Origin of the sequence: Aeromonas sp. D3, assembly GCF_027705025.1 — a bacterium.
Classification (GTDB): Bacteria; Pseudomonadota; Gammaproteobacteria; order Enterobacterales; family Aeromonadaceae; genus Aeromonas; species Aeromonas salmonicida.
On sequence record NZ_JAPDBE010000024.1, the window covers coordinates 1 to 55,065 of the forward strand.

Annotated in this window: 54 protein-coding genes, 5 tRNA genes and 1 pseudogene; 20 read left to right on the forward strand and 40 right to left on the reverse strand. The window is 58.5% G+C overall.

Annotated elements, in window-relative coordinates; all coding sequences use genetic code 11:
- Positions 1 to 473: 473 nt before the first annotated feature.
- Complete coding sequence (locus OKC28_RS14215; RefSeq protein ID WP_099993388.1) at positions 474 to 1,244, reverse strand: Crp/Fnr family transcriptional regulator; 771 nt, start codon at positions 1,242 to 1,244, stop codon at positions 474 to 476.
- A 901-nt stretch (positions 1,245 to 2,145) separates the two neighbouring features.
- Here OKC28_RS14215 and OKC28_RS14220 point away from each other — a divergent pair.
- The gene (locus tag OKC28_RS14220; RefSeq protein ID WP_021139298.1) at positions 2,146 to 2,457 is read left to right on the forward strand and encodes a BON domain-containing protein; all 312 of its coding nucleotides are present in this window, start codon (positions 2,146 to 2,148) and stop codon (positions 2,455 to 2,457) included.
- Between the two features lie 551 nt (positions 2,458 to 3,008).
- Positions 3,009 to 4,025, forward strand: a complete 1,017-nt coding sequence (locus tag OKC28_RS14225; protein WP_265178752.1) for a GGDEF domain-containing protein — start codon at positions 3,009 to 3,011, stop codon at positions 4,023 to 4,025.
- 28 nt (positions 4,026 to 4,053) lie between these two features.
- Here the strand turns inward: OKC28_RS14225 and yjfF are convergent, their stop codons facing one another.
- From yjfF to OKC28_RS14250, 5 genes are all read right to left on the reverse strand, one after another.
- On the reverse strand, positions 4,054 to 5,067 hold the full coding sequence (gene yjfF, locus OKC28_RS14230) for a galactofuranose ABC transporter, permease protein YjfF (protein WP_219592590.1): 1,014 nt from the start codon (positions 5,065 to 5,067) through the stop codon (positions 4,054 to 4,056).
- Positions 5,060 to 6,091, reverse strand: coding sequence for a galactofuranose ABC transporter, ATP-binding protein YtfT (gene ytfT, locus OKC28_RS14235; protein WP_270689887.1), 1,032 nt, complete (start codon positions 6,089 to 6,091; stop codon positions 5,060 to 5,062). Before ytfT ends, yjfF begins: the two co-directional genes overlap by 8 nt.
- 8 nt (positions 6,092 to 6,099) lie before the next feature.
- The gene (locus OKC28_RS14240) at positions 6,100 to 7,632 is read right to left on the reverse strand and encodes a sugar ABC transporter ATP-binding protein (protein ID WP_333562740.1); all 1,533 of its coding nucleotides are present in this window, start codon (positions 7,630 to 7,632) and stop codon (positions 6,100 to 6,102) included.
- A gap of 59 nt (positions 7,633 to 7,691) precedes the next feature.
- Entirely contained in the window at positions 7,692 to 8,639 is a 948-nt protein-coding gene (gene ytfQ, locus OKC28_RS14245; RefSeq protein WP_270689890.1) for a galactofuranose ABC transporter, galactofuranose-binding protein YtfQ, read from the reverse strand.
- Positions 8,640 to 8,929: 290 nt separating this feature from the next.
- Positions 8,930 to 9,808 (reverse strand): LysR family transcriptional regulator, encoded by an 879-nt coding sequence (locus OKC28_RS14250; protein ID WP_021139291.1) that lies wholly within the window; start codon positions 9,806 to 9,808, stop codon positions 8,930 to 8,932.
- A gap of 177 nt (positions 9,809 to 9,985) precedes the next feature.
- Here OKC28_RS14250 and OKC28_RS14255 point away from each other — a divergent pair, with 177 nt between their 5' ends.
- Entirely contained in the window at positions 9,986 to 11,422 is a 1,437-nt protein-coding gene (locus tag OKC28_RS14255; RefSeq protein ID WP_021139290.1) for a glycoside hydrolase family 1 protein, read from the forward strand.
- Positions 11,423 to 11,513: 91 nt separating this feature from the next.
- Here OKC28_RS14255 and OKC28_RS14260 read toward each other — a convergent pair whose 3' ends face one another.
- Positions 11,514 to 12,272: an SDR family NAD(P)-dependent oxidoreductase gene (locus tag OKC28_RS14260; RefSeq protein ID WP_270689893.1), complete on the reverse strand. Its 759-nt coding sequence runs from the start codon at positions 12,270 to 12,272 to the stop codon at positions 11,514 to 11,516.
- 130 nt (positions 12,273 to 12,402) lie between these two features.
- Here OKC28_RS14260 and OKC28_RS14265 point away from each other — a divergent pair, with 130 nt between their 5' ends.
- From OKC28_RS14265 to OKC28_RS14275, 3 genes are all read left to right on the forward strand, one after another.
- The gene (locus OKC28_RS14265) at positions 12,403 to 13,335 is read left to right on the forward strand and encodes a LysR family transcriptional regulator (protein ID WP_034523746.1); all 933 of its coding nucleotides are present in this window, start codon (positions 12,403 to 12,405) and stop codon (positions 13,333 to 13,335) included.
- Positions 13,336 to 13,489: 154 nt separating this feature from the next.
- Entirely contained in the window at positions 13,490 to 14,335 is an 846-nt protein-coding gene (gene nfo, locus OKC28_RS14270) for a deoxyribonuclease IV (RefSeq protein ID WP_021139287.1), read from the forward strand.
- A gap of 27 nt (positions 14,336 to 14,362) precedes the next feature.
- Positions 14,363 to 15,355 (forward strand): Gfo/Idh/MocA family protein, encoded by a 993-nt coding sequence (locus tag OKC28_RS14275; RefSeq protein ID WP_270689896.1) that lies wholly within the window; start codon positions 14,363 to 14,365, stop codon positions 15,353 to 15,355.
- Positions 15,356 to 15,453: 98 nt separating this feature from the next.
- Here OKC28_RS14275 and OKC28_RS14280 read toward each other — a convergent pair whose 3' ends face one another.
- Positions 15,454 to 16,383, reverse strand: coding sequence for a LysR substrate-binding domain-containing protein (locus OKC28_RS14280; protein WP_021139285.1), 930 nt, complete (start codon positions 16,381 to 16,383; stop codon positions 15,454 to 15,456).
- A 99-nt stretch (positions 16,384 to 16,482) separates the two neighbouring features.
- Between OKC28_RS14280 and OKC28_RS14285 the strand changes: the two genes are divergently transcribed.
- From OKC28_RS14285 to OKC28_RS14300, 4 genes are all read left to right on the forward strand, one after another.
- Complete coding sequence (locus OKC28_RS14285) at positions 16,483 to 17,475, forward strand: TDT family transporter (RefSeq protein ID WP_017412087.1); 993 nt, start codon at positions 16,483 to 16,485, stop codon at positions 17,473 to 17,475.
- A gap of 275 nt (positions 17,476 to 17,750) precedes the next feature.
- Positions 17,751 to 18,740, forward strand: coding sequence for a lauroyl-Kdo(2)-lipid IV(A) myristoyltransferase (lpxM, locus tag OKC28_RS14290; RefSeq protein ID WP_270689899.1), 990 nt, complete (start codon positions 17,751 to 17,753; stop codon positions 18,738 to 18,740).
- Between the two features lie 133 nt (positions 18,741 to 18,873).
- Entirely contained in the window at positions 18,874 to 19,869 is a 996-nt protein-coding gene (locus OKC28_RS14295; protein ID WP_011898753.1) for an LpxL/LpxP family acyltransferase, read from the forward strand.
- Positions 19,870 to 20,047: 178 nt separating this feature from the next.
- The gene (locus OKC28_RS14300; protein WP_021139282.1) at positions 20,048 to 20,908 is read left to right on the forward strand and encodes a PA4780 family RIO1-like protein kinase; all 861 of its coding nucleotides are present in this window, start codon (positions 20,048 to 20,050) and stop codon (positions 20,906 to 20,908) included.
- A 96-nt stretch (positions 20,909 to 21,004) separates the two neighbouring features.
- On the opposite strand, the gene OKC28_RS14305 is transcribed toward OKC28_RS14300, so the two are convergent.
- The 3 genes and pseudogenes from OKC28_RS14305 to OKC28_RS14315 form a co-directional block, all read right to left on the reverse strand.
- Positions 21,005 to 21,520 carry a GNAT family N-acetyltransferase gene (locus tag OKC28_RS14305; protein WP_021139281.1) on the reverse strand — a complete coding sequence of 172 codons (516 nt, stop codon included), beginning with the start codon at positions 21,518 to 21,520 and terminating at the stop codon, positions 21,005 to 21,007.
- Positions 21,517 to 22,755, reverse strand: coding sequence for a GGDEF domain-containing protein (locus tag OKC28_RS14310; protein WP_021139280.1), 1,239 nt, complete (start codon positions 22,753 to 22,755; stop codon positions 21,517 to 21,519). The genes OKC28_RS14305 and OKC28_RS14310 overlap by 4 nt, the downstream gene beginning before the upstream one ends.
- Positions 22,756 to 22,951: 196 nt before the next feature.
- Positions 22,952 to 23,443: pseudogene (locus OKC28_RS14315) on the reverse strand (prolyl-tRNA synthetase associated domain-containing protein).
- A gap of 185 nt (positions 23,444 to 23,628) precedes the next feature.
- On the opposite strand from OKC28_RS14315, the gene OKC28_RS14320 reads away from it, so the two are divergent.
- Positions 23,629 to 26,049 (forward strand): DNA polymerase II, encoded by a 2,421-nt coding sequence (locus tag OKC28_RS14320; protein WP_034523742.1) that lies wholly within the window; start codon positions 23,629 to 23,631, stop codon positions 26,047 to 26,049.
- Positions 26,050 to 26,239: 190 nt separating this feature from the next.
- On the opposite strand, the gene OKC28_RS14325 is transcribed toward OKC28_RS14320, so the two are convergent.
- The 8 genes from OKC28_RS14325 to OKC28_RS14360 all read right to left on the reverse strand — a co-directional run bounded on the left by OKC28_RS14325 (position 26,240) and on the right by OKC28_RS14360 (position 29,678).
- A tRNA-Val gene (locus OKC28_RS14325) sits at positions 26,240 to 26,316 on the reverse strand.
- Between the two features lie 34 nt (positions 26,317 to 26,350).
- Positions 26,351 to 26,427: transfer RNA gene (locus OKC28_RS14330), tRNA-Val, on the reverse strand.
- Between the two features lie 103 nt (positions 26,428 to 26,530).
- Positions 26,531 to 26,607 (reverse strand) — tRNA-Val (locus tag OKC28_RS14335).
- A gap of 18 nt (positions 26,608 to 26,625) precedes the next feature.
- A tRNA-Val gene (locus OKC28_RS14340) sits at positions 26,626 to 26,702 on the reverse strand.
- Positions 26,703 to 26,715: 13 nt separating this feature from the next.
- Positions 26,716 to 26,792: transfer RNA gene (locus OKC28_RS14345), tRNA-Val, on the reverse strand.
- Between the two features lie 153 nt (positions 26,793 to 26,945).
- Positions 26,946 to 27,992: a DUF3080 family protein gene (locus OKC28_RS14350; protein WP_021139278.1), complete on the reverse strand. Its 1,047-nt coding sequence runs from the start codon at positions 27,990 to 27,992 to the stop codon at positions 26,946 to 26,948.
- A complete protein-coding gene (locus OKC28_RS14355) occupies positions 27,967 to 29,319 on the reverse strand; it encodes an MATE family efflux transporter (RefSeq protein WP_021139277.1) in 1,353 nt (450 codons plus the stop codon). The genes OKC28_RS14350 and OKC28_RS14355 overlap by 26 nt, the downstream gene beginning before the upstream one ends.
- Before the next feature lie 152 nt (positions 29,320 to 29,471).
- Complete coding sequence (locus OKC28_RS14360) at positions 29,472 to 29,678, reverse strand: YaeP family protein (RefSeq protein WP_021139276.1); 207 nt, start codon at positions 29,676 to 29,678, stop codon at positions 29,472 to 29,474.
- A gap of 130 nt (positions 29,679 to 29,808) precedes the next feature.
- Between OKC28_RS14360 and OKC28_RS14365 the strand changes: the two genes are divergently transcribed.
- Complete coding sequence (locus OKC28_RS14365; RefSeq protein ID WP_005311235.1) at positions 29,809 to 30,426, forward strand: riboflavin synthase; 618 nt, start codon at positions 29,809 to 29,811, stop codon at positions 30,424 to 30,426.
- A gap of 83 nt (positions 30,427 to 30,509) precedes the next feature.
- Here OKC28_RS14365 and OKC28_RS14370 read toward each other — a convergent pair whose 3' ends face one another.
- The 4 genes from OKC28_RS14370 to OKC28_RS14385 all read right to left on the reverse strand — a co-directional run bounded on the left by OKC28_RS14370 (position 30,510) and on the right by OKC28_RS14385 (position 33,784).
- Entirely contained in the window at positions 30,510 to 30,713 is a 204-nt protein-coding gene (locus OKC28_RS14370; RefSeq protein WP_017412080.1) for a CPXCG motif-containing cysteine-rich protein, read from the reverse strand.
- Positions 30,714 to 30,861: 148 nt separating this feature from the next.
- Positions 30,862 to 31,521: a hexitol phosphatase HxpB gene (hxpB, locus tag OKC28_RS14375; RefSeq protein ID WP_021139275.1), complete on the reverse strand. Its 660-nt coding sequence runs from the start codon at positions 31,519 to 31,521 to the stop codon at positions 30,862 to 30,864.
- Positions 31,522 to 31,627: 106 nt separating this feature from the next.
- Positions 31,628 to 32,806 carry a formate-dependent phosphoribosylglycinamide formyltransferase gene (purT, locus tag OKC28_RS14380; RefSeq protein ID WP_021139274.1) on the reverse strand — a complete coding sequence of 393 codons (1,179 nt, stop codon included), beginning with the start codon at positions 32,804 to 32,806 and terminating at the stop codon, positions 31,628 to 31,630.
- A gap of 87 nt (positions 32,807 to 32,893) precedes the next feature.
- A complete protein-coding gene (locus tag OKC28_RS14385; protein WP_034523741.1) occupies positions 32,894 to 33,784 on the reverse strand; it encodes a DMT family transporter in 891 nt (296 codons plus the stop codon).
- Positions 33,785 to 34,010: 226 nt separating this feature from the next.
- Here OKC28_RS14385 and OKC28_RS14390 point away from each other — a divergent pair, with 226 nt between their 5' ends.
- Positions 34,011 to 34,598, forward strand: coding sequence for an FMN-dependent NADH-azoreductase (locus OKC28_RS14390; RefSeq protein ID WP_005311244.1), 588 nt, complete (start codon positions 34,011 to 34,013; stop codon positions 34,596 to 34,598).
- A gap of 99 nt (positions 34,599 to 34,697) precedes the next feature.
- On the opposite strand, the gene OKC28_RS14395 is transcribed toward OKC28_RS14390, so the two are convergent.
- The 4 genes from OKC28_RS14395 to OKC28_RS14410 all read right to left on the reverse strand — a co-directional run bounded on the left by OKC28_RS14395 (position 34,698) and on the right by OKC28_RS14410 (position 37,081).
- Entirely contained in the window at positions 34,698 to 34,877 is a 180-nt protein-coding gene (locus OKC28_RS14395; protein WP_005311246.1) for a hypothetical protein, read from the reverse strand.
- A gap of 163 nt (positions 34,878 to 35,040) precedes the next feature.
- Positions 35,041 to 35,229: a DUF4250 domain-containing protein gene (locus tag OKC28_RS14400; protein WP_021139271.1), complete on the reverse strand. Its 189-nt coding sequence runs from the start codon at positions 35,227 to 35,229 to the stop codon at positions 35,041 to 35,043.
- Positions 35,226 to 35,696, reverse strand: coding sequence for a MarR family winged helix-turn-helix transcriptional regulator (locus OKC28_RS14405; RefSeq protein ID WP_005311250.1), 471 nt, complete (start codon positions 35,694 to 35,696; stop codon positions 35,226 to 35,228). The genes OKC28_RS14400 and OKC28_RS14405 overlap by 4 nt, the downstream gene beginning before the upstream one ends.
- 170 nt (positions 35,697 to 35,866) lie before the next feature.
- A complete protein-coding gene (locus OKC28_RS14410) occupies positions 35,867 to 37,081 on the reverse strand; it encodes a UPF0149 family protein (RefSeq protein WP_219590007.1) in 1,215 nt (404 codons plus the stop codon).
- Positions 37,082 to 37,293: 212 nt separating this feature from the next.
- Between OKC28_RS14410 and OKC28_RS14415 the strand changes: the two genes are divergently transcribed.
- Together OKC28_RS14415 and OKC28_RS14420 are read left to right on the forward strand one after the other, a co-directional pair.
- Positions 37,294 to 38,172, forward strand: a complete 879-nt coding sequence (locus OKC28_RS14415) for a CvfB family protein (RefSeq protein ID WP_005311254.1) — start codon at positions 37,294 to 37,296, stop codon at positions 38,170 to 38,172.
- A complete protein-coding gene (locus OKC28_RS14420) occupies positions 38,173 to 38,484 on the forward strand; it encodes a DUF1289 domain-containing protein (RefSeq protein WP_256683843.1) in 312 nt (103 codons plus the stop codon).
- 44 nt (positions 38,485 to 38,528) lie between these two features.
- Here the strand turns inward: OKC28_RS14420 and OKC28_RS14425 are convergent, their stop codons facing one another.
- Complete coding sequence (locus OKC28_RS14425; RefSeq protein ID WP_256683842.1) at positions 38,529 to 38,852, reverse strand: HI1450 family dsDNA-mimic protein; 324 nt, start codon at positions 38,850 to 38,852, stop codon at positions 38,529 to 38,531.
- Positions 38,853 to 38,994: 142 nt separating this feature from the next.
- Between OKC28_RS14425 and OKC28_RS14430 the strand changes: the two genes are divergently transcribed.
- Positions 38,995 to 39,135: a hypothetical protein gene (locus tag OKC28_RS14430; protein ID WP_162829730.1), complete on the forward strand. Its 141-nt coding sequence runs from the start codon at positions 38,995 to 38,997 to the stop codon at positions 39,133 to 39,135.
- 63 nt (positions 39,136 to 39,198) lie between these two features.
- On the opposite strand, the gene mtgA is transcribed toward OKC28_RS14430, so the two are convergent.
- From mtgA to minC, 5 genes are all read right to left on the reverse strand, one after another.
- Positions 39,199 to 39,969: a monofunctional biosynthetic peptidoglycan transglycosylase gene (mtgA, locus tag OKC28_RS14435; RefSeq protein WP_256683841.1), complete on the reverse strand. Its 771-nt coding sequence runs from the start codon at positions 39,967 to 39,969 to the stop codon at positions 39,199 to 39,201.
- A complete protein-coding gene (locus OKC28_RS14440; protein ID WP_005311263.1) occupies positions 39,954 to 40,280 on the reverse strand; it encodes an HI1450 family dsDNA-mimic protein in 327 nt (108 codons plus the stop codon). Before OKC28_RS14440 ends, mtgA begins: the two co-directional genes overlap by 16 nt.
- A 196-nt stretch (positions 40,281 to 40,476) precedes the next feature.
- The gene (gene minE / locus OKC28_RS14445; RefSeq protein WP_005311265.1) at positions 40,477 to 40,743 is read right to left on the reverse strand and encodes a cell division topological specificity factor MinE; all 267 of its coding nucleotides are present in this window, start codon (positions 40,741 to 40,743) and stop codon (positions 40,477 to 40,479) included.
- Positions 40,744 to 40,745: 2 nt separating this feature from the next.
- The gene (gene minD / locus OKC28_RS14450; protein ID WP_005311266.1) at positions 40,746 to 41,558 is read right to left on the reverse strand and encodes a septum site-determining protein MinD; all 813 of its coding nucleotides are present in this window, start codon (positions 41,556 to 41,558) and stop codon (positions 40,746 to 40,748) included.
- Positions 41,559 to 41,576: 18 nt separating this feature from the next.
- A complete protein-coding gene (gene minC, locus OKC28_RS14455; RefSeq protein WP_005311268.1) occupies positions 41,577 to 42,293 on the reverse strand; it encodes a septum site-determining protein MinC in 717 nt (238 codons plus the stop codon).
- Between the two features lie 106 nt (positions 42,294 to 42,399).
- Between minC and OKC28_RS14460 the strand changes: the two genes are divergently transcribed.
- The gene (locus OKC28_RS14460) at positions 42,400 to 42,678 is read left to right on the forward strand and encodes a YcgL domain-containing protein (protein WP_059167725.1); all 279 of its coding nucleotides are present in this window, start codon (positions 42,400 to 42,402) and stop codon (positions 42,676 to 42,678) included.
- Positions 42,678 to 43,637: a lytic murein transglycosylase gene (locus OKC28_RS14465; protein WP_256683840.1), complete on the forward strand. Its 960-nt coding sequence runs from the start codon at positions 42,678 to 42,680 to the stop codon at positions 43,635 to 43,637. Before OKC28_RS14460 ends, OKC28_RS14465 begins: the two co-directional genes overlap by 1 nt.
- 169 nt (positions 43,638 to 43,806) lie before the next feature.
- Here OKC28_RS14465 and OKC28_RS14470 read toward each other — a convergent pair whose 3' ends face one another.
- The 3 genes from OKC28_RS14470 to ppnP all read right to left on the reverse strand — a co-directional run bounded on the left by OKC28_RS14470 (position 43,807) and on the right by ppnP (position 47,343).
- Positions 43,807 to 45,177, reverse strand: a complete 1,371-nt coding sequence (locus OKC28_RS14470) for an L-serine ammonia-lyase (RefSeq protein ID WP_021139264.1) — start codon at positions 45,175 to 45,177, stop codon at positions 43,807 to 43,809.
- Between the two features lie 286 nt (positions 45,178 to 45,463).
- Positions 45,464 to 46,846: an L-serine ammonia-lyase gene (locus tag OKC28_RS14475; RefSeq protein WP_059114328.1), complete on the reverse strand. Its 1,383-nt coding sequence runs from the start codon at positions 46,844 to 46,846 to the stop codon at positions 45,464 to 45,466.
- Between the two features lie 212 nt (positions 46,847 to 47,058).
- A complete protein-coding gene (ppnP, locus tag OKC28_RS14480; RefSeq protein ID WP_201302849.1) occupies positions 47,059 to 47,343 on the reverse strand; it encodes a pyrimidine/purine nucleoside phosphorylase in 285 nt (94 codons plus the stop codon).
- Positions 47,344 to 47,612: 269 nt separating this feature from the next.
- On the opposite strand from ppnP, the gene OKC28_RS14485 reads away from it, so the two are divergent.
- Positions 47,613 to 48,851 carry a dicarboxylate/amino acid:cation symporter gene (locus OKC28_RS14485; protein WP_099993332.1) on the forward strand — a complete coding sequence of 413 codons (1,239 nt, stop codon included), beginning with the start codon at positions 47,613 to 47,615 and terminating at the stop codon, positions 48,849 to 48,851.
- A gap of 48 nt (positions 48,852 to 48,899) precedes the next feature.
- Here the strand turns inward: OKC28_RS14485 and OKC28_RS14490 are convergent, their stop codons facing one another.
- On the reverse strand, positions 48,900 to 49,316 hold the full coding sequence (locus OKC28_RS14490; RefSeq protein WP_021140035.1) for a MerR family transcriptional regulator: 417 nt from the start codon (positions 49,314 to 49,316) through the stop codon (positions 48,900 to 48,902).
- A 132-nt stretch (positions 49,317 to 49,448) separates the two neighbouring features.
- Between OKC28_RS14490 and OKC28_RS14495 the strand changes: the two genes are divergently transcribed.
- Positions 49,449 to 50,612, forward strand: a complete 1,164-nt coding sequence (locus OKC28_RS14495; protein WP_256683839.1) for an acetyl-CoA C-acyltransferase — start codon at positions 49,449 to 49,451, stop codon at positions 50,610 to 50,612.
- Here OKC28_RS14495 and OKC28_RS14500 read toward each other — a convergent pair.
- The 3 genes from OKC28_RS14500 to OKC28_RS14510 form a co-directional block, all read right to left on the reverse strand.
- Positions 50,609 to 51,832 carry an EAL and HDOD domain-containing protein gene (locus OKC28_RS14500; protein ID WP_034524016.1) on the reverse strand — a complete coding sequence of 408 codons (1,224 nt, stop codon included), beginning with the start codon at positions 51,830 to 51,832 and terminating at the stop codon, positions 50,609 to 50,611. The two genes, OKC28_RS14495 and OKC28_RS14500, sit on opposite strands and share 4 nt — an antisense overlap.
- A 130-nt stretch (positions 51,833 to 51,962) precedes the next feature.
- Positions 51,963 to 53,219, reverse strand: a complete 1,257-nt coding sequence (locus tag OKC28_RS14505) for an outer membrane protein transport protein (RefSeq protein WP_021140038.1) — start codon at positions 53,217 to 53,219, stop codon at positions 51,963 to 51,965.
- A gap of 253 nt (positions 53,220 to 53,472) precedes the next feature.
- Entirely contained in the window at positions 53,473 to 54,759 is a 1,287-nt protein-coding gene (locus tag OKC28_RS14510; RefSeq protein ID WP_021140039.1) for an outer membrane protein transport protein, read from the reverse strand.
- Positions 54,760 to 55,065 lie beyond the last annotated feature (306 nt).

Sequence of the window (55,065 nt, forward strand, 5' to 3'; positions counted from 1 at the left end):
CATGATGAACCCTGTTCCATGGCTCCAGATGACAAACATGATCTCATATCAGGGACTTGTTCGCACCTTCCCTAGAAAACCAGGGGCGATTCACTTCGCTCTGCAGAAGAAAAAAGAGCCGGTCCGCATCTAATTACCGACATGCCTCAACCAAAACGCCCTTCTGTGAAGGGCGTTTTTTTATCTGGTGTCATGTGGTGATGTTCTTCTTCCATGTCAAACACAGCCAATACAGCGTGACGCTGGTTGTGTCGAGGGAACCTTCATTACATAACAACAGCCGAGTCATGCTCGACATGAAGGGGATGTTGGAGCGTTAAAGCCAGCGCTCTCCTTGGTTTGTGCCGTGCTAGCCTGGGTTATCTCATGTGTTTCTGGCTCACTTGCCAAGGCGATGCCTACAGCGGCCGTTATGAAGGACTAAAAAAGCCCTCTCAGGTACCAGGCAACCTTATGCACGTCTGACCCAGTCGTCAGCCGCTATGAGTGACGCGCTCAAGGGACTTGGGTATTGGCACTGACTTGGTTGACGAGTGCATATAGGGGAGCAGGCGTTCGGTTTCTGTCTTCACCACCGAGTAGCATTCACAGCTTAATCGCTCGAGTTTGGGACGATCCAGCACAGTGATTTGGCCCCGACGATATTCGATGACGCCCAGTTTTTGCAGTTTCCCTGCCGCCTCGGTGACGCCTTCACGGCGAACACCCAGCATATTGGCAATCAATTCCTGAGTCATCGTCAACTGGTTGCTGGGCAATCTGTCCAGCGATAGCAACAGCCAGCGGCACAGTTGCTGATCAATGGAGTGATGGCGATTGCAAACCGCCGTTTGTGCCATCTGAGTCAACAAGGACTGAGTGTAACGCAGCATCAGATGCAACAAATCGCCGTGGACATTGAACTCGGTCTTCAACAGCTGTCCTTTCATGCGGTAGGCGTAACCTGCGCTTTGCACAATGGCACGATTAGTGGTGCTTTCTCCGCCCATAAACAGCGCGACACCGATCAATCCTTCATTACCGACGACGGCAATTTCGGCAGATGCACCGCTTTTCATCACGTACAAGAGTGAAACGATGCAGTCGAGAGGAAAATAAACATGGTGAAGCGTATCACCTGATTCATAAAGCACCATGCCTAAAGGAAAGTTCATCAGCTCAAGATGGGGATGCAATCTGCTATATGTGTCAGCTGATAGCGCAGCCAGCAGGTGATTCTGCTGGGGATGATAATTATCAGTCATACATATTCCAAATGTTAAACAAAACATTCACCAGCCTATCATAGTCACAGATTGTTTACCTTCCATATGTGCGCTATCGCACATAGAGAAATATATATACGTGATGAGGACTAAACAAGGGCATTTTATGTGCTCTACCGTACAGACTAGCCTGATTGGCAGGATTATGATTTTGAGTGACAAGGAATATATTTACAGTCAATTTCATAGCGTAGTGACAGGGAGGTGGCGGGCTGAAAAGAGCCTCCCTGAATAGTGTTTATCCATTCACTCCTGCGTTGCCCCGTGTCTTATGTAACACCGCCAGGTAATATTTCAATTCATGGCTGGTGTCCTTTCACCAAGTATCATGTTGTCAGGTCGGATCGTGATTATTTCATCCGCCCTTTGTCATATTGAACGGGAGAGTAATGATGAGTGAACAAAAGCAAGTCATGTCAGGCGAAAGTGTTTCTGATTCGGTTGACGATACCAGCAAGAGGTTGCATGACGCTGTCGACAGTGCATCCAAGACAGTCCATCCTGCGCTGGATAGTTTGAGCGAACGCTCCCATCAAACGGTAGATAAATTAGGGAAGGTGCGAATAAGTCACCAAACATAAAAATGCGCCTTTGTAAGTATTTGAATTTAATAAACTAATTTTTTCAGTTTCGTTGTGGAGGGTGCTTATTCGCACCCTCCTTAGCGCACAGACGACAAGATGATATAGCCGTAAATTATAATGTAGCATGCCAATCAATAAGGTGCTGGCTGCTTGGCTCGACAAGCGTGAGTGTGTGGTTATCGTTATTCACAGTAACGCTATACAGAGTTCTGGCACTCACAGACACCATGTTCTAATGAAGCATACATTTCAGTTTTTAATTTGAAATGTTTAACACTATTTGGAGTAAACATTAAATGAAAACTACAAATCGCTTTTCAATTCTGTTGGCTATCGCCGTTCTGGTCACTGCGGTCGGTTGTGCATCAACTAAAAATAAAGCGGGCACAGGTGAATACTTGGATGACTCTGTGATTACTACCAAGGTTGTCACAGCTATCTTCAATGATCCGGACCTGAAATCATCCGAGATCAATGTAGAGACCTTTAAAGGTGTCGTACAGTTGAGTGGTTTTGTTAAAGACAGCGCCAATATCAATAAAGCCGTTGTTGTCGCCAAAGGTGTCAACGGTGTCACCTCTGTCAAAAATGATCTGCGTTTGAAATAAGGCAGTGACAGTCACTATCCAAGTTGCCTAATCCAATAACTTGGCCCCTGAATATGCCCCGGGGCGGATCTTGTTATGTGATCTTCCCCTGGTCGAAAAGGGCACGCTGATCACCATGTAAATATGTCTTGGTCAGTTTGATAGCGAGGCGAACGTTGAATTTATGCTCCTGTTCCGGGAGCATTTTTATATCTATTGATGCTGCATTTTCCCGGGATTTTTCCTGCCATCCGGTGGTGATGAAGGGTGTCAGGTGGCGGCCGATTGCTTCAACGACCTATGGTGGGTCGATCTGGTGCGCGAAGGCTTTGACTGCGTAGTACGGGTGGGCGTGCTGGGAGCCTCGAGTCTGGTGGCCCGCCTCCAGTGAATGAGTTTGGCGCTAATTGAATCGCGACGTCTCTTTTAGAGACGCATTTGAATTTGATGTCAAGTTTGATATTTGATGATTTGCTCATTATGAGATCTGGCTACGATCGCTTGGCTAGTCGGGTTCCGTTTCACCTGTCATATTTAAGACGGTGGCCCAGTGCCGTGAGCGGAGCAAGTCTATGCGGGTTGAACGTCAGTGTCTTATTCGTTCATTGTTTGATGAATACATAGAAATGTATTCGGCACGTGATGTCCGTCTTGTTACCCGGTTTAGTGACAATTTCAGTGGCTATGCAGGCAGTAGTGACCAGCTTGTCACCGACCGGGAGGAGTGGATACGCATCACTCGCAAAGATTTCGCACAAATCCCCGAGCGGATCCATATCGAAATGCTGGATCTGTCATTGCAAGATTTGGCAGACGATGTGGTCGTCGCGACCGGTTTTTTCCACATTCATCTGCCCATACCTGACCATATCTTGTCGCGGGAGACGGCCAGGCTGGTGTTGATCTTCCGCCACGAAGAGGGCGAGTGGAAAATCGCCCATAGTGGGATCTCGCTTCCCTACGGGTTGGCACAGGATAGTGAAGTCTATCCCGTGGCGCGCTTGTGCGAGCGCAACCTCGAACTGGAACGCATCATTGAGATCCGCACTCATGAGTTGGCCGAAGCCAACCGGCAGTTGGAAATCCTGAGTAACACAGATGCCCTGACCAACATTGGCAATCGACGCCTGTTCGATCACATCCTGCAGCAGGAGTGGAACCGCGGGTTGCGCAGCGGCATTCCACTGGCCTTGATCATGCTCGACATCGATCACTTCAAGCAATTCAACGATCACTATGGTCATCTGGCCGGGGACAGCTGTCTGCGGGCGCTGGCCCAGGCGTTGTCACAGTCCGGGCGCAGGGCAGGGGAGCTGGTGGCCCGCTACGGCGGTGAGGAGTTCGTCATCCTGTTGCCCAACATGAACATGCAGGCGGCGTTTGACACGGCGCAGCATCTTCACCGTCTCATCCTGACACTGGCCTTGCCACGGGCTGACTCGCCGCTGGGGATAGTGACCGTCAGTTTCGGGGTGACCAGTTTGCAGCCCTCCACCACCCAATCAGCCATTGAACTGGTGCAACAGGCGGATGCCGCCCTCTATCACGCCAAATTGGCTGGCCGCAATTGCATCGCACTGAGCGAGTAACAAGGAGATACGTTCTCACTCCACGCCATTATCTGGGGGCACTCTCGATGGAGGCCTGCCGCTTGAAAAGCCCTGGTTTGTTGGTTTTTCGATTTTCCGAAAATACGATGAGCATGCGCTGCAGGGCGATGAAGCAAAACAGCAGCAGGCCTATGATGATCTTGGTCCACCAGGAGCTGAGGGTGCCGTCGAAGTTGATATAGGTCTGGATCAATCCCTGGATCAAGACGCCAAACAGCGAGCCAAAGACGGTGCCTACGCCACCACTGAGCAAGGTACCGCCAATCACCACGGCGGCGATGGCATCGAGCTCGACCCCGACGGCGGCAAGCGGATAGCCCGCCGAGGTATAGAGCGCAAACACGATGCCCGCCAGGGTCGCCAGCGTGGTGGAGAGCAGATAGATGCGGATAGTGGTGTGGCGCACCGAGATCCCCATCAAGGCCGCCGAGGTGGCATTGCCGCCGATGGCATAGACGTTGTTGCCAAAGCGGGTTCGATTGGCGAGCAGCATGCCAAGTAACACCACCGCCAGCATGATCAGGGCCAGCAGGCTCAAGCGCCCACCGCCCGCCATCTTCCATGACAGACTCGACAGGTAGGTAAAGGTCGGATGATCGATGGGCAGGGATTGTTCCGAAATGAGGAAGCTTGCCCCCCGCAGAAAGAACATGCCCGCCAGCGTGATGATAAAGGCCGGGATCTTCAGGGTATCGATCAGCCAGCCCATGAGGGCACCAAAACTGGCTCCCAGCATCATGACCAGGGGGATGGCCAGATAGGGGCTTACCCCCAGATCGCCAATCAACTTGGCGAGCAAGACCCCGGTAAATGCGATCACGGCGCCCACCGACAGATCGATGCCGCCCGAGAGGATCACGAAGGTCATGCCCACGGCCACTATGCCAAGAAAGGCATTGTCCGTCAGTATGTTGCAAATGATGCGGGTAGATAAAAAGGCGGGAAAGGAGGCAAGGCACACCAGATACCCGACCAGAAACACCATGATGGTCACCATCAAGGGAAGATTGCGTTTAAACATGGCGAGCCCCTCGGGAAAACAGGTGATTGAGTGCCGGGGATTGCATGACGAGCACCGCCAGCACCACCATGGCCTTGACGATTTGATTCCACTGGGGCTGATAGCCGGAGAGCAGAATGCCGGTGTTCACCCCTTGAATGATCAGTATGCCGACCAGGGAGAGTGCGAGGTTGAAGCGTCCTCCCATCAGTGAGGTTCCCCCTATCACCACCGCCAGAATGGCATCCATCTCCAGCCAGAGGCCGGCATTGTTGGCATCAGCTCCCCTGATGTCGGCCGCCACTATCATGCCGGCGACGGCAGCCAGCATGCCACTCAGCAGATAGGTGGCGATCACCACCATGGGAGTATTGAGGCCGGCATTGTTGGCCGCCTTGATGTTGATCCCCACGGCTTCGATGAAGAGCCCGAGCGCGGTGCGCTTGGTCAACAACCAGATGAGCAGCGCCGCCCCCAGGGTGATGATGACAGGGGTAGGAAGATAAAAGAGTGACCCGCTGCCGAGCCAGGCCAGGGCCTCGTTGTTGAAGGTGATGATCTGCCCCTGCGTGATGAGCTGGGCGATACCGCGACCCGCCACCATCAGGATCAGGGTTGCCACTATGGGCTGGATCTTGAAGACGGCGACCAGCACCCCATTCCACAAGCCGCATAAGAGCCCGACCCCGAGCACGGAGCACAGAATGACGGGAATGCTGTGGTCGCCGGTAGCCATGCTTGCCATGCTTGCCATGGTTGCGCCGCTGATCGCCATCACGGCACCCACCGACAGGTCGATGCCGCCAGTGGCAATCACCAGTGTCATGCCAAGGGAGAGCAGGGCCACAGGGGCGCAGCGGTTGAGAATGTCGATCAGGCTGCCGAACAGGCGGCCATCCTGAATATGGATGGCGAAAAAATTGTCGGCGACCAGGGCGTTGATGAGCAGCACGCAGAGCAGGGCCACGCATTGCGCCGTGCCTGTGGGCAAATACCGGCTGGCCTGCGCTCGCCGGATGGGGATGGGTAGTATGGATGACGTCATATCAGGCCTCACATGGCAATGGCGTTCATGATGGCAGGGACAGAAAGCGCATCGGTCGCCAGCTCTGCCACCTGTTTTCTGTCTCGCAATACGATCACCCGATCGGCATAACTCACCAGCTCCTCCAGCTCCGATGAGATGACCAGCAGCGCCAGGCCATTGGCACAGAGTGATTCGATCAGGCGGATGATCTCGGCATGGGCCCCCACATCTATGCCCCGGGTGGGTTCGTCCAGGATCAGGAACTGCGGTTTGGTCAGCAGCCAGCGGGCCAGCAGCACCTTCTGCTGGTTGCCCCCTGACAAGAACTGGATCGGCTGCTCCGGCCCCGGGGTCTTGATCGCCAGCTGTTCAATGAAGCGCGCCGTGATCTCGTCCTGCTCCTTGCGTGACAGGGGATGCAGCCAGCCCCGCTGGGCTTGCAGGGCCAGCACCATGTTCTCTCGCACCGAGGCCGAGGCGATGATGCCGGCATTCTTGCGATCCTCCGGGCAAAAGCCAAAGCCGCTGGCGGCGGCCTGGCGAGCGGAGCGGATTGAGGTGACCTTGCCGCGCACCCGGCATACGCCACTGTCGCTGGGCTGAATGCCAAACATCAGCTCGGCGGTTTCAGTACGACCCGACCCCAGCAAGCCAGCCAGACCGACTATCTCCCCCGGCATGACGTCCAGGCTGAAAGGGGCTATCACCCCTTTCTTGCCATAGTGTTTGAATGACACTGTGGGGTGGTTGCTGCGCAGGGTTTTGCCCGCACGCTGGAGCGCATTATCGGCCAGCTCGCGCCCCAGCATCATCTTGACCAAGTCCAGCTGCGGCAGTGTGGCGGTTTCACGGGTGCCGACCAGCTCGCCATTGCGCAGCACAGTGATGCGATCGCTGATGTCGTAGACCTGGTCGAGAAAATGGGTGATGAAAATCAGGCTGACGCCCTTGTCTCTCAAGCTGCGCATGATGGAAAACAGCATCTGCACTTCGCTGGTATCCAGGCTCGCCGTCGGTTCATCCAGGATCAGGATCTTCGCTGACAACGAGATGGCCCTTGCGATGGCGACAATCTGCTGCATGGCGACCGAGTAGTGTCCCAGTGGCAGCGAGACGTCCATTTCGAAACCGTGGCTGGCCATGATGGCACTGGCTTGCCGTGACATGCTGGCCCGATCGATGAGGCCAAGCCGACGGGGTTCATGGCCGATGAACAGATTGTCGGTCACCGACATATTGGGGAGCAGGTTGACCTCCTGATAGACGGTGCCAATCCCCAAACGCTGGGCGTGGGCCGTGTCCGTGGGGGCTATCAGGGCGCCATCCAGCTCGATGCGACCCGCATCACCTTGATAAACCCCGGTGAGGGTTTTTACCAGGGTGGATTTGCCCGCCCCATTTTCGCCGAGCAACGCCATTATCTCTCCCCGACGCAATGAGAAATCCACCTGGTGCAGCGCGCGAACCCCGGGAAATGTCTTGCAGATCCCGGTGGCGTTTAATATGAGTTCATGATGGTTATCTGGCATGAAAATAGGCACTCCGGTATAGCCAGCCATATAAGAGGTTGTACTTATATGGCCGGCTATTAAAAGGACTAGCTCACGACGGGCGTGACTTAGTAACCCATGCTCTTTTTCATGTCGAGCTGGGCCTGTGCACTGTCAGGCTGGAACAGAATCGACGCTGTCTTGATGTGTTTGGGGGGCAGGCTGCCATCTTTTTTATAAGCCAGTAGCGCGTCAAAGGCGGGGCCTGCCATGTTCGGTGTCAATTCCACCGAGGCATTGGCTTCACCGGCGATCATCGCCTTGAATATATCCGGCACGCCATCAATTGAAATGATTTTGATGTCTTTACCCGGTTTCAGTCCGGCCTCTTTAATCGCCTGAATGGCACCGATGGCCATGTCGTCGTTATGGGCATAGACGGCGCAAATATTCTTGCCATTATTCTCGGCCTTGATAAAGCTCTCCATGACCTCTTTGCCCTTGCTGCGAGTAAAGTCGCCTGATTGGGTCCGGATGATCTTGATGGTGGGTACTTTGGCCACGGTATCGAGGAAGCCTTTTTTGCGATCCAGTGCCACGCTGGCGCCAACAGTGCCTTGTAACTCAACGACATTGCAGGCTTTTCCATCGAGTTGTCTGACCAGCCAGTCTGCAGCTACAGCCCCTTCATGCACGCTGTCTGCGGCGACGCCCGTCATGAAGAGCGAGTCATCTTTCACGGTAATATTGCGATCCAGCAGGAAGACGGGAATATCCGCCTCTTTGGCTTCTTGCAGCACGGGTTCCCAACCAGTCTGGACGACGGGGGCAATAAAGATGGCATCCACACCCTGGGCGATGAATGAGCGAATGGCCTTGATCTGGTTCTCCTGTTTTTGCTGGGCATCTGCAATTTTCAGTGTGATGCCACGTTTCTCTGCTTCTGTCTTGGCCACCGAGGTTTCAGCTGCCCGCCAGCCAGACTCGGAACCAATTTGAGAGAACCCCACCGTCATGTCGGCAGAATAAACAGTTCCCGAGAGCAAGACTGCACTGATAATTCCCGCCAGCTTCATCTTTTTATACATATGACACTCCTTTGTGATGCGTTTTTAAATAAACAGGGCTGAGCCAAATTGTTTATTGTGCCAACCAAGAGTAGAGGCTTCTTTTTTTAGCGGCGGGAGCTGGTTCACAGAAAATTTTTGGCAGCATAATTCTTCATACAAACAGCAGGTAAGTTCATATATTCAGCAGGGGAGCTGTTGATTTATTTGCCTATTTATTTCGATCCCTGACCATTGTGTCCAGAGTCGGCGGATGAGGGGCCGTCAACAGCCGTGCTGTCAGTGCCGCAGGCGCAGGACTAGTACAGCTCTGACTTCAGCTCGCTCATGGGGGAGACAACCTGCCAGAAGGCGTCGATGAGCGGGCCCTTGCTGTGGGGCGGGCGGATAAGGCCTATGGTCCAGCTCGCTTCGCGCTCGGTGAGAGGCAGGGTGAGCACATCCGGGTGCTCTATGGTGGTGGAGGAGGGCACCAGGGTCCAGGCGATACCGGCAGCGGCGGTGGCCACCCCGGCGGCGAAGTCGTTCACATACTGGATATCGCGAAACCGCAATCCACTTTGGGCCAGGTAGTTCATCAAGTGATCGTAAAACGAGGGCGCCTTGTCCCGGCGCAGGATTGCCAGCGGTTTGTCCACCAGATCCGCCAGCTCGCTCATGCCGCTGTAACTGGCGGGCAGCACGGCGACAAAGTGGGCCTGCACCACGGGCAGGCAGTGCCACCCCTTGGGGGCGGGCAGGCGGCAGAAACCGAGATCCAGTCGCCCTTCGCTCAGGGCCAGCAGTTGGTGATGGGTGGAGAGATCATTGAGCTCTATGGTCACCTGCTGCCGCTCGGCGCGAAAGCGGGCGATGGCGGCGGGCACCAGTATCTTGGTAGCAACGCCAAAGCCGATGCGCAAGGTGCCGCTATTACCTGCCAGCACATCGCGGGCAGTGCGGCCGAGTTGCTCGCTGGCCGCCACCAGGGCGCTGGCATCTGCATAGAGCGCCCGCCCCAGCACTGTGAGCCGGGTGGTACTGGCATTGCGCTCGAACAGCTCGCCGCCAAGCTCCTCCTCCAGCCGTTTTATCTGCTTGCTCAGGGCCGACTGGGTGACGTGCTGGCGCACCGCTGCCTGACCGAAGTGCAGCACTTCCCCCAGGGTAACGAAGGCTTTCAGATCTCTGAGCTCCATCCTGACTCCTTTCATTCCTGCCAGGAATGTTGAGTGGTTAAATTTGTCATTGGACGGAATTTTAGAACTGTTCGATGCTTATGCCAATTCATTTGGGGCGCAGTCAATCGCAGTCAATATAGCGCGCCGGTTCATTCGAGATGGCCTGCACCATCATCGCAGCAGGAGAAAAGCCAGATGCATCACCACAAGCTCAACGATTTCCCCAAGGATTTCCTGTGGGGCGCCGCCTCTGCCGCCTATCAGGTAGAAGGGGCCTGGAACACGGATGGCAAAGGGCCCTCGGTGTGGGACCTCTTCACCAAGTTGCCTGGCAAGACCTTTGAGGGCAGCAACGGTGACGTGGCCGTCGATCACTACCATCGCATCGAAGAGGACGTGGCACTGATGGCCGAAATGGGGCTCAAGGCCTACCGCTTCTCGGTGAGCTGGCCGCGCATCTACCCGACCGGCCGGGGTGAGGTGAACGAGGCCGGTCTGGCATTTTACGAGAAGCTGATCGATACCCTGCTGGCCCACCAGATCGAGCCAGTGCTGACCCTCTATCACTGGGACTTGCCCCAGGCGCTGCAGGATGAATACGGCGGCTGGGAAGACAGACGCGTCATCGAGGATTTCGAACGCTACTGCGTGACCCTGTATCAGCGCTTTGCGGGCAAGGTGAAGTACTGGGTGTCCCTCAACGAGCAGAACTACAACCTGACCAATGCCTACCAGCTCGGCACCCATCCGCCTGCCGTGCAGGACAGAAAGCGCTTCTTCGCCGCCAACCACATCGCTTTGCTGGCCAATGCCAGGGTGATCAAGGCGTTTCGTCAGCACGTGCCAAACGGCCTGATCGGCCCGAGCTTTGCCTACTCGCCCGCCTATCCGGCGTCGTGCGATCCCAAAGACATGCTGGCGTTTGAAAATGCCGAGGAGTTCACCAACTACTGGTGGCTGGATGCTTACTGCTTTGGCCGCTACCCCCAGGCGGCGCTCGCTTACTTGCGGGAAAACGGCGAGGCACCCGAGATACTGCCAGGGGATCTGGAGCTGCTGCGGGAAGGCACACCGGATTACATAGGGGTCAACTACTACTACACCCTGACCTATACCGACAACCCCCTCGGCGGCCAGACCTTGCAGCGCATCAATACCACGGGGCAGAAGGGCACCACCCCTTCGAGCGGCATTCCTGGCCTCTACAAGACGGCGTCCAATCCGCATCTTGAGACCAGCAACTGGGACTGGGCCATAGACCCGACCGGGATGCGTATCGCCCTGCGCCGCCTCTCGTCCCGCTACGGGCTGCCGCTGATGATCACCGAGAACGGGCTGGGGGAGTTTGACCAGCTGGAAGAGGACGACAGCGTGCACGATGCCTATCGCATCGCCTACCTCAAGAGCCATCTCGTTGCCTGTCAGCAGGCGCTGCAGGACGGGGTTGAGCTGATTGGTTACTGCGCCTGGTCGTTCACCGACATCTTGAGCTGGCTCAACGGCTACCAGAAGCGTTACGGCTTCGTCTATATCGACAGGGATGAGCAGCACGTCAACTCCTTGCGCCGCATCAAGAAAGACAGTTTCTACTGGTATCAGTCAGTCATCAGTTCGGGTGGCAAGGCGCTTTAACGCATCCCCTGGTCTTGTCATACGAAAAGGCCCTGCCGTGAGGCAGGGCCTTTTGCATGGCCGTTTTCCCGCCCAGTGATGGGGTGGTTCGCTAGATGAACATGCCCCCCGAGGCCTCGATGCGCTGGGCATTGACCCAATGATTGTCATCCGAGAGCAGGGCCGCTATCACGCCGCCTATGTCGTCGGGCTGACCGACTCGCCCGAGCGCGGTCTGGCTGGCGATGAAATCGTTGACCGCCTGGTTGTCCCGCACCACACCCCCGCCAAAATCAGTCTCGATGGCACCGGGTGCCACCACATTGACGGCGATCCCGCGCGGGCCCAGCTCCTTGGCCAGATAGCGGGTCAGCACCTCTATTCCTCCCTTCATGGCTGCATAGGCGGCGTAACCGGGCAGCGCGAAACGGGTGAGGCCGGTCGAGAGGTTGATGATGCGCCCGCCATCTCGGATCAGGGGCAACAGCTGCTGGGTCAGGAAGAAGGTCCCCTTGAGGTGAATGTTCATGAGGGTATCGAACTGCTGCTCCGTAGTTTGCTCGAAGCTGGCGTGGATGCCGATGCCGGCATTGTTGACCAGAAAGTCGAACCGATCGCGTCGCCACTCCCGTTGCAGCAACTGTCGTACCTCAGCCGCGAAGGCGGTGAAGGAGGCACTGTCGGCCACATCGAGCGGCAGGGCATGCGCCTTCACGCCGAGCGCATTGGCCTGCGCCACCACGGCAGCCGCCTCTTCGGCCTGGCTGCGGTAGGTGATGATGAGGTCGACGCCTTTGGCGGCGAGGGCCTGGGCCGAGTGTTTGCCGAGGCCACGGCTGGCGCCTGTGATGAGAGCGATGGAACGGGTCATGGTACGACTCCTGTCAATGGGGTGGGGGCGGGCTCGAGACGAGCCGCTAGTGCCACTCTATTGGTGCATACATTATGGATAAAGAAGGTAATAATAGATGCACTGTTCCGTTTAAAGTGACAATGACGCCATGGATCAACTGGATGCGATGAGAATGTTTATGCGGGTGGCCGAGCTTGAGAGCTTCACCCGCAGCGCCGAGCAGATGAGCATGCCCAAGGCGACGCTCTCCACGGCCATTCGACGGCTGGAGGAGCAGCTGGGAGCCCGCTTGCTTCATCGCACTACCAGGCGGGTGCAACTGACCACGGATGGCCAGCTCTGCTACGCCCGCTGTCAGGCGTTGCTGGCCGACATGGAGGAGTTCAATGGGCTGTTTCGGCCGCATGGGCAACTCAGCGGCCAGCTGCGGGTGGACATGCCAAGCCGGATGGCGCGTCATCTGGTCATACCGGCGCTGCCTGCCTTTCTGGCGGCCCACCCTGACTTGCAACTGATGCTGAGCAGCACGGATCGGCGTGTCGATCTGGTGCGCGAAGGCTTCGACTGTGTAGTACGGGTAGGGGAGCTGGAATCTTCGAGTCTGGTCGCCCGCCCCCTGGGCCACTACTGCCAGCTCAACTGCGCCAGCGCCACCTATCTGGCCCGCCATGGTATTCCACAGACCTTGACCGACCTGGCGGGGCACCGACTGGTCCACTATGGCGCCGTGCCGGGGGACAGAGAGGCCGGGTTCGAGTACTTGCAGGCCGATGGCACCCGCGCCGTGCTGGCGATGGCCGGCGCCCTCACTGTGAACGACAGCGAAACCTATCTGGCCGCGGCGCTGGCGGGGCTCGGGATCATCCAGATGCCGCGAGTCGGGGTAGAGGCACTGCTCGCCAGTGGGGAACTGGTCATGGTGTTGCCCCAGTGGCAGGCGCCTCCCTTGCCCATTCATGCCCTCTATGCCCATCGTCGTCAGCTCTCGCCCAGGGTGCAGGCCTTCATTCACTGGCTGGGCGGTGTGCTGGAGACGGCGCTCGCCAGTGAACCTGCCCCGGCATTGTCGAGCGGCCAGTGACGGGGCGCCTTCCTCTGTCATGCACGACATCTGTGGTCCGATGCTCTGGTCGGGCTCTCTATAGTGGTAATCGAAAGTGATCATCGAAGATCCCGGTTTGGCGCGGGCGGGGCAGATAGGCATAATGGCGCTCTCACAGAGCAGAGGAGATCTCATGAAATATATCGGAGCCCACGTCAGTGCCGCCGGCGGGGTGGAGAACACCATAGCCCGCGCCCAGGCCATCGGTGCCAACGCCTTCGCCCTGTTTACCAAGAACCAGCGCCAGTGGCAGGCGGCGCCGCTGTCCGAGGCCAGTATCCGAGCCTTCAAACTGGCGTGCGAGAAAGCCGGTTTTCGCCCGGAGCAGATCCTGCCCCACGACAGTTACCTCATCAATCTGGGCCATCCCGATCCCGACGGCCTGGCCAAGTCTCGCGATGCGTTTCTCGATGAGATAAAGCGCTGCGAGCAGCTGGGACTTTGCTACCTGAACTTCCACCCTGGCAGCCACCTCAAACAGATCCCGGAAGCGGCCAGCCTTAGACTGGTGAGCGAATCCATCAACTGGGCGCTGGAGCGCAGCCAGGGGGTGACGGCCGTGATAGAGAACACAGCCGGGCAGGGCACCAACCTCGGCTGGTCGTTCGAACACCTGGCCACCCTCATCGACGGGGTGGAGGACAAGAGTCGGGTCGGTATCTGCTTCGATACTTGCCACGCCTTCGCCGCCGGTTATGACTTGCGCACCCCTGAGTCCTGCGCTCAGGTGTTTGCCGATTTCGATCGCATCGTCGGCTTCCAGTATCTCAAGGGTATGCACATCAACGGCGCCAAGTGCACCTTCGGCAGCCGGGTCGACCGCCATCACAGCTTGCGTGAAGGCAATCTGGGGGAGGCGGTATTCCACCACATCATGAATGACGAGCGTTTCGACGGCATTCCGCTGATCCTGGAGACCATAGACGAGACGATCTGGGGCGACGAGATCAGTTGGCTACGCAGTCTGGCAAAGGCGTAAAGCGCCGCGGCCACCGCATAAGGAGCAATGATGATGCAAGAAGATCCACACGCGCGGCCACTGCGCTGGGGCATTGCCGGGGCGGGGGCCATTGCCCGTCGCTTTTGCAAGGACGTGAATGAGCACGCGAGTCTGGGACAGGTGGTGGCGATCGCCGCCCGTGATCAGACGCGGGCCCGGGACTTTGCCGAGGAGCAGGGATTGCCCCTTGCCTATGGCAGCTACCAGGCGCTGGCGGCAAGCACCGAGGTGGAGGCCGTCTATGTGGTGGTGATCCACCCGGAGCACGCCGACCTGATCAAGCAGATGTTGCTGGCGGGCAAGCACGTGCTGGTGGAAAAACCGGCGGTGACTCAAGTAGCAGATTGGGATGCGCTGGTGCAGCTCGCCCAGGCCCGTGGCCTGCTGCTGATGGAGGCCATGAAGGTGATGTGCTTCCCCGCCATGCGCGAATTGCTGCGGCGACTCGGCGCCTTGTCTGCCCCCAATCGGCTGCAGGCGGCCTTCGGCTCGGTGCAGGAGAGATCCGGCAAACTGTTTGATCCCGCCTTGGCCGGGGGCGCTGCCTGGGATGTGGGTGTCTATCCGCTCTGGCTCTACGCTGCCATCTGTCACCAGCTGGGGCTGGCTGCGGGTGAGCCGCAGGTCGCTCTTTCCCGCCAGACGGGCGAGGTGGACGAGGCCGCCAGCTTCCGCTTTGCCGGCACCCTCGCGGCCGAGCTGGATGCCTCCATTGTCCAGGATCTCGACAAGGCGGCGTATCTGGGCGGTGAGGGCTGGGCCCTGCAACTGGTCGGCAAGTGGTGGAACCCCCAGCAGGTACGCTGGGTCACGGGGGATCCCTTGCCTGCCTGGCCGGGAGACATAGAGGCACAGGTAGCGGGCGGTGGCATGCAGCACGAGGCGGATCATTTCGCCGCCTGTGTCAGGCAGGGATTGAGGGATTCCCCCTGGGTGCCGCAGGCCCTGACCAGACAAGTGCTGGGGTGGGTCGAGCGCGGTTTGCAACCCGCACCCTGATAACGGATGGACAGAGAGGGCGCTTGGGCGCCCTCTCTTTTTTTTGTCTGCGCAAGGGGAAGCCAGATGAGCGGGCGCGATCATCGAGCCCGATCATCTCATTGCGCTTTTGTCCGAGTGGTTATGTCCGCCAGGGGTTGAGGCAGGGCTCCCTCTTGTGCGCGGCAAAACTGCAGAAAGCGGCGCAGGGTGGCGGAGTGGTATTTCTGCCGGTGCCAGATGAGGGAGAGCTGGCGGGGAAAATGCCGGGCAAGGGAGAAGGCCACCAGACGACCGGCCTGCAACCGATCCGACACCGCCAGGCGGGAGATGAAGGAGATCCCCAGCCCCTTTTCAACCGCCAGCATCACGGCCTCCAGGGTGTTGAGCTCCAGCCCTGCCTGCCAGCGAGGCAGCCCGGGCTGGATCTGTTGCTCGAATTGCTCGCGGCTGCCTGACTGTGGCTCGCGCAGCACCCAGGTTTCATCGCTCAGCTGGCTGAGCGACAGACGACTGCGCCGGGCGAGGGGATGATCGGGATGAGCCACGATCAGCATCTCGTCATTGAGCCAGGGTTCACTCACCAGATCAGCATGGTGGTTCTGTCCCTCTATCAAGGCCAGATCCAGCTCGAAGTTGGCCAGCAGATGGCAAAGCTGATGGGTGTTGGTGATGGTGACCCTGGGTGGCAGGCCCAGCTCCTGCTTGCTGCTGGCCAGCAGGGTGGGGAGCAGGTAGTTGCCTATGGTCTGGCTCGCTCCCAGGCGCAGCTGGCCGCTTGGCTCTGCATCCGGGCTGAACAGGGTTTCAATATCCTGCATCCGGGTCAGCAGCTCTTCGGCGGCCGGTTGCAGCAAGCGCCCCTCGTTATTGAGCTGCAATCTGGGGTGAATGCGATCAAACAAGGGGGTGGCGAGCTGACGCTCCAGCTCCTGCAATGACTGGGACACGGCGCCCTTGCTCAGGCAGAGCTCGTTGGCGGCCAGTCCCAGATTGCCGTAGCGGGCTATGGTGGCGAAGACCTTGAGTTGTTGCAGGGTCAGTTTCATGTTTGGTTTACCCGAACAATTGATTCAATTCATTTAGATATCGTAAACGATAGCGGCGCTTTATCCTATGCTCATCGTCTCTCACAAGAGGTTTCAGCCATGATCGCAAGAACTCGTCAATCCCTAGCCGCGGCACCGACCCCCATGGCGGGCCTGGCACTCGGGATCGCCAGTCTCGGTTGGTGCTGGGAAAACGCCGGCCAGTTCGATGGTCGCCTGCAACTGCTGGGCGCCGCCGTTGCCGCCGTGCTGCTGGTGATCCTCACCTTCAAGTTTCTGCTTCATCCACGCCTGCTGTGGCAGGATCTGGCTCACCCTGTGGTGGGCAGCGTTGTGCCTACCTATGCCATGGCCACCATGGTGGTCTCCAAGGCGGTCGGCATGCTGGCCCCCGGTCTGGGCGAGGGGCTCTGGTTGTTTGCCGTTGTGCTGCATCTGCTGTTTCTGGCCACGTTTGTCTGGCACAGGGTCAAGCAGTTCGAGATCCATCACATGGTGCCGAGCTGGTTTGTGCCGCCGGTGGGCATCATAGTGGCTGACGTGGCCTTTCCGGGTGGCCAGTTTGCCGCGCTGGCCGACGGCCTGCTCTGGTTCGGTATGCTCTGCTACGGCCTGATGTTGCCGCTGATGCTCTATCGCCTCATCTTCAGCCATGAAGTACCGGATGCCGCCAAGCCGACCATCGCCATTCTGGCAGCCCCTGCCAGTCTGTCACTCGCCGGTTATCTGACTGTGACCGAGGATCCTTCCTTGTTGCTGGTGGCCGTGCTGCTGGGGATCGCCATCCTGATGACCTGCATCATCTATCTGGCGTTTATCAAGTTGTTGCGCCTGCCGTTTTCACCGGGGTATGCCGCCTTCACCTTCCCGCTGGTGATAGGTGCCACCGCCCTGTTCAAGGTAAGCCACCTGCTGGCGCAGTGGCCACAAGCAACCCACTATGTGGAGCAGGTCAATCTGCTGGCCCACTTCGAACTGGGTGCCGCCACCCTGATCGTCGGCTATGTGGCCTTGCGCTATCTGATGTTCTTCCTGCCATTAAGGGAGATCAACATGGATCACGGCATCGCCCGACACGGCGCCCGCCGCTAGGCACGACTCTCCTGGAGAGACTCGGGGTAAGGGGTCAGTCAACGAGAAGGGCATGCGTGCACGACATGCTCCACTGGCCAGAAATAGTGAGAGCGCTCCACCATCGGTGGAGCGCTTTTTTGTCTGCTGTTAAGTGTTGAAGGAGACTTTTTTTGCCGCGGGGAAATCCATTTTTTGAACCAGCGCTCACCCTGAGGTGCTCACGATGAATTTCACTGGTATTACCTGTCAGGACGAATACAATGCAACCCCATTTTCTTCGTTTGACCTCATTCATGTCTTCCCAAGATCCTGTGTTTGATTCCTCTTTTCAGACCCGTTTATTGCGACCGCGTTACTGGCCAAGCTGGTTGGCACTCGGCGCGCTCTGTGTGCTCGCCTTCGTGCCGCCGCGCTTGCGTGACAAGCTGGCAGAATGGCTGACGCCGTTGGTAGTCAAGGTCTCCAAGAAACAGATCTACATCGCCAAAACCAACCTCGATATCTGCTTTGCCAACAAGAGCCAGGCCGAGCGTGATGCCATCCTGATGACCTCCATCCGCATCGGTCTCAAGACCCTGCTTGGATTTGGTGAATTTACCGTGCGCAGCCCCGCCTACCTGATGAAGCGCATCCAGGTGAGGGGCTGGGAGCATATCGAGGCGGAGCAGGCCGCTGGCCGCCCCATGATACTGGTTGTGCCCCATAGCTGGCCGGTCGATGCTGCCGGTTACTACTTCACCCAGCGTGGCGTGCCCATGTGCGCCATGATGAAGAGTGCCCGCAATCCGGTATTTGACTGGCACATCAATCGGGAACGAGCCAAGAATGGTTGCCGTGTCTATGAACGCAGTGCCGGCATCAAGTCGGTGATCAGAACCGTCAAGCGTGGACACAGTTTCTTCTATCTGCCGGACCAGGATCATGGCCGTGAGGCGAGCATCTTTGCGCCCTTCTTCGGCTATCCCAAGGCAACACTGCCGGCTTTGCCGCGGTTGGTGCAGGTCAGTGGTGCCAAGGCAGTGCCCATGCTGGCCTGCTACGATGAGGCCAAGTACTGCTACCGCCTGGAGATAGAGGCGCCGTTTGCTGATTACCCCAGCGCCGATCTGATGGCGGACACCTGCCGCATGAACAACATGATTGAGCAGCAACTGACTCGCGATCCGGGCCAATACATGTGGTTCCTCAAGATTTTCGATACCCGTGAAGAGCAGGAAGGGTCGGACGGCCTCTATGAAGAAGGGATCAAGCGGATCCGGGGTGATCTTCCTCCCGGCGCCTGACCTGTCATCGTGATCATGGCCCTGCGGGGCCATTTTTATTGGGTATGAGTCTGTGTGTTGGTAAGACCACTGCACCCCAAAGTGGAAAAAATTGTCAGGATAATTAAAATAAACGTTTATTTTCTATGACTTGATGGCGGCGATGTCTTCACACGATCCGGTTTTTGATACCTCATTTCATGCCCGTCTGCTCCATCCGCGATGGTGGGGCAGTTGGCTGGCGCTTGGCTTTTTGTGTCTGCTGGCATGGGTGCCTCACGGCGTGCGCGGGCGTTTTGCCAATGCCGTTGCCCCGGCCTTGCTGCGACTTTCCAAAAAGCAGGCCTACATTGCCGAGACCAATCTCAAGATCTGTTTTCCCGAGCTGGATGCCGCCGGGCGCCGTACCCTCTTGCTCAAAGCGATCCGGACCGGTCTCAAGGCATTCATGGGTTTTGGCGAGCTGACCCTGCGCAGCGCCGCGCATCTCAAAAGCCGCATCAAGGTACGGGGCTGGGAGCATATAGAGGCGGAGCTGGCCGCCGGGCGGACCATGATACTGGTCGTGCCTCACACCTGGGCGGTGGACATGATTGGCCGCTACCTGACCGATGAGGGTCTTGCGCTCTGTACCATGATGAAGAGCCCGAAAGATCAGGTGTTTGACTGGTATATCAACCGCGAGCGATCCAAAGCTGGCAAGGTGTATGAGCGCAGTGTCGGCATCAAACCGGCCATCAAGGCCATCCGCAGCGGCTACAACTTCTTCTATCTGCCGGATCAGGATCATGGTCGTGAGAAGAGCATCTTCATCCCTTTCTTCGGTCACCCCAAGGCAACGCTGCCGGCCCTGCCCAAGCTGGTGAAGCTGACCGGTGCCCGTGCTGTGCCCATCCTCGCCTGCTATGACGAGGATGAAGAGTGCTACCGGCTTGAGATTGAACCCCCGTTTGATCCATATCCCACGGACGATTTGACCGCAGACGTCAATGCCATGAACCGCATGGTGGAGCAGCAGCTGAGCCAGTATCCAGAGCAGTACATGTGGTTTCTCAAGATCTTTGAAACCCAGGAACATCAAGAAGGGGAGGATGGTCTCTACGAAGAGGGGATTAAGCGGATCCGCAGCGGTCTGCCACCCGAACCCTGAAGGGAAAGACACTGGCTGGTGACCTGAGATGACAGCGGTGACAAGCGCTTGTCCTTTAAGCAGTTTGGTGAGTAAAACAGCGGCAAATGGGGCACCGGAAGGTGCCAAGGAACAGGGATATGCAAGCTGGCCTCATAGGGGCTATCTTCTGAGGCGCAAATAGGGTAAAAGGGCGGCCATGAAAATTCCAAATCGAATCCAACCTCTGGTTGATGACGGCCTGGTCGATGACGTCATCAGCCGGCTGATGAGCGGCAAAGAGGCCGACGTCTATGTGGTGCGCTGCGGCGACGAGATCCGCTGCGCCAAGGTCTATAAAGAGGCGTCCAAGCGCAGCTTCAAGCAGGCCGTGGTGTATCAGGAAGGGCGCAAGGTGCGTAACAGTCGCAGCGCCCGCGCCATGGAGAAAGGCTCCAAGTACGGCCGCAAACAGCACGAAGAGGTGTGGCAGAACACAGAAGTGGATGCCCTGTTCAAGCTGGCGGCAGCTGGCGTGCGGGTACCGCAGCCCTATGTCTGTCTCGACGGTGTGCTCTTGATGGAGCTTATCACCGACGAGGATGGCAATGTGGCCCCCCGTCTCAATGACGTGGCACTCTCACCCGAGCAGGCTGTCATCGATCACGACAAGGTGATCCGCTATGTGGTGCGCATGCTCTGCGCAGGCCTTATCCACGGGGATCTTTCCGAGTTCAACGTGCTGGTGGATGCCCAGGGCCCCGTCATCATAGACCTGCCCCAGGTGGTGGATGCTGCCGCCAACAACCAGGCCAAGGCGATGCTGGAACGGGACGTCAACAACATGCGCAACTATTACGGCATGTATGCCCCCGAGCTGCTCAATACCCGTTACGCCAAGGAGATGTGGGCCCTGTTTGAAGATGGCAAGCTGACCCCGGAGAGCGAGTTGACCGGCCTGTTCGAGGAGAGCACAGAGGCCATCGATATCGATTCTGTGCTGCACGAAATCGAGAGCGCCGAAGAGGAAGCCCATGCCCGTTTGGCCCGAATGAACGCCGAGCAGGAAGACAGCTACTGATCGCCACTCATCATAACGTCATCAGTCACAACATGAGCGCCTTCGGGCGCTCATGTTGTTTATGGCTGCCGTTTGACGCGGCATCTGGCTGGCGGCTCAACGCAGGGGCGGGAGGTGGTAAAACCGTACCCAGCAGTCATCCCCTGCATGGTAGCGACGATCCAGCCACTGTCCGTTGGCAGCTTCAATGATCTTGAGGGAGGCTGCATTCGTTTCGTCGCAGCTGATGAGAACGGGGCCGGTCAATACATGTTGTTGCAACCAGCGCAGCAGGGTGCGGGCAACGCCCTCACCACGGCGGGAGGGGCGGGTATCGTAACCTATGTGGCCAAGCCACTGCGCCGTGGCCGGGTTGTCGCCGTGGCGTAGCCGCAGTGTGCCGAGTATCTCCCCCTCCTCAAGTGCAAAGTAGGTAGTGGTGGGCAGATACCCCATGGGCAGATGACGGCCCTCTGCGTGATCGAGCAGGCTTTGCAGCCAGCCGTCAGGGTCAAATTGCGCCACCTGATAGAGCGGCAGACCCGCTTCGCCGCACTCGGTCACATAGCTGCGATAGGCGGGGACATCGTCAGGTTGCGCCGCGCGGCACTCTATGGTCGACGGCCTGTTCACGAGCCAGTGACCAGGGGTTGTAGCAGTTGCGGCTCGCTGTGGTGGGGCTCCTGTATGCAGGTCCGTTGTCGCCCCCCTTGCTTGGCCGCATAGAGCGCCCTGTCCGCTCTGGGGTATGCCTGCTCGAAGCGCTCTCCCGGCTGCAGCGACGTCAGGCCAATGCTCATGCTGATGGGGCCGCCAGCGAGCTGCGAGGTGGCCTGGGCGATCCGTTGCTGCAAGGTGTGGCAGTAATGTGGCAGCGTTTGCGGATTTTCCATCAAGAAAATGACCAGCTCGTCTCCCCCCAGTCGTCCCGCTATCCCCTGCCGTGGCAGGGTAGTGCGTATCACCTGACCCACCAGTCGCAACATGGCATCCCCGGCGGGATGACCGTGCCGGTCATTGATCTGCTTGAAGTCATCCAGGTCGATCAGCAACAGCTGACAGGGGTTGGCTCCTGCACTGACCTGCGCCTGTAACAGTTGCTGAAAATAGTGGCGGCTCAGCAGACCGGTCAGCTCATCCTGATTGGCCCGCTGCTCCAGCTCGCGCTGGGTCGCCAATAGTGCCTGTTGCTGGCGGGTATGAACAAGGCTGAGCAACAGATAGCTGCGGGCTATGGTAAAGAGCAGGCTGAGCAGGATCACGGGGCCGAGCAAGGGGTCGGTAAAGGTACTGGCGTTGAGTTCCGGCTGCCAGAGGTGCTTGGCTATCCGAAGCAGCTGCAGCAGCAACTGCAGACCGAGCAGCAGTATGGCAAAGCGCAATACCCGATAGAGGGGGGCCAGACGTTGATAACGCCAGAGCTGCCAGATCAGTACCGCGAATTGCAGGGAGAGCACGGCAGAGAGGACCATGATCCGGCTGTGTACGTCAGACAGGGGGCGTAGGCTGGCGGTCAGGGCAAACAGCAAAAATCCGATGAGCGCTATGGCAGGGCAGAGCCAGCCAAGCTGGTCTGCCTCGCGTCGAAAGAAGTGGCGCAAGCCCCGCTCATACAGCAGGGGCGCGGCAAGCAGCAGCAGGTTGGTCAGCAGTATGTTGGCAAGGGAGATATCCCCCTCGAGCGGCCGGAGCAGCAGGCCGCAGAACGAAGCGGCGATGGCCAGTTCGCTGGCAGACCAGTAGAGCAGGCCCCTGATGCGGCGCTGGGTATGCCACACATAGGCAAAAATGACCGCGACCCCGACATGGGACAGCGTGACAAACAGTACCAGACTCAGCAATTGTGCGGAGGAAAACAGATTATGCATCAAGGGTCTCTCAGGGCTCTTCCACCTGTTAACCGCGTCCCGACGTATGAGGTCGATAGCTGGCAGTGCTGGATCACAGCATGAATCCAACCCATTATCAATGGCTTAAGCATCCAGCCATGCATCACTGCGACGCGACCGCCCTGGCAGCCGCTGATGCGTGTGTGGGGAAAAGCAGCCCCTGATCCGCTGCCCGTCACTCAGCCAGTACTGGCAGGGTCATGACGGTGGCTTCCCGGCCCAGATGGGCCAGCAGGCGGCGTACATCGTCCAGCCTGATGAGCAGGGTGGCGGTATTGACCAGCGGATGGCACTGCACCTGCTCGGCCTGCCAGACTTGCTCATCCACCACCAGTTCCACCGCCTGCTCCGTATCACGCACCATGGCGAGCAGGGTGACGGCACCCGGGGTTAGACCGAGTGCGGCATGCAACCGCTCCGGGGAGCCAAAGCTCAGTCACTTGACTCCAAGCTTGGCAGCCAGCGCCTTGAGATCGACCCGGCTCTCCTGTGGCGTGACCACCAGAAACAGCCGCTCGCTTTTGGGATCGCGTAAGAACAGGTTCTTGGTCCTGGCGGCGGGCAAGTCAGGCAACAGCCGACTCGCCTCCTCACAGGTAAAGACGGGAGGGTGATCGAATCGCTGGTAGGGAATGGCCAGCCGATCCAGCAGGGAATAGAGTGCCACTATGGATTCCTTGTATGGGGTGAACCGGTGCAAGCAGGTATGCCAGTGACAGCACGCTTGCCCACGTGTGCGCGTCTTCGAGCTTACCAGCATGAGCCTTGCGGTGCAGCCTGGCATGACGATTGCGGGCAAGCACTGTATGAACGTACAATACTCCCATCCCAAAACCGGCCCCTTTATCCTGAATGATTGCGACCCAGCCCACCGTGACGACGACCTCTCCTGCAACTGCGCCCCTGGACGGCTTCATCCTGACCCGCCATGGTCGGGACGTGCGCGGACGCACAGAGATAGTGATGTGGCTCTGGAGCGAGCAGGGACCGGTACGGCTGGTGGTGCCCGGGCAGGAGCCTGTGTTCTTCCTGCCACAGAGCCACATGCAGGAGGCGGCCGAGCTGTTCAAGGGCTCAGGCGTGAGCGGGCGGTTTCGGCGCCTGCCCATGCACACCTTCGATGGGCGTGCCGTGGTGGCTTGCTATTTCTCCACCTTGAGCGCTTTTCACCGCGCCATCGAGTTGTTGCTGATCCGCGGGCTGGAGCACTTCGAGGCGGATATCCGGCTGCCGGAGCGGTTTCTGATGGAGCGCTTCATCACAGCCGGAGTCCGCTTTGGCGGCAAAACGGCGCGCAAGGGGGGCAAGCACGGTTACTGGGAGGTGAACGAGGCGCGCTGTGCGCCGCAGGCGGTGACGCCGACGCTCTCCTGGGTATCTCTGGATGTGGAGTGTGCCATGGACGGGGCCCTCTTTTCGGTGGGACTCTACAGCGAGCAGGATGCCCGCGTCATCATGATAGGCTCCCCCGAGGTCGGCGCGGATGAGTGGAGCACGACCCTGGAGTGGGTGGCGGACGAGAATGCCTTGCTCGGGGCGCTGGAGCAGTGGTTCAGCCAGCATGATCCAGACCTGGTGATCGGCTGGAACGTGGTGAATTTTGACTTTCGGCTGCTGCTGCGCCGCGCCGAGCTCAACAAGCGGCGGCTGCGGCTCGGGCGGGGGCGGGAGCTCTGTTTCTGGCGCTCATCACGCAACGATCCCCAGACCGGCAACGTCATCATACCGGGGCGCATGGTGCTCGACGGCATAGATACCCTGAAAAGCGCCACCTGGCAGTTTGCCAGTTACAGCCTGGATGCTGTAGCAAGTGAGCTGCTCGGCCGCGGCAAGGATATCGAGGATGTGGCCAATCGGGGGGAGAAGATCACCGAACTGTTCCACTCCGACAAGGAGGCGCTGGCCCGCTACAACCTGGAAGATTGCAGGCTGGTGTGGGAGATCTTCGACTACTGCCACCTCATTCCCTTTGCCATCGAGCGGGCTTCCCTTACCGGCCTTGAGCTCGACCGGGTCGGTGGCTCTGTGGCGGCGTTTACCAACCTCTATCTGCCGCGGCTTCATCGCGGTGGCTATGTGGCCCCCAATCTGCCTGCCGATGGGGGGCTGGCAAGCCCCGGCGGCTATGTGATGGACTCAAAACCTGGCCTCTATCGCCACGTGCTGGTGCTCGATTTCAAGAGCCTCTATCCCAGCATCATCCGCACTTTCTGTATTGATCCCATGGGGCTGGTGGAGGGGCTGCAGCATCCGGATGAGGCGATCCCCGGCTTTCGCGGCGCCCTCTTCTCCCGTACTCGCCACTTTCTGCCGGATCTCATCGCCACCCTGTGGGCGGCGCGGGACAGGGCCAAGGCGGCCAGCAACGAGGCGCTTTCCCAGGCCATCAAGATCATCATGAACTCCTTCTACGGCGTGCTGGGCTCGGGGGGCTGTCGTTTCTACGATCCCAGGCTTGCTTCTTCCATTACCCTGCGCGGTCACAGCATTATGCAGCAGACCCGGGAGTGGATTGAGGCGCAAGGTTTCGAGGTGATCTACGGCGACACTGACTCCACTTTCGTCCACCTGGCCAGGGAGACAAGCTCGCAGCAGGCCGATGAGATTGGTCATGGCTTGGCGCGGATGATCAACGACAACTGGACGGCACTGATCAAGCGCGAGTTCGACCTGCCCAGTCATCTGGAGATCCAGTACGAGACCCACTACCGCCGCTTTCTGATGCCGACTATTCGCGGGCTGGAGAAGGGCAGCAAGAAGCGGTATGCCGGTCTGGTTGGCAAGGCGAGCGAGGGGACGGAACAACTGGTGTTCAAGGGGCTCGAGTCGGTGCGCACCGACTGGACCATGCTGGCCAAACAGTTCCAGACCCGGCTCTATGAGCTGGTGTTTCACGATGAAGATCCCAGCGGCTATGTGCGCACCATGGTGGATGAGACCCGGGCCGGCTTGCACGATGATCTGCTCATCTACCGCAAGCGGCTGCGCCAGAAGCTGGAGGAGTACCAGAAGAACGTCCCGCCCCATGTGCGGGCGGCGCGGCTGGCCGATGAAGAGAACCTGCGCCGGGGCCAGCCCCAGCGCTACCAGCACAGGGGCACCATTTCCTATCTGATGACCCTCAATGGGCCTGAGCCGCTGGAATACAGGCGCAGCGCCATCGACTACGAGCACTACATCGACAAGCAGTTAAGGCCCATAGCGGATGCCATACTGCCGTTTATCGGCGAGTCATTCGAGCGGATCTGCGGCCAGCAGCTGGATCTGTTCTAGTCCCGTCAGACAGAGTGTTGTGACAGGGCAACGAGGGTGGGAAACAGAGAAGCCAGCAAGCTGGGTAGTGAGGCGGCTTATTCAGTACAGCATCAAGGGGAGGGCGCACGGGCCCGGCCTGTTGATCCCGTAGCGATGCAGGTGGCCCCGACATGCAAAAAGCCCGCTCATGGAGCGGGCTTTTTTAATCTGGTGCGTCCTAGTGGATTCGAACCACCGACCCCCACCATGTCAAGGTGATGCTCTAACCAGCTGAGCTAAGGACGCAGGGTGCGCAATGCGACTTCTTTTTGCAGGGGAGTGGTGGGTTTAATTGGATTCGAACCAACGACCCCTACCATGTCAAGGTAGTGCTCTAACCAACTGAGCTATAAACCCACATCTGCACTCAAACTGGTTCGAACCAACGACATCGCCTGTGCCATGTCAATATAGTGTTCCAACCTGCCGAGTTATAAACCCATAAATCTGCAATCTATTATGGTGCGTCCTAGTGGATTCGAACCACCGACCCCCACCATGTCAAGGTGATGCTCTAACCAGCTGAGCTAAGGACGCATACTCGGTATTCTGTGATGGTGCGTCCTAGTGGATTCGAACCACCGACCCCCACCATGTCAAGGTGGTGCTCTAACCAGCTGAGCTAAGGACGCATCACAGAAAAAGTGGTGGGTTTAATTGGATTCGAACCAACGACCCCTACCATGTCAAGGTAGTGCTCTAACCAACTGAGCTATAAACCCACTGCAAGAATCGGTAATGACCGCTTCATGACACCAGCACTGCTGACGTGGTCGGCATACTACCCATGCCCCCAAAGGCTGTCAACAGGCGGTATGCACAAAGGAGACCGTTTGCCGAGTTCTTGCGCAGCCTGTTGATTTTACAGGCACACCCTATCCGGACTTGGGTAGCAGGGGGGGCTTGCCAGCGGGTGCTTCACAGCGCAAAAAGACCCCTTGCCAGGCCTTGGCATGGCGCACTGTGGCGGCGCGAAAATCCAGCCAGACGCGGCTCTCCAGCCCGCTGGCGTAGCTTGTCTGCCATGCCTGCAGGGCTGGCGGGGATGCATTGTCAAACAAGGCGGTCAGGGAAGGTGAAATCTGGCGGAACTGGCGATCAAGCTGAGCCAGCCAGGGTTGCAGCCCCCTGGCATAGTAGTGCGTCATGGCCCCCCGCAGACGATCTTGTCGCTGTGGATCCGTGGCCGGGCAGAGTGTGGTGATGGGCAAGGGCTCCAGTTGTGCACTGATCTGGTTGAGCCAGGCCGTGGCCAGCGGCAGTGAATAGAGCAGCCGGGGCAGGGCATCCGATCGGTAGAGGCTCTCCAGCGCATCCGTCAACGGAGGCAGGGATGCAGTCACATGGTCGGGACTTGCCACCGCCTCTTGCCAGCGCTGCAACTGACCCAGTGCCTGGCGGGTCTCCAGCAGAGTGCTGGTCAGCGACAAGGGGGTTCGTCTGGGGGTCAGTACCCGGCGCAGTTCCGGGGTGCTGACCAGCGCATTCCAGAAGCGATCCGGCAACATGGCCGCTTTCTGTTGTCGCAGACTGTCCAACCACTGTGCTACCTCGGGGTCCTGTGTCTTGCAGCGCGCCAGCCCCTGCACCAGTTGCCACTCATAGGCCAGCTGGCTGAAGTTATCCGTGCTGCGCCCGACAGGGCCGTTGCGTTCGGCCACCAGGGTGCCGAGGCCACACTGGTTGAGGGGCAAGATATCGAGCAGGCCAATGCGCAGATCTGGCAGCGGACGCTGCAGTTCCCGCTGGGCGGGGAAGGGCACCAGCGTAATGACGGGAGAGGGAGTGGACGGGAGACTCAGTACATGGGCCACCCTGGTTTGATAGGTGGCAAATTGATCCTCTATGGTGGGGGTACAGCCTGCCAGCTGCATCCCCCACAGCCAGATCAGTCCGTTACGGATGGGCGCCGAAACGGCCATAGATCACCTTGAGACGGGCGCCCAGCATCAGGGCTGCGCCGGTCAGGCCGACGATAAAACCGACCCAGAAGCCTTGCGGCCCCATGCGAGGTACGACCCAATCGGTCAGTCCCAGCAGCATGCCGGTAGGCAGGCCCAGACCCCAGTAGGCGACTATGGTGACGTAGAAAATTGCCTTGGTGTCCTTGTATCCACGCAGCGCAGCGGCCGCTACCACTTGTACCGAGTCGGAGACCTGATAGATGGCGGCAAAGAACAGCAAGGTAGCCGCCAGCGTGATCACCTGCATGTCGTCTGTGTAGATGGTCGCTATCTGTTCGCGCAGCAGCACTGTCAGGGCGGCGGTGCAGGCCGCGACCGCCATGCCCAGCATGAGGCCGGTACGGGCCGCGACACGGGCGTGATCCGGCAAGCCTTCCCCTATGCTGTGGCCGACCCGGATAGTCACCCCCACACCAATGGAGAGCGGCAGCATGAACACCAGGCTGGAGAAGTTGAGCGCTATCTGGTGGCTTGCTACCGTTTCTGCTCCGAACGGAGCCAGCATCAGGGCCACCACGGTAAACAGGGTCACCTCGCAGAAAATCGCCATGGCAATGGGAAAGCCGAGTCGGAACAGGCGCCAGATCCGGCTGCCATTGGGGCGTGCTAGCTGGGCAAACAGGTTGATCTTCGTGAAGTGAGGGGAGAGTTTCACATAGATGATCATCGCCAGCAGCATGGCCCACAGCACGATGGCGGTGGCCACCCCACAACCGACACCGCCGAGTTTTGGCATGCCAAAATGGCCGTGGATGAAGATGTAGTTGGCGGGAATATTGACCGCCAGCCCAACGAAACCTATCACCATGGTGGGCATGGTGTGGGAGAGTCCCTCACTGAAGTTGCGCAGCACCTGGAATAGCACGAAGGCGGGCAGCCCCCACAAGATGGCATGCAGATAGCCGGCAGTCTTGGTGGCCATGACGGGGTCCACGTCCATGAATTGCAAGGTCAGCGGGCTGAAATAGAGCGCTATCATGGCGATGGGAGTGACCATGAGCGCCAGCCAGAAGCCCTGATGCACGGCCGGGCGGATCTCGTCCCGTTTGCGAGCCCCGTTGAGCTGGGAGACGATGGGGGTGAGCGCCATTATGATGCCCTGCACCAGCAATATGATCGGCAACCAGAAGCTGGTGGCGACCGACACGGCCGCCAGATCCACGGCGCTGACTTGCCCCGCCATCACGGTATCGACAAAGTTCATGGCGATCTGGGCCACCTGGGCGACCAGAATGGGGCTGGCTAAACGAACGAGCTGCCTCGCCTCGGACCAATAACGTTGCACTGACACCTCCGAGTGGATCAGATAAAAAGAGCAAGAACGGATAACAGGATGGGCTTTTGCCCCCTCACCGGGAGGAGACAAAATACGGGGGTGTCATTCTAGCCTGAAAGTCGCCCGCCGCGAAACGGTTGGCGGCAGGCTTTCTGCCCGGCTCAGGCGTCCTGATGATCGCTGATCAGCAGATTGGCGGCGGCATAGGCGGCTTCCTGGCGCAGTTCGGCCGGCACCCGCTCGTCTGAGGCCATAGCATTGAGGGCCCTGATGGTCGCCGCTATGGCCTGCGGCACATAACCCTGCTCACCTGAGCCAATCTGGTTATAGGCGATGCGAATGGCCTCACAACATTGATATACCTGCATTATTTCTTCCTCATTAACCCGAATGTGAACGCCGTCACTATAGCGATCGGGGGCAAGCTTGTCAGCAGGCGTGCTTGTCTGGGCGACGGGCCGGGGGTAACCTGCCTTTTTTCGTAGCAGGAGAAGAGACATGTTCACCGGCATAGTGCAGGGGACCGCCGAACTGGTGGCCATCAAAGCGCTTCCCAACTTTCGCACCCATGTGATCCGCATGCCAAGCCTGGCCTGGGGCGAGGGATTGGCGTTGGGGGCCTCCGTGGCCCATAACGGCTGCTGCCTGACAGTCACCCGGGTGGAAGGCGATCTGGTCAGCTTCGATCTGATCCAGGAAACCCTGCGCCTGACCAACCTTGGCACGCTGCAAGCGGGGGACAAGGTCAACGTGGAGCGGGCTGCCCGCTTTGGTGACGAGATCGGCGGTCATACCATGTCTGGTCATATCATGGGCACGGCGGAAGTGATCTCGGTCATCGACACCCCCAACAATCGTCAGGTGTGGTATCGCCTTGCCCCCACGCTCATGAAGTATGTGTTGACCAAAGGCTACATCGGCATCGACGGCATCAGTCTGACAGTGGGTGAAGTGCGAGAGAGTGAATTTTGCGTCAACCTGATCCCGGAGACCCTGGCTCGCACCAATCTGGGCTGGGTCAAGGCGGGCTGGCACACCAATATCGAGATCGATCCCCAGACCCAGGCCATTGTCGATACGGTGGAGCGGGTACTGGCTGCGCGCCAGTTGGGTTGATCTGGGCGAAAGTTTCCGACATGCCATGGAAAAGGGCCTGCATTGCAGGCCCTTTTGATCGCTCGAATTTTGATGACTCGCAATCAGAACATCTGCTCGTCGTCTGCATCCACAAACAGTTGCAGGCAGTCACGGGCTTCGTCCAGATGCAGCCGCAGGTGGATGGGGTTGCAACAGGCCATGCAATCTTCGTAGAACTCCTGATCCCCCTGGCTGGCATCCAGCTCGACCCGGGTATGATGGCCACAGTGGGGGCAGACGATACGCTTGCTGGTGTACTCGATCATGGTGACCTCCTCGGGCCCTCGGGCCGCCTATCTTCCCTGATTCTAGTTGGCCGGGAGGGAGTTAACCGCGAGCAAGCGCACGTTTATGACAGTGGTCAGGGGGAGACGGCGATCTGGTCCCTTTAGTGCCCTCGCTGTCTGCGGGAGCCTATGCCACCCAGCTGGCCAGCGTGGCGGCATTCAACTCACCGAGGGATCTGAGCTGGTGATCGGCAATGGCCAGACGGGGATCGCCGACCAATGCCGGGTCCGGTACTATGAGCGCTCTCATGGAGGCCGCCTTGGCCGCCAGCAGGCCGGTGAAGCTGTCTTCAATGGCCAGACAGTGTACCGGTTCTACCCCGAGTTTTTCCGCCGCGTGTATGTAAACGTCCGGATGCGGTTTGCCGAAGCGCTCCACCTCGGCGGAGTGCACCGCCAGAAAGCGATCACGGATACCGAGCTTGCCGAGCACCGCCTCGACCATGGTGAAGGGCGAGGAGGTCGCCAGCCCAATCTTGAGCCCTTGTGCCTCCATCAATGCCAGCGCCTCCAGCACTCCCTCCTTGGGTTGGCCTTCATTCAGGATCAGGGCAATGACCTGATCCAGGATGCGTTGCATCACCTCTTCCTGGCTGGGGCCCACCCAGGGGCGCAGCCGATACCAGTGCGCCACCAGCTGGTCGATGCGCACGCCTATGGTGGAGTTGCAATCCTCCTCGCTGTGGGGATGACCCAGCCCGGAGAACACGGCCATCTGGGCCCGTTGCCAAAAGGGTTCCGAGTCGATCAGAACACCATCCATATCGAAGATCACGGCAGCTAACATCTTGTACTCCTGACAAATTTGAAGGGGGATTATAAGCCTGACGGGCAAATGCAAAAGGGGCATTGCCATGCCCCTTGCGCCTGATCACGTCAGCAACCGGTTTTGGTCAACAAATCACCTCGACCCGGGCGGCGACCGCCTTGGCTTTTTCCACCGCCTCTTCACACTGCTGCCCACGGGCCAGGGCGACCCCGAGCCGGCGGCGGCCGGCGATCTCGGGCTTGCCGAACAACCGCAGCTGGGCGCCCGATACCAAGGCCAGCGCCTCCCCAATGCCCTGATAGCGGATGTCCTGACTGTGACCATCCCGCAGCACCACGGCCGAGGCGCTTGGCCCGTACTGGGTGATGGTGCCGATGGGCAGCCCCAGGATGGCGCGCACATGGAGAGCAAATTCGGAGAGATCCTGAGAGATCAGGGTCACCATGCCGGTATCGTGGGGGCGGGGGGAGACTTCGCTGAACCACACCTCGTCACCCCTGATGAAGAGCTCGACCCCGAACAGGCCATAACCGCCAAGCGCCCCGACCACCTTGGCGGCGACCTCCTTGGAGCGGGCCAGCGCCAGGGTGCTCATCGCCTGTGGCTGCCAGGATTCGCGGTAGTCGCCATCTTCCTGGCGGTGGCCTATGGGGTCGCAAAAATGAATGCCATCGACGGCCCGCACCGTGAGCAGGGTGATCTCGTACTCGAAGGGGACGAATCCTTCAACAATCACCTTGCCGCGACCGGCACGGCCACCCTCCTGGGCGTAGGTCCAGCTCTCGTCCAGTTTGGCGAGATCCCGCAGCAGGCTCTGCCCCTTGCCCGACGAGCTCATCACGGGTTTTACCACGCAGGGCAGGCCGATGGCTTCGACGGCGGCGATGAACTCCTCCTTGCTCTGGGCAAAACGGTAGGGGGAGGTGGGCAGACCCAACTCTTCGGCGGCGAGGCGGCGGATCCCTTCCCGATTCATGGTGAGCTGGGTGGCGCGGGCGTTCGGCACCACCTTGACCCCCTCTTGCTCAAGCTGTGCCAGGGTATCGGTGGCGATGGCCTCGATTTCAGGAATGATGAGATCGGGTTTGACCAGGGCCACCAGGGCGCGCAGGGCATTGCCATCGAGCATGTCCAGCACGTGGGCTTTGTGTGCCACCTGCATGGCGGGGGCATTGGGGTAACGGTCGGCGGCGATCACCTCGATCCCGAACCGTTGCAACTCGATGGCGACTTCCTTGCCGAGTTCTCCCGAGCCAAGCAGCAGGGCGCGGGTGGCGCTGGGGCGGGTGGCGGTTCCAAACATACGATCTCTCCTGATGTCGATGGTCACAATGTCTCTGTCGCTATTGGCAGCAATAGCAGGCAAAAAAAGAGGCACGCATGGCGTACCTCAGGAAACAGATTGATGGGCGCGCTGCTCCAGATGGGTAAGCAGCGTGATGGCGCCAATGATGATGGCAGCGCCGAGCCACAATCGGCCGGGGGGCGCCCAGCCAAACACCAGCCAGCCGGCAAGCACGTTCATGGGCAGCTTGGCAAAATCAAAGGGTTGCACGAACGAAGCCTCGGCCACGCTGTAGGCGCGGGCGATGGACATCTGGGCCAGTGCCGACAGTACCCCTGACACCGCCACCAGCAGCCACTGGGTTTCGCTCGGCCACTGCCACTCCGGCAGGGCCAGCATGGCATTGAAGGGGGTGCTGAAGATGAGCAGGTAGACCACTATGGTGTGGGATGACTCGCTTGCCGCCTGATAGCGCACCAGCAGGGAGTAACCGGCCCAGAACAGGGCGGCCGCCACCGGCAGCAGGGAGGCACAGCTGAAATCATCGGTCCAGGGGGCCAGGATCACCATGGCGCCGACAAAGCCCGCCAGGGTTGCCAGAATACGGGCCCGGCTCACCTGCTCCTTGAGCAGCAGGGCAGAACCCAGGGTCGCGAACAAAGGGGAGGTCATCAAGAGCGCTATCCCCTGCCAGATGGGCACGGGCACCGCCAGCGCCCACAGCCAGAACTGGATGCCGACCACGGCCAGGGCGACTCGCAGCAGGTGCAGACGCAATTGGTTGGTCATCAGGGATTGACGCAGGCCGTGTCGCACCAGCCAGGGCAGCAGACACACCAGGGCGATCAGGTATTGATGAAAGGCAACCTGGGTCGAGGGGAGGCCGAGCTTGAAGCTGACATATTGGCTCAGACTGTTGACGGCGGCAAAGCAGAGGCCTGCCACCATCATCCAGACTGCACCGGCAAAAGGAGAGTGCCTGCGCGAGGGTACCATGGGATCCGGGTCGCTGGAAAAAAGTGCGGCGGATCATAACGGCAATCGTTTGTTCTGCCAAGCATTGAGCGGTTGGCCATGGGGCCGTTGGCGATAGAATGAACTAAGTTCAAAATTTTTGAATAAGTTGAGCATCTATTTTCGCTATCCGCAGAGAAGCTCAATGTTTAGAGTGACCTCCATCGACAGCCAAGCTGTTCAACCGACAACCAAATGGAGTTTCACCATGGCCAATATCCTAGTACTCAAGTCCAGCATCCTGGGCCAATATTCCCAATCCAACGCCCTGATCGACGGCTTCCTGGCTGACCACCAGTCCGACACAGTCACGGTGCGTGATCTGGCGACCCTGAACCTGCCGGTGCTGGACGGCGAGCTGGCCTCGGGTCTGCGCGGTGGTGACAACCTGAACGAACGTCAGCTGGCCGTCATGGCACAATCCGACGAGCTGATCGCCGAACTCAAAGGAAGCGATTTGGTGGTGATTGCTGCCCCCATGTACAACTTCAGTATTCCGACCCAGCTGAAAAACTGGATTGACCTGATTGCCCGTGCCGGCGTGACCTTCCGTTACACAGAGACAGGTCCGGTCGGTCTGGTGGAAAACACCCGCGCCCTGGTGATCAGCCCCCGTGGCGGCATGCACGTCGGCAGCGCCACCGATCTGGTGACTCCCTACATGCGTACCGTGCTGGGTTTCATCGGCATCAAGGACGTGGACTTCATCTACGCCGAAGGCATGGGCATGGGTCCGGATGCGCAAGCCAAAGGCATTGAGCAGGCCAAAGGACAGCTGGAAACCCTGGCACTCTGATCAAGAGACTGGCCATGGCGTACCAAACAAAACAACGCAGCCCTTGGGCTGCGTTGTTGTTTCTATGCAGGCAGAGCTGCAGTGGCCAGTCGTGGCGGGTCAATCCTGAATGAAGTGACGACAGCCGCTGCCCACCATCAGGCACACGGCAACCAGAGAGCCCAGCAACAAGGTGCTGAGCCACTGCTCGGCGCTGTCAGGCAGGCTGGGGGAAAACAAACTGATCATGAGAATGGCGCAGAGGGTGATCAGGGTGGTCTGTCGGGTCAGGATCATCATGGGTCGTCCTTGGCTGGCGTGTCACGGGTCAGAGACTAACCGCCGTGTATGACAGCTTGATGTATCCATACATGTCGCTGGGTGTCATTCCACGGTGTCATCATCACCATATCAGCTTTTGGCGCCGGGGCCAGTGCCGTTGGCCGGGTTGTGATCAGGATCCCTATCTGAACTGTTTCTGATCCGGCAGGTAGTGGAAATCGCCGCTGGCGAGTCTGGTGACCAGGGCCTCCTTGTCGAGATCTTGTGCCTTGCAGAGATCGTCCAGATCATCAAAACGATCACGCAACTGCATATTGACCAGGCTCAGCAGCATGTTGACATCCATGGTGGCGAAATTGTTCAGGTTCATGACTTGTGCTCGCTATCCAGCAGGTGCAGTTGTTCGATGGCGTCGCTGACACTTTGCAGGTGCAGACGAATGGACTGACGCGCCTCGGCAGGCAGGTAATCGGTGAGGGTATGCTGCCAGCTGCCTGCTTCGGTCTTGAGCTGCTGGAACAGGGTGAGCCCGGCATGGGTGAGAGAGACCAGGCTGACCCGCTTGTCCTGTTCGCTGCTCTCGGTAAACAGTATCCCCTTCTCCACCAGTCGGTGGATTTCGCGGGAGATCCGCACCTTGTCCATCCCGCTCGCCTCCACCAGCTCTTTCTGGCTGATGGGGTAGTTGGGGCCGAGCACCATCATGAGGCGCCATTGGGGCACCGTCAGCTGATAACGCTGCTGGTAAAACTGCTCAAAGGTATCGCGCACCATCTCGGCGGCGTGAACCAGCTGATAGGGGGGGTAGTGCGCAAGCAGCTCTATGATCTTTGACATATGACATCCTGCTGTGACGGCTGCATCGAGTGCAGTTTCTCTTGATACTTTGACCTTGATGATACGTAACACAAGGGCGTTTGTCTGAACATGCACCAGAGAAATGTGCGGTTGCGCACGTCATACGCCGCAACCGGGTCTGTTCGAAGCTGATTTATACGACTGGTTGCTCAGCCTTTACGCAACCAGATCAAGGCGTTGTGCTTGAGCCAGGCCTCACGGCTCTGCAGTGTGTAGAGCGCTGCTTCATCGCGACTACCCGCCTGCCAGCTCTGGGGCTCCTGTTTGGGCAGCTTGCGCTGGCCCAGCAGACAGGCCGGGATATGGGCATTGGCCTTGATGGCGGCGTCCAGCTGCTGCTGAGCCGCCTCGGGGCCGTCACAGGCAAATACCATCAAGGCCCTGTTGTAAAGCAGCCAGCTGGAAGCCTCGTCGAAGCGCACCAGCAAGGCGCGCAGGGCGGCCCAATCCCCTTGCAGGGCATAGAGGCTGGAGAGGGGATAACGGCAACCCAACTCATCTGCGATACACAGGTCGAGCAGCGCCAGATATTCCTGGCGAGCCTGCTCCAGCTGGCCGAGACGCAGCAGGCAATCGGCCCTGCCGGCCCTGGCGGCGAGCAGCGGGCGTGCCTCGTGGGCACTCCAGCCGTGGCCAGCCATCTGCTGCCAGAAAGCGGCATCGAACAGCGGCTCGGCATCGTCAATCACTTTGTCAAACCAGCCGAGGCGAGCCTGGGGGTCGCGGCAGGCATCGGCCAGCTCGAACCACTGCTGCCACTGCTCGGCCTGCTCGCTATCGAGGGCTGCCTGAGTGCCGGGCACTCCCTGATACTCATCCAGCTGCAGCAGCTGGTTGAGCGCAGTCTTCATGTTCTGACGTTGACGTTTGCAAAATTCCATAAAGGGCAGCTCACTGCCGGCGGCCGCGTGCAGCATCTGGGCCATGGGCTTGTCGCGAAACAGGCTGAGTTCGGCGGCCAGACTGAAACGGTACTGGGTGGTGGGATCGTTCAGATCCTTGGGCTTGGGCCAGCTGGCAAATCCCTGACTGAAACCGTAGCACCACTGGCCGAGGGGGTGACTCTGCTCGAACACTTGCTCCGGGCTGTCGGTAGAGAGGCGGCACTGGCTTGGCAAGGCCAGCTGGGCCTCGTCGGCCTGAGCTTCCAGCTCGGCGATCAGATGGTGCAGCGCCTCTGCGCTCTTCTCATCCAGTTCGGCGTCATGTGGCAACAGACCGGCCAGCGGGGCCTGCCAGTCAGGGGCATCCGGCCCCACCAGACGGGCGCACAGAAAACCGTGCAGCGCCGGGTAGGTCATGTCCTGCCCACTGTGGGTCTGGATCCATTGATTGAGATGACGGGTACGAGTGGATGGATTCATCGACAGTTCCTCAGGATTTGAACAGCGGCGCAGTCTACCCAAAAGTGGGGGTATTTGCAGTAAAGCACCGGCCGAATGACGATTATATCGCCATAAACCGTGAAAACGGCCTCGAAAATCATGCGGGAGCAGGGCAAGGGGCTAGGCCCTGTTGCCGCTCTTGGGGTAACATGCGCGCCCATACGGGCAATGAAAAATTGACCATCCGGATAATGAAAGAAGAGATCAGCATGTTACAGATTGGCAAGATGAACACCCTCACCGTAATCGAGCTCGAAGACAGGGGCGCCTGGCTGGCGGCCGACGAATATGGCGAGCTGCTGCTGCCCAAGCGTCAGCTGCCGGAAGGGGTGGCTGAAGGTGACGGTGTGGAGGTCTTCCTCTATCTGGATGCCGACTGTGAGCCTGTGATCACCACCGACAAGCCGTTTGCCATGGTGGGCGACATAGTCGGTCTCAAGGTGGTCAATGCCAACAAGATCGGTGCCTTCCTCGACTGGGGCATGAAAAAAGATCTGTTTGTGCCGACCCGTGAGCAGAACAAGCCGATGCAGGTGGGCCACGTCTATCTGGTGCATCTGATGCTCGACAACGAAGGCCGCATGGTAGGCACCAGCCGGCTGGAGCGGTTCCTGCGCACCGATAACCCCCCCTTCAAGGCTGGTGACGAGGTAACAGCACTGCCGGGTGAGCACACGCCGCTTGGCATCAAGGCGATCGTCAACGGTGAATATTCCGGCATGCTGTTCAAGAACGAGGTATTTGGCCGGGTGATGACGGGTCGACCGCTGACCGCCTGGGTCAAGCAGGTACGTGACGACGGCAAGCTGGACTTGACCCTGCAAAAGCCGGGCATGGATCGGATGGACGATGCCGGTGGCCGGATCCTGACCCGGCTGATGAAGCAGGGTGGCAGTCTGGCTGTCGGTGACAAGAGCGAACCCGAGCTCATCTACAAGCTGTTCAACATGAGCAAGGGCACCTTCAAGAAGGCCATCGGCGGCCTCTACAAGCAGGGCAAAATCGTCATCGAAGACAACTGCATCACCCTGGTTGCCACAGATACCGACTCGGCAGTGGACAGCGAGTAAGTGCCGAGCCCCTGTATCGGCCACTGTCAGGCCAAGGACGGGCTCTGCCTCGGCTGTGGCCGTACCCTGACCGAGATTGGTCACTGGTCGGCCATGGAGAGCGACGCCCAGCTGGCCGTGATGGCAGAGCTGGACGGCTCGAAAAGCACCCATACGTGCCCTGGCTGTGGCGAGCCGGCATTTTGCGCCGTGTCGGCCGGTGCAACGATCGCACAGTGCTGGTGCAGCCAGTTGCCTGCTCTGCCCATGAGCGAGGCCAGCGCCTGCTGGTGTCGCCGCTGTCTGGCCAAGGCCATTGCAGCGCAGCCCTGAGCGGGGCATACCAGAAAAGAGAAAGGCGCCGAGGGCGCCTTTTTTTATGCCTGTTGCTGGCGGTGCCAGCGCACATGGACATCGTGCTCGTTAAGAAAGCGGGGCAGCAGGAAGGTGGCGTAGATCACCTCAAACTCATCCTGATGGTCCAGCAAGCCAACCCACACCTCTACCCAGGACTTCATGTCGACCGGTACACCGAGTTCGGTTGACCAGTCTCCATTGGGCAGGGTCGCCTCGACGGCGCCACGCTGTTCGAACTCCAGTGTGATGTCGACGATTTGTTCGGGGGCCAGCATGTCTGCGGCCTGCTCAAGAAACTGATCATAGGCCCATTCGACCAGCTGATCCGGGGTACGTTGTTCCATGAAATCACTCCAGATACATCGAGGTTCGCTACTGTAGCAAGTATTGGCGGTGGCGGCCAGACCGGTGCGGATACCGATCCGCCACCTGTCCAACGGCGCGGGTAGAAGGTATGGTTGAAGGGGGATCCACTGGAGGGGTGTCATGAAGCGACGAGTGCGGCGACAGCAGATCAAGCGACGACGGGAGGCCTGGTGGTGGCACTATCTGCCGCTGCACCAGAGCACGGTGGGCGGTCATCTGGGCCCGCCGGCAGAGACATTGCCTGCTGACCCCGATCCCTGATAGATGACTCTGATGCGCTCAGGGGCGATCTATGGCTATCCGAGCATGCTCTGTGCCCGATCCTCAATCGTCCTTGTATACCTTGTTGAGGGTAGCCTGGCCAAGTTGACCCATCTGGCGACGGATCCAGGCAGAGCGTTGCTGAACATAGGGGGAGGGAGGTTGGACCCGATAGCGCCAGGGATTGGGCAGGGCGGCAGCCAGCAGAGAAGCCTCGTAACGAGTCAAGCGGGCGGCCGATTTGCCAAAATAGTGCTTGGCGGCGGCCTCGGCGCCATAGATGCCGGGGCCGAACTCCACGATATTGAGATAGACCTCGAGGATACGGGATTTGTCCCAGCCCAGCTCCATCAGCAGGGTAAACCAGGCCTCGATCCCCTTGCGCAGGAAGCTGCGATCGCTCCACATGAAGAGATTCTTGGCTGTCTGCTGGCTCAGCGTGCTGGCGCCACGTACCCGCTTGCTGCGCTGGTTGTGCTTGAGTGCCGAGCTGATGGCATCCATGTCAAAGCCGCTATGGTCGGCAAAGCGCTGATCCTCTGCGGCGATCACCGCCAGTTGCAGTTCCCGCGAAATACGATCTATGGGCACCCAGTCATGCTTGACCACGGCTATCTTGGCGGGCGGAAACAGGGCCCGTTCGATGCGCCAGGTCCACATGGGGGGATCGATGAAGCGCAGCAGCACCACCGAGACGATGGAGCCGAGCAGGACTGCCACCAGCAGCTTGCCGAGCCAGCTCAGCATGCGCCGTCCCAGAGCCGGACGTACCGGCTCGGGAGCATAATAGCGGGGACGCAGATCATCGGGATCCGGAATTATTGGGGCAACCATTCGATGTGGCAGAACTTCTCGTCAACACGGCGGGAGAGCAGCATGCGGGCAAACAGGTGCTCATATTCTTGTTCGGCATTACCAAGCCCGATCCAGATCTCGGCATACTCGGTATCGCTTACGGCAAATCCCACGTCCGCTTCCCAGTCATCGGCCGGATCGGTTTCCGCCAGCAGGCCGCGACTGTTGAACTCCCGGTTGAAGACGGCAATCTCCTGCTCCGGCAAGTTGTCGGAGGCCAGCTCCATGAAAAGTTCGAGTGCGGTGTCGAGCAGTTCCTCGACGCTGTGCATTTCATCGTTCAAAGACATAGATCGTCCGTTCCAGATAATAAAAATGAGACGCCCCGTCGGCGAAGCCGAACAGTGGCGCGCGGTATTCTAGCTGGCCCCCTCTTCCTTGGCGAGATCAGGCGTGTGACCCGCCCTATTTGCGGCAATAAAAAACCGGATCCTGGTACAGGATCCGGTCTTCATTGGGGGAAGGGGTCACGCATGGGGCGTCAGCTCATCCCTTTTTGTCATCGGCGAAGGTGATGTTGAGCTCCAGCACAGACAGCTCATCACTCTTCTTGTCCAGCTGGACCGTGATCTTGTCAGGGTCGATCTGCACATACTTGCGGATCACATCCAGCAGGTCCTGCTTGAGCTGGGGCAGGTAATCCGGCCCCCCTCTGGATGAACGCTCGTGCGCGACTATGATCTGCAACCGCTCTTTGGCCAGTTGTGCGGTGTTTTGTTTCTTGTTGGAACGAAAATAATCCAATAATGACATGTTTAACTCCCGAACAGTCGGCTAAAGAAGCCCTTCTTTTCTTCTTCCAGAAAACGAAAATCCTTGGTGTCGCCCAACAGGCGGGCAACGGCATCCTCATAGGCCTGACCGGCATCGGACTCCTTGTCCAGAATGACCGGCTCCCCAGAGTTGGAGGCGCGCAGCACAGCCTGGGACTCCGGGATCACCCCGAGCAGCTTGATGGCCAGGATATCCTGTACATCCTGTACGCTCAGCATGTCGCCACGGTTGACGCGGGTCGGGCAGTAGCGGGTGAGCAGCAGGTGTTCCTTGATTGGGTCTTCGCCGCGCTCGGCACGACGGGACTTGGAGGCCAGAATGCCAAGGATGCGATCCGAGTCACGCACGGAAGAGACTTCCGGGTTGGTGGTGACGATGGCCTCGTCGGCGAAGTAGAGCGCCATCAGGGCACCCGCTTCGATCCCGGCTGGTGAGTCGCAGACGATGTAATCAAACTTCATTTCCGCCAGCTGATCCAGGATCTTCTCAACCCCTTCATGGGTCAGGGCGTCCTTGTCCCGGGTCTGGGACGCGGGCAGGATGAACAGATTTTCGCAGCGTTTGTCCTTGATGAGGGCCTGATTGAGGTTGGCCTCACCGTTGATCACATTGACGAAGTCATACACCACGCGCCGCTCGCAGCCCATGATGAGATCCAGGTTTCTCAGACCGATGTCAAAATCGATGACCACAGTCTTGTGGCCACGCTGAGCCAAACCTGTACTCAGGGCCGCGCTGGTTGTGGTCTTGCCAACGCCACCTTTACCCGATGTAACGACTATGATTCGCGCCATTCTCGCTTCCTTGTAACTCTATTTGATATGGTCTATTCGGAGTTGTTCGTTATCCAGCCGGACATGCACCGGCTGTTGTATCAGGCCTGCCGGCAGTGCATCGCTCAGTTGGAACGTGCCTGCGATGGATAGCAGCTCGGCCTGCAATTGCTGGCAATAGATCCGTGCCTGGGTGTTGCCCTTGGCACCGGCAATGGCCCTGCCACGCAGGGCGCCATAAATATGTATGCTGTCGTCGGCGATGACTTCGGCCCCCTGGCTCACCGAGCCCAGTATCACCAGCGAGGTGCCGGCGGCGTAGAGTTGTTGGCCGGAACGCACGGGGCCCACGTGCACCTTGCTCGGCACCAGAGGCGCCGGCGCGGCCTTCACCTCGGCCACCGGAGACGGGGTGGGTTCCGGCAGTGGCAGCGGCTCGACCTTGCGGCTCTTGCCAGAGGCCATTACCGCCAGCCCCGCGGCCTTGGCTGCCGTCTTCATCGCCTCATCCCTGGCGCCCGTGATCCCGACCAGCACGAAGTCCTCTGATTCGACCAGCCCTTTAAGCTGGTCAAAGTCGGGGATATCCGCGAGTCGTTCCACATTGATGACGAGGGGGGCACAATTAAAAAACTGAGGCGCCTGGGCGACTTTTGCCGCCAGTAACTGACGGATCCGCTCAGGCTTGCCATCGCTGATATGCAACACAGAAATAGTGAAGGTAGTCCCTTTCAATTCGTTATCGCGCTCAACCATGATCTTCCCCGAGACAGAGACGGTAATCCGTTATTGTTATTCAATTCCTGATGTTATAGTTTGCCACCATCAGAGGCAATAAACCCGTCGGATTATATCAACTTCCATGTTATGTGCAGTCTATAAAAGTCGTAAAAAAGCCGAGACCTATCTTTTTGTTGAAAGAAGAGAGGATTTCTCCCGCGTACCCGAGGTGCTGATGAGTACATTTGGTCGTCCCGAGCTGGTATTGATGACCAAGCTGGATCCAGCCAAGCCCCTGGGGATTGCCTCGACCAGCCGGGTCATGGAGGCGCTCGGCAGTCAGGGCTTCTACCTGCAGGTGCCACCGCCGCCCGAAAATCTGCTGGAACAGCACAAGGCACAATTAAAGGTCAGCCGCTGATGAAGGGTCAGCTGGCACTGTTATTACTGGGGGGACTGTTAAGTTCTCAGTTGCAGGCCAGCCCCGATTTTGAGCGTTACGTGATTGGCCTCAAACAGGAAGCACTGGCGGCCGGTATCAAGGCTGAGACAGTGGCGGCTGCGTTTGCCGATATTCGTGTCATCGAACCTGCCATCAAGCACGATAAAAACCAGCCGGAATTTAAAGTGACGCTGGACACTTATATTCCCCGTGCGGTCCCGCAGTGGAAAGTCAATCAGGCCAGGGCCCTATATCGTCAGCATTTGCCGCTGCTCACAAAAATAGGGGCAGAATATGACGTACAACCGCGCTTTATTGTCGCCTTGTGGGGCGTCGAAACCAATTTCGGTAAATTGACCGGTAAATTCCCGCTCATTTCTTCGCTGGCCACGCTGGCCTGGGATGGTCGACGTGAGGCCTTTTTCAAAGGGCAGCTGTTTGATGCCCTGCATATCATAGAGCAGGGACATGTGACCCCTGCGGCCTTCAAGGGCTCCTGGGCCGGTGCCATGGGGCAGGTGCAGTTCATGCCATCTTCCTTCCTCAAATACGCGGTGGATCAGGATGGTGACGGCAAGAAGGATTTGTGGGGCAATCTCGCGGATGTGTTTGGTTCGGCAGCCAATTATCTGCATCAGAATGGCTGGCACGGGGATGAAACCTGGGGCCGTCAGGTCAAGGTGCCCAAGATGCTGGATCCCGCCTTGCTCGGGCTGGAACAGTCCAGGCCGTTATCGGCATGGCAGGCACTGGGCGTGAGGCAGCTCGATGGCACAGCCTTGCCCCGCGCCGAGATGCAGGCTTCCCTGGTTCGCCCCGACGATGTGGAAGGGCGCGCCTATCTGGCTTATCCCAACTATCTGGTACTGCGCCACTGGAATCGCTCCCACTATTTCGTGGTGGCGGTGGGAACCCTGGCCGATCGTATCGTGGAGTAGCTGGCTCAGGTCTTGGCACTTCCTCTGATTGGGCATTTCATACGATAAACAAGGGATGCGATTGCAGAGTGAATAAATCGCAGCGGTAATCCAGATGGCCAGCGTCTCCAAATAGCAGGCAACAAAAAGGCGGGAATTCCCGCCTTTTTGTGTTTTTGGCAAACACTGCTTATTCACAGGCAACCTGCATCACCTTGATGGCCAGGCCACCACGGGAGGTTTCACGGTACTTGGAGTCCATGTCCTTGCCGGTGATGTACATGGTCTCGATGACCTTGTCCAATGACACGCGCGGCTTGGAGGTGCGACGCAGGGCCATGCGGGAGGCGTTGACCGCCTTCATGGCGGCGATGGCGTTGCGCTCGATGCAGGGGACTTGCACCTGACCGGCCACCGGATCACAGGTCAGACCCAGGTTGTGCTCCATGCCGATCTCGGCGGCTTCACACACCTGTTCCGGGCTGCCACCCATCAGTTCGGTCAGGCCGGCTGCGGCCATGGAGCAGGAGACCCCCACTTCACCCTGGCAGCCCACTTCGGCGCCGGAGATGGAGGCGTTCATCTTGTAGAGCATGCCAACGGCGGCGGAGGCCAGATAGAAGCGGGTGTATTCGTCACGGCCGACCGGCTGGATGAACTTGTCGTAGTAGGCCAGCACGGCCGGTATGATGCCCGCGGCGCCGTTGGTCGGCGCGGTCACCACGCGGCCACCGGCAGCGTTCTCTTCACTCACCGCCAGGGCAAACATGTTGACCCAGTCGACGATGCTCATCGGATCGTTGGAGAGATGTTCATTGGTAGTCAGCTGACGGTAGAGCGGGGCGGCACGACGGGGCACGCGCAGCGGGCCGGCCAGGATCCCTTCGGTACGGCAGCCGCGTTCGATCCCTTCACGCATGGTGGTCCAGATCTTGCCAAGTTTCTTGTAGATCTCTTCCGGGGTGTTGAAGCACTTCTCGTTTTCCAGCATCAGGGCGGAGATGGAGAGACCGGTCTGGCTGCAGTGGGCGAGCAGCTCTGCCGCACTCTTGAACGGATAGCTTACCGACATGTCGCCGCTGTCGGCCTTGCCGAAGTTCTCTTCGTCGACGATGAAACCGCCACCGATGGAGTAATAGGTCTTGCTATAGGTAGCCTCATCTTCGATGAAGGCGGTCAGCTTCATGCCGTTTTCGTGCAGCGGCAGCGCCTCGTCATGGAACACCATGGCGCCCTGCGGGAAGCTGACGGTGTGGCAGTGCAGGCCGATCGGCAGGCGGCCGGTCTGCTCTACGCGGGAGATGAATTCGGGGATGCCGTCGATGTCGACGTTCTCGGGCAGGTTGCCCGCCAGACCCATGATGATAGCGGTATCGGTGTGATGACCTTTGCCGGTCCAGGAGAGTGAGCCATAGACATCGACCTGGATCCGGGTGATGTCACGGATCTTGCCGCCAGCACGCAGTTCATCCACGAACTGTTTGGCAGCTTTCATCGGGCCGACAGTGTGGGAAGAGGAGGGGCCAACACCGATTTTGAAGATATCAAAAACGCTGATCATGTAACAATTACCTCAGGATAGAAGGGGGCGCCATGCCCACTCGCAGAAACGGGGTGATCCATGGGACGAGGGCGTCGTCGCCGAGGTCAATGAACCAGATAACCCTAGTGTAACGATTCAAAGCCTAAAAAAAGTTGAAATAGATCTATTTTTGTTGAATCAGAGACGCGAGTATAAAATTTATTTTGATGCTTATCCATTTTGTTAAGCACTTGGCAAACGTTTTGCAAAAAAATACCCGGCCAGGCCGGGTATTGCGGGAAAAAGTGGAGTCAATTGGCTGTTTTTAACATTCTGTAATGTTAACCGCCAGGCCGCCGCGGGCTGTCTCCTTGTACTTGGTCTTCATGTCGTTGCCGGTTTCCCACATGGTTTTGATCACCTTGTCCAGCGACACCTTGTGTTCACCTGTGCCACGCAGGGCGAGGCGGGCGGCATTGATGGCCTTGACTGCACCCATGGCGTTGCGTTCTATGCAGGGCACCTGCACCAGCCCTCCCACCGGATCGCAGGTGAGGCCCAGATTGTGTTCCATACCTATCTCGGCGGCGTTTTCGACGATGGCGGGGCTGCCGCCCAGGATCTCGGTCAGGGCACCGGCGGCCATGGAGCAGGCGACGCCCACTTCTCCCTGACAGCCCACTTCGGCTCCCGACAGCGAGGCGTTTTTCTTGTACAGGATGCCGATGGCGGCGGCGGTGAGGAAGTAACTCAGCAGCAGCTCGTCATCCACCTTGCGCACGAAACGGTCATAGTAATGCAGCACGGCCGGAATGATGCCTGCGGCGCCGTTGGTAGGGGCTGTGACCACACGGCCACCGGCGGCGTTCTCCTCATTGACGGCCAGCGCAAACAAGTCCACCCACTCGATCACCATCAGGGGATCCTTGTTGAAGTTGGTCTCGCAGTTGAGCTGGCGATGGAGGGCCGGGGCCCGGCGCTTCACTTTGAGGCCGCCCGGCAACACCCCTTCGCTGCGGCAGCCGCGTTCGACACAGGCCTGCATTGCCTGCCAGATCTTGCGCAGACCGGCTTTGATTTCCTCTTCGCTCCGAAATACCTTCTCGTTGGCCAGCATCAGACCCGAGATGGAGAGACCGCTCTCCTGGCAATGGGCCAGCAGCTGGGCGCCGCTCTCGAACGGGTAGGGGACGGGGTGGGCTGCATCGAAGCGGGCCGCCTCTTCCTTGGCGTTGGCAAAATGGCTCTCCTCTATGATGAAGCCACCGCCGATGGAGTAGTAGGTCTGCTCAAGCAGCAGGGCATTGCCTGCGAATGCGCGCAGCGTCATGCCGTTGGAGTGAGCGGCCAGGGTCTTGCGGCGATTGAAGATGATGGCACCGACCCGGGCGAACTGGCTCGGCTGCTCACCCGCCAGCAGCAAGGACTGGCTGCGATCCACTTCGCTCAGGAAGGCGGGAATGGCTTCGATATCCACCGATTCCGGTTCAAAGCCAGCCAACCCCAAAATGATGGCCTTGCCTGTGCCGTGACCCTTGCCGGTCTGGCCGAGAGATCCGTAGCACTCGACTTCTACCCGTTCTGTGCCAGACAGCAGACCCTGCTGCTTGAGCGCGTTAACAAAGGCGTAAGAGGCCCGCATCGGCCCCACCGTATGGGAAGAAGAAGGGCCGATCCCGATGGAAAACAGGTCGAAGACACTGATCATGACACCACTCCGATTATGGGTTTTGTCTAAACATTGTAAATTTTTTGTAGTCGATGGAAAGCGGGGAAGCTGAGGCGTGTGATGGCGGCATACAAATGAGTGGCTGGCAGCGGGCAAAGAAGGTTGGAATGAGCGCACTGGCATCAAAGAGAAGGAGCGAGACCCGGGCCCGCTCCTTTGCACTGTTCAGTCACTCATCTGCATTCGGTCACTCAGTCGAGAAATTCGCACAGATAGGCGGTGGGGGTTTTCACTTCCAGCTTGAAAGAAGAGTGGCCGGCCACCTCGAAGGATTGGCCCTGACTGTAGGTGTGCCATTCGTCCTCATCGGCCAGTTGTATGGTGAGAGCACCCTTGACCACAGTCATCCGCTCGGGGGCGGCAGTATTGAACTGGTAGTCACCGGCTTCCATCACACCAACGGTCGCTTTGTCACTTTTTTGCTCGAAACCGATGGATTTTACATTTCCGTCAAAATATTCGTTAACTTTCAGCATGTTTTCATCCCTGTATGCACGTTTGCCCAGCAAAAGTAGCACAATGTTTTGTCAGTTGTCATGAATAAAGCTGGAAAAATCGTCATGTTCCTTTTGAATCTTCACTTTGTCGCAAAGTTATCAATAAGTTCCGTTAACGATTTGTCGATTTAAAACAGCAGATAAATATGAGACAAAACGCGCGCTCAGGGGAATGAACAGGTGTTTTTCCCCTGTCTGGTTAATTGCACTGGGAAAGTGTGAATTTTTGCTAAATAAAGGAACATTCTGTGTTAACAAAAGGACTCATTAAGAACATTGGCTTCCAGGTTGTGGTTGCCATGGTGCTGGGCGCATTGGTGGGGGCGTTCATGGGTGAACAAGCCAGCATCTTTGCACCGCTTGGTACCCTCTTTATCCAGCTGATCAAGATGCTGGTGATCCCGCTGGTGGCAGTTGCCATCCTGTCGGGGGCCGCCAATCTGGGCGCCAGCCCGGCTGCGGGCAAGATAGGCGTTACCACCCTGGCTTTCTTCCTCGGCACGTCGGCACTGGCCGTGCTGCTGGCGCTGGTGATGGGGCAAGTCTTCAAACCCGGTGTCGGCGTCGAATTTGGCTCCATGGCCTCCATGTTCTCCGGCGACTACGCCGACAAGGGCGCCCTGCCGGATGCGGTATCTACCTTGCTTGGCATGATCCCGACTAACGTCTTCCAGTCATTGAACGAAGCCAACATACTGCAGATCCTGGTGTTCTGCATGTTCCTTGGCATCGCACTGGCCAAGCAGCCACGTGAGCGAGCCAAACCGCTGATAGATGGGCTCAACACCCTGGTGGACGCTTTCGTCTGGATGATCAACAAGGTGATGCTGATTGCACCGCTCGGTGTGTTCGGCCTGATGGCCGAGGCCATTGGGACCTACGGCTTCGACGTGTTGACTCTGGTGCTCAAGTTGTTCGTGGTCTATGTGGCTGCCATCCTGATCTTCGGGTTCGTGGTCTACCCGCTGCTGGTTGTGCTCTTCTCCAACACACCGGTGCGCAAGTACTTCTCCGCCATGAAGAAGCCGCAGATCGTGGCTTTCTCCACCGCTTCTTCCATGGCGACCCTGCCGGTGACGCTGCAGACCTGCGAAAAAGATCTCAAGGTGAGCAATGCCACCGCCTCTTTCGTACTGCCACTTGGCGCCACCATCAACATGAGTGGCAACGCCATCTATTACGGTCTGGTTGCCATCTTCTTTGCCCAGGTGTTCAACGTTGACCTCGGCGTGGGGGCCTGGGTGGCCATCATCCTTACCTCTACTCTGGGGGCGATTGGTCAGGCCGGTGTGCCGGGCCCGAGCTTCCTGGTGGTGGCCGTGTTGCTGGCTGCCGGTATCCCCATCGAGGGTCTGCCGCTGTTGTTCGCTCTGGATCGTCTGTTCGACATGATCCGTACCGCGCTGAACATCACAGGGGATGCGGCCTGCGCCGTCATCGTCGACCGTTACAGCCCGGATTACGACCCGGATCGCTGGTCAAAATAACAGCTACACAAACGAGTCAATGACAAAGGGGCCTGCCGGCCCCTTACTTTATGGTGTCTCCCCCGTGTTTCGCTGCAACTGGACCAGCGCCTGCTGGCAGCGCTGCTCGGCGGCGTCGAGCTCCAGCAACACCATCTTGATGTCTTCCAGCTGCTGTTGCAGCGTTTCCCGCTTGTCGGCCACCAGTCCCAGCATGGTTTGCAGCTGGGTACGGCTGCTCTTGTCTGCATCATAGAGATCAAACAGATCCCGGATATCCGCCAGGCTGAAGCCCAGCCGCTTGCCGCGCAGGGTCAGTTTGAGGCGCACCCTGTCCTGCTTGCTGTAAATCCGGGTTTGTCCCTGACGGGCAGGATTCAACAGTCCCTGATCTTCATAAAAACGAATACTTCGGGTCGTAACATCAAATTCACGGGCCAGTTCGCTGATGCTGTAGGTCCGTGAGTCATCCTTGGTTCGGTTCATGGCGCTATCTTGACTGTCATTTTGTTGTCAATGCAGGCTGGCACCTTACCCAAACGTCAACTGCCCCGCAAGTCTTGTTCCAGCAGCGGGAGCAGCATATGTTATGTCCATGTAACAAGGAGAGTGCTATTGATGGATATTGTGATTGTTGCGGCCAAGCGTACCCCCATGGGGGCCTTCCAGGGAGCCTTGGCCAACCTGACCGCCCCCGAGCTCGGCGCTTGCGGCATTGCTGCCGCCATGGCACAAGCCGGGCTCAAGGGGGAGCAGATCGATGAAGCCTACATGGGCAATGTGCTCAGTGCCGGGGTGGGGCAGGCGCCCGCCCGTCAGGCTGTGTTGAAGGCGGGTTTGCCGGAGAGTGTGCCATGCACCACTGTCAACAAGGTGTGTGGTTCCGGCATGAAGGCGGTGATGCTGGCGGCAGACAGCTTGCGTCTGGGTGACACCGACATAGTGATCGCCGGTGGCATGGAGAGCATGAGCCGGGCGCCTTACCTGCTCGACAAGGCGCGCAGCGGTTTTCGCATGGGGCATCAGAGCGTGCTGGATCATATGTTTCTCGACGGCTTGCAGGATGCTTACGAAGGCCAGTTGATGGGGCATTATGCCCAGTTGAGTGCGGATCGCGCCGGTCTGGCCCGCTCCGACATGGACGCTTTTGCCATCGCTTCCCTGACGCGTGCGCTGGCTGCCCAGCAGAGCGGTGCTTTCAAGGCCGAGCTGGCCCGGGTTACTGTCGGTGACACCCTGCTGCTCGCCGAGGATGAGCAGCCTGCCAAGGCCAGGCCCGACAAGATCCCCCATCTGAAACCGGCATTCAGCAAGCAGGGCACCATAACGGCTGCCAATGCCAGCTCCATCTCGGACGGAGCGGCGGCGCTCATCCTGATGCGAGCCGAGACGGCGGCGCAGCTGGGCCTGCCTGTGCTGGCCCATCTGGTGGGTTATCAAAGTCATGCCGCTGCGCCCGCCGAGTTTACCAATGCGCCCATCGGCGCCATCAATGCCTTGCTATCCAAGATCGACTGGCGGGCGGAAGAGGTCGATCTATTCGAGATCAATGAGGCGTTTGCCATGGTCAGCATGCTGGCCATGGCGGGTTGCAACCTGCCTCATGACAAGGTGAACGTGAACGGCGGGGCCTGCGCACTGGGGCATCCACTGGGGGCGAGTGGTGCCCGTATTCTGGTTACGCTCATTCATGCACTGCATGCGCGCAGTCTGAAACGGGGTGTGGCAAGCCTGTGTATCGGTGGAGGGGAGGCGACTGCCGTCGCCATCGAGTTGAGTTAATCTGTTTCCGCCATGGCTTGGAATTGCTGATTGACCCAGGCGGTGGCGGCCAGATAGAGCTGGCTGACCTTCTCTTCATTGAGCCCGAGTCGGGCCGTTCTGGCGGTAATGCGCTGCCAGTTCGCACTCTCATAATCTTCACAAAACGAGAGATAGAAACCCAGGTTGCCCTTGCGTTCCAGCAGGGCGACCCGGATCTCCTCGATCAGGGGGATAGTGCCGAGCAGCCTGTCCATCGGCTGCTCCATCAAGACATCCAGCAAAGAGAACAGACCCGTGATAAAGGCTTGCTGCGCCTCCTGGGTGGGGGCATGGGTGTGCGCCAGCAGCTCGCAAAAGCGGGCCCGGATCATGGACATCTGATAGAGCTCGGCACTCTTGCCATGGCCCGCGCTGGTGGCTGCGACCAGGGTCACGAAGCGCTTGAGCTGGGTGTGACCCAGATAAACGGCCGCCTGGCGAAACGAGGAGATGGGGTTGGCGTGGCTCTTCAGGTGATTGACGTAACGCAACAGCTTGAGGGATAGCGAGATATCCTGACTCAGCAGCTGTTCGATACGATTGAGATCCGGCTCCTCCTGGTTGACTACATTGAGCAGTTGCATCACCACCACCTGGGCGGGCTGCATTGTGGTCTGCCTCACCATCTCGGGTCGGCTGAAGAAGAACCCCTGGAACAGATCGATACCGAGCCGCTTCACTCGTTCAAACTCCGCCTTGTCTTCGACTTTTTCCGCCAGATAAGTGAGCTTGAGATGCTGGTGTTGCTGGATGAACACCTTGATCCGCAACAGCGAGGTGGCGCGCAGATCGAACTTGATGATGTGAATATAGGGCAGGAAGCGCTCCCATTCGTCCGACATGGTGAAGTCGTCCAGCGCCAGCTGATAACCAAGCTCATGCAACTGCTGCACTTTGGCCAACAAGGCATCGTCAGGATCTGCATCTTCCAGGATTTCGATGACGACCTTCTCTTGTGGCAGACATTCCGCCAGCCCTTCCAGCAGCAGGGAGTGGGGAAAGTTGATAAAGCAGGGGCGCCCGCCAAGCAACTGATCGATGTTCTGTTGCAAAAATTGCTCGACCACCAGTCTGGCGGTGGCCTGCTGGGAGGAGATCACCGGAAACACATTATCCAGACTGTCGCGAAACAGCAGCTCATAGGCATAGGTGTTCAATTCCCGATCCAGAATGGGCTGCCTTGCTACGTATGAATACATGCATCTCTCCAGCGTGAGTACTGGATTGATTTTATTGTGAAGATGAGCACTATGCCAGCGCGGCGGGACCGGAAACAGTCAATAACTGGCATAGTGCTTGAATGGAAGGGCCGGGGTTGGAAGAGCCGGGTTAGAAGAGATAGTTCAGCTGCAGGCCAGCCAGCCAGGCATCCCCTTCCGAGGTGCCCTGGAAGGTAGAGGTGGTTTGCGAGATCCCGGGCTTGAGCTCCATGGTCTCGGACACATCCACTTTCTTGCCGTCGATCAGCGTCAGGCCCAGATCCAGCGAGAGGTTGTGATCAAACTGATAGCCCACACCGGCGCTGTACCAGACCCGGTCCGAGTCAGGGATGGAGATGGTGCGGCGATCGGCCGGGACCGGGCTGCGATCATAGGCAATACCTGAGCGCAGTTGCCATTGTGGCGCCAGCTGATAGGTCAGGCCCAGCGCATAGCGCCAGCTGTCTTCCCAGTGCTCATCCTTGATGTGCATGATGCCGTGATTGTCGAGCTCGGATTCGAGCTGCACAAATTTGCTCCAGTTGGTCCAGTTGATGCTTGAGTGCAACGCCAGGGTCGGGGTCAACTGATGGAACAGAGCCAGCTCGGCCGTGGCGGGCAGGGGCAGATCCAGGCTGCCGGTGTCGGTAAACGCCTGACCATTTTGCTCGATGCCGATGGCATCGCCGGAGAGCGTCAGGGTCACATCATGCCGGTAGGAGAGACCCAGGCGAGTTGTTTCTGACAGCTCCAGCAAAGTGCCAAGGTGCCAGCCCATGGCCCAGCCATCCCCTTTCAGGTGTTTGGCTATTTTGTTGTTGGAAGGGAAGGTGCCACCCACTTCTCCCTCACCCTGAATGGCGGAAAGGCCGCCGCCGACAGACCACATCTGATTGATGCGATAGGCCAGCGAAGCACTCAAATCCAGGGTCTTGATGTCCGAGACATTGCCGAAGTGACCGGCATTGTAGTTATCCGGCATCTCGACGCCGAGGCCGTAGTAGGAGGTGGCTGCCAGCCCCAGTCGCCACTGCTCATTGAGCGGCACTATCAGATAAGCGTTCGGGACCCAGGCATCGCCAGCAATATCGTGGGCTGCTGCGTCCAGATTGACTGGGCCCATGGCGGTAGGCACTCGGGTGGTCCCCTCTATGTTGACGTCGGGGCGGACATAGATGAAACCACCAGAGAAAGCCACTGTATCGAAACGGGTCATGGCGGCCGCATTGCGGGAGAGCACGCTGGCGTTGTCAGCGATGGCTGCCTCGCCGGCGAAGGCGCGGCCCATGCCGGTAGCGGATTGTTCGGCCAGCTGGAAACCTGCTCCCTGGGCCTGGCTTGACAGTACCAGCAGGGCGACAAGAGATGGCTTCATGAAGGAGTGCATTGCGTTGTCCTTGAAAATGAACGCTGGGTTCAATCGGTCTTATGGTCGGGTGCAGGATTTTATATGGTATGACCAGTAAGGCAACGGGCTCAGCCCTGTAGGGTGTAAAACAAGATTAAATGCTGAGAAGTAGGGGGCTAATGGCTTGATAAAAAAGGAAATGTGAACAGGTGTTTGCTACAGCTGTACGCTGAAAACAGTATGTTGAATAAAAAAAGAGCGCCCGTAGGCGCTCTTTTGGTTCTGCAGATAATCAGAATTTCATGTTGAACTGAGCGGAGGCCAGCAAAGCAGTACCGCTAGAGGTACCCTTCCAGCGTACCGGATCGGAGTGGCTGGTAAGGCCTTCGTTCACGTCTACTTTCTTGCCATCCAGATAGGCCATGCCGAAATCGACACTCATGTCCTTGTCGATGTTGTAGGTGGCACCAGCGCTATACCAGACGCGGTCGGAGTCCGGAATGCTCAGGCTGCGATATTCAGCCTCAATCGCAGTCTTGTCATAGGCGAAACCGATGCGGGCTTCCCAGGACGGATTGATGTACCAGGTTCCACCCAGAGCGTAACGGGTGGAGTCCTTGAACTTCTCGTCTTTTTGCAGACAGACGCCGCCGGCGCAGGAGTTGCTGGTGGCCTTGAGCTCCTGGAAGGCGCTCCAGTCAGTCCAGTTGACGGAGTAGTGCACGGCGAACTGCGGATTCAGACGGTGGTAACCGGCGAACTCGGCCTGGGCCGGCAGATCCAGTTTCAGATTGCCATCAACGGTGTTGTAGCCTGAGCTCAAGCCCTTGAAGTCACCGTCAAAGCTCAAATCCACCTGGGAGCGATAGGTCAGAGCGAAACGATGATCCTCGTTTACCTCGTACATGGTGCCGACGTTCCAACCAAAGCCCCAAGTGTCGCCTTTCAGGTGCGCTATGGCGGTGTCGCTGTTGTGGACTATACCTGTCTTGGCAGTCAGGGCCGGGGCGAGGGCACCGGCATAACGGTTTAGCTCGGCCTTGGCGTAGACTGCGTTGATGCCGGCACCGACGCTGAAGTTTGAGTTGATGCGGTAGGCGATATTCGGGTTGATGTTGAAGGTCAGCAGCTCGGTATCACCGGCACCGGCACCGGCAGCGAAGTTCTTGGAGTACTCGGTCGCCAGACCGTAGTTGGAGAACATGCCGATGCCCCAGGCCCACTGATCGTTCAGCGGCTGGATAAAGTAGGTAGCAGGGACGAAGGCATCCGGTGCAATGTCAGACTGGCTGGCGCTGGCCATTTTAGCGGGGCCTGCATAGATATCACCTTCAACATCCACATCCGGTTTGATGTAAGTACCGGAAACGGAGAGTGCCATCTTGTCAAAACGGGTCATGGCTGCCGGGTTGCGTGACAACACGGCTGCGTTGTCGGCAATGGCGGCTTCCCCTGCATACGCACGACCCAGACCGGAGGCCGAGTGTTCGTTCAGCTGGAACGCGGCAGCGAAGGTTTGGGTACTGGCCAGGGTAACGGCGGCCGCGATCAGGCTTTTTTTGAAAAAGGCAGTTGTCATAGTGTTCTCTCTTGTGGGCAGATTTTCTGTCAGCATCAGGGCTTTTTTGCCACCGTATACGACAAGATCTGTTGTTATTTCAGCTTCTTCCCATTCAATTCTGGCGTGATTCTATGGATCTGGTAGGAGGTAAGAAATCAGACCAGTGACAGCAGAATACATAAAAGTGTCTATTGTGTTAATCATTTGTTTTAACTTGGCGTTTAAACAGTCTCTTTTGCCAGTTATTGAGTAAAAATTGAACGTTGATGCTGATCTGCATCACAAAAATAATTTTGGCTATTTGTGGTGATTGGGCGCTAATGG

Excerpts from the sequence above, each read along its gene's own strand:
- OKC28_RS14215 (WP_099993388.1), bottom strand. The coding sequence starts at position 1,244 with ATGACTGATAATTATCATCCCCAGCAGAATCACCTGCTGGCTGCGCTA.
- OKC28_RS14220 (WP_021139298.1), top strand. The coding sequence starts at position 2,146 with ATGAAAACTACAAATCGCTTTTCAATTCTGTTGGCTATCGCCGTTCTG.
- OKC28_RS14225 (WP_265178752.1), top strand. The coding sequence starts at position 3,009 with ATGCGGGTTGAACGTCAGTGTCTTATTCGTTCATTGTTTGATGAATAC.
- yjfF (WP_219592590.1), bottom strand. The coding sequence starts at position 5,067 with ATGTTTAAACGCAATCTTCCCTTGATGGTGACCATCATGGTGTTTCTG.
- ytfT (WP_270689887.1), bottom strand. The coding sequence starts at position 6,091 with ATGACGTCATCCATACTACCCATCCCCATCCGGCGAGCGCAGGCCAGC.
- OKC28_RS14240 (WP_333562740.1), bottom strand. The coding sequence starts at position 7,632 with ATGGCTGGCTATACCGGAGTGCCTATTTTCATGCCAGATAACCATCAT.
- ytfQ (WP_270689890.1), bottom strand. The coding sequence starts at position 8,639 with ATGAAGCTGGCGGGAATTATCAGTGCAGTCTTGCTCTCGGGAACTGTT.
- OKC28_RS14250 (WP_021139291.1), bottom strand. The coding sequence starts at position 9,808 with ATGGAGCTCAGAGATCTGAAAGCCTTCGTTACCCTGGGGGAAGTGCTG.
- OKC28_RS14255 (WP_021139290.1), top strand. The coding sequence starts at position 9,986 with ATGCATCACCACAAGCTCAACGATTTCCCCAAGGATTTCCTGTGGGGC.
- OKC28_RS14260 (WP_270689893.1), bottom strand. The coding sequence starts at position 12,272 with ATGACCCGTTCCATCGCTCTCATCACAGGCGCCAGCCGTGGCCTCGGC.
- OKC28_RS14265 (WP_034523746.1), top strand. The coding sequence starts at position 12,403 with ATGGATCAACTGGATGCGATGAGAATGTTTATGCGGGTGGCCGAGCTT.
- nfo (WP_021139287.1), top strand. The coding sequence starts at position 13,490 with ATGAAATATATCGGAGCCCACGTCAGTGCCGCCGGCGGGGTGGAGAAC.
- OKC28_RS14275 (WP_270689896.1), top strand. The coding sequence starts at position 14,363 with ATGATGATGCAAGAAGATCCACACGCGCGGCCACTGCGCTGGGGCATT.
- OKC28_RS14280 (WP_021139285.1), bottom strand. The coding sequence starts at position 16,383 with ATGAAACTGACCCTGCAACAACTCAAGGTCTTCGCCACCATAGCCCGC.
- OKC28_RS14285 (WP_017412087.1), top strand. The coding sequence starts at position 16,483 with ATGATCGCAAGAACTCGTCAATCCCTAGCCGCGGCACCGACCCCCATG.
- lpxM (WP_270689899.1), top strand. The coding sequence starts at position 17,751 with ATGTCTTCCCAAGATCCTGTGTTTGATTCCTCTTTTCAGACCCGTTTA.
- OKC28_RS14295 (WP_011898753.1), top strand. The coding sequence starts at position 18,874 with ATGGCGGCGATGTCTTCACACGATCCGGTTTTTGATACCTCATTTCAT.
- OKC28_RS14300 (WP_021139282.1), top strand. The coding sequence starts at position 20,048 with ATGAAAATTCCAAATCGAATCCAACCTCTGGTTGATGACGGCCTGGTC.
- OKC28_RS14310 (WP_021139280.1), bottom strand. The coding sequence starts at position 22,755 with ATGCATAATCTGTTTTCCTCCGCACAATTGCTGAGTCTGGTACTGTTT.
- OKC28_RS14320 (WP_034523742.1), top strand. The coding sequence starts at position 23,629 with ATGATTGCGACCCAGCCCACCGTGACGACGACCTCTCCTGCAACTGCG.
- OKC28_RS14350 (WP_021139278.1), bottom strand. The coding sequence starts at position 27,992 with ATGGCCGTTTCGGCGCCCATCCGTAACGGACTGATCTGGCTGTGGGGG.
- OKC28_RS14360 (WP_021139276.1), bottom strand. The coding sequence starts at position 29,678 with ATGCAGGTATATCAATGTTGTGAGGCCATTCGCATCGCCTATAACCAG.
- OKC28_RS14365 (WP_005311235.1), top strand. The coding sequence starts at position 29,809 with ATGTTCACCGGCATAGTGCAGGGGACCGCCGAACTGGTGGCCATCAAA.
- OKC28_RS14370 (WP_017412080.1), bottom strand. The coding sequence starts at position 30,713 with ATGATCGAGTACACCAGCAAGCGTATCGTCTGCCCCCACTGTGGCCAT.
- hxpB (WP_021139275.1), bottom strand. The coding sequence starts at position 31,521 with ATGTTAGCTGCCGTGATCTTCGATATGGATGGTGTTCTGATCGACTCG.
- purT (WP_021139274.1), bottom strand. The coding sequence starts at position 32,806 with ATGTTTGGAACCGCCACCCGCCCCAGCGCCACCCGCGCCCTGCTGCTT.
- OKC28_RS14385 (WP_034523741.1), bottom strand. The coding sequence starts at position 33,784 with ATGGTACCCTCGCGCAGGCACTCTCCTTTTGCCGGTGCAGTCTGGATG.
- OKC28_RS14390 (WP_005311244.1), top strand. The coding sequence starts at position 34,011 with ATGGCCAATATCCTAGTACTCAAGTCCAGCATCCTGGGCCAATATTCC.
- OKC28_RS14395 (WP_005311246.1), bottom strand. The coding sequence starts at position 34,877 with ATGATGATCCTGACCCGACAGACCACCCTGATCACCCTCTGCGCCATT.
- OKC28_RS14400 (WP_021139271.1), bottom strand. The coding sequence starts at position 35,229 with ATGAACCTGAACAATTTCGCCACCATGGATGTCAACATGCTGCTGAGC.
- OKC28_RS14405 (WP_005311250.1), bottom strand. The coding sequence starts at position 35,696 with ATGTCAAAGATCATAGAGCTGCTTGCGCACTACCCCCCCTATCAGCTG.
- OKC28_RS14410 (WP_219590007.1), bottom strand. The coding sequence starts at position 37,081 with ATGAATCCATCCACTCGTACCCGTCATCTCAATCAATGGATCCAGACC.
- OKC28_RS14415 (WP_005311254.1), top strand. The coding sequence starts at position 37,294 with ATGAAAGAAGAGATCAGCATGTTACAGATTGGCAAGATGAACACCCTC.
- OKC28_RS14425 (WP_256683842.1), bottom strand. The coding sequence starts at position 38,852 with ATGGAACAACGTACCCCGGATCAGCTGGTCGAATGGGCCTATGATCAG.
- OKC28_RS14430 (WP_162829730.1), top strand. The coding sequence starts at position 38,995 with ATGAAGCGACGAGTGCGGCGACAGCAGATCAAGCGACGACGGGAGGCC.
- mtgA (WP_256683841.1), bottom strand. The coding sequence starts at position 39,969 with ATGGTTGCCCCAATAATTCCGGATCCCGATGATCTGCGTCCCCGCTAT.
- OKC28_RS14440 (WP_005311263.1), bottom strand. The coding sequence starts at position 40,280 with ATGTCTTTGAACGATGAAATGCACAGCGTCGAGGAACTGCTCGACACC.
- minE (WP_005311265.1), bottom strand. The coding sequence starts at position 40,743 with ATGTCATTATTGGATTATTTTCGTTCCAACAAGAAACAAAACACCGCA.
- minD (WP_005311266.1), bottom strand. The coding sequence starts at position 41,558 with ATGGCGCGAATCATAGTCGTTACATCGGGTAAAGGTGGCGTTGGCAAG.
- minC (WP_005311268.1), bottom strand. The coding sequence starts at position 42,293 with ATGGTTGAGCGCGATAACGAATTGAAAGGGACTACCTTCACTATTTCT.
- OKC28_RS14460 (WP_059167725.1), top strand. The coding sequence starts at position 42,400 with ATGTTATGTGCAGTCTATAAAAGTCGTAAAAAAGCCGAGACCTATCTT.
- OKC28_RS14465 (WP_256683840.1), top strand. The coding sequence starts at position 42,678 with ATGAAGGGTCAGCTGGCACTGTTATTACTGGGGGGACTGTTAAGTTCT.
- OKC28_RS14470 (WP_021139264.1), bottom strand. The coding sequence starts at position 45,177 with ATGATCAGCGTTTTTGATATCTTCAAAATCGGTGTTGGCCCCTCCTCT.
- OKC28_RS14475 (WP_059114328.1), bottom strand. The coding sequence starts at position 46,846 with ATGATCAGTGTCTTCGACCTGTTTTCCATCGGGATCGGCCCTTCTTCT.
- ppnP (WP_201302849.1), bottom strand. The coding sequence starts at position 47,343 with ATGCTGAAAGTTAACGAATATTTTGACGGAAATGTAAAATCCATCGGT.
- OKC28_RS14490 (WP_021140035.1), bottom strand. The coding sequence starts at position 49,316 with ATGAACCGAACCAAGGATGACTCACGGACCTACAGCATCAGCGAACTG.
- OKC28_RS14495 (WP_256683839.1), top strand. The coding sequence starts at position 49,449 with ATGGATATTGTGATTGTTGCGGCCAAGCGTACCCCCATGGGGGCCTTC.
- OKC28_RS14500 (WP_034524016.1), bottom strand. The coding sequence starts at position 51,832 with ATGTATTCATACGTAGCAAGGCAGCCCATTCTGGATCGGGAATTGAAC.
- OKC28_RS14505 (WP_021140038.1), bottom strand. The coding sequence starts at position 53,219 with ATGCACTCCTTCATGAAGCCATCTCTTGTCGCCCTGCTGGTACTGTCA.
- OKC28_RS14510 (WP_021140039.1), bottom strand. The coding sequence starts at position 54,759 with ATGACAACTGCCTTTTTCAAAAAAAGCCTGATCGCGGCCGCCGTTACC.